We start from the raw sequence: 56371 nt of genomic DNA on the forward strand, positions 1-56371 counted from the left end.
TTTGCTTTAGAAGCCTTGCCTAGCAACATATTTGGAGAATTCTAGGCCGCTAGTCCACTTAAGCAGATAAGCAGTACTTAGGTTCGATCATCGGGTGCGCTGCCGACCGGTCGCGGCTTTCACTTAAAGGGCCGGCGACCTGGGATTACCGCCACGCGTGGCTGGTGCGGACGGTTTGGACGGCTCCGGTTTCGGTTACCAAGGGTGTAGTTGGACGTACAGTGGTTGGTAATCAATGGAGGGAGTCCACAGATGTTCAAACGCTCGTTGACCAGACTCGCGATCGGGGTTGGCGGTCTGGCGTTGGCGTCGACCGCCGCGGCTGGGGTCGCATCCGCTGCCCCCGATTATGGCCCGATGATCAACACGACCTGCAGTTACGACCAGGCGATGCGGGCGGTGCACGCGGAGAATCCGATGGCCGCTCAGTACCTCGACCAGTCGCCGCCGAACCAGCAGTTCTTGCAGCAGTACCTGGCGTCGTCGCCGGATCAGCGGGTGAACCTGCTCCACGCCATCGAGCACAACCAGGGCGCGCAGCAGGCTTTGCCGATCTTCCAGCAGATGATGACCGACTGCACTAGGTACTGACCCCTCCGTCTGAAAAGGGCTGTCCGCGCTCGCGCGAACAGCCCTTTTCAGCGGGCATGCAGGTCGGGGCGATACCGCGCCAACAGCGACCGCACGGTGTCCATGGCGTCGACCGCGCGCTCCTTATCGACGGCCTGGATGGCCATCACGGGAATGTACTCGTCGTCGGGCAGATCGATGCGCGCCCAGCGGTTACCCACCGGGAATGAGACACCGGCAACGTCTGGCCACTCGATTAGTTTGTCGCCCAACAGGTTACGCACCGATATCCCGGCGGCCCCGATTCGCAGCCGGGGACGGGCGAACAGCAGCACCGCGCCGGCGAGGACCAGACCGAGCAGCGCCATCGCCACTTGGTCGCTGGTCTGAAAAACCACCCCGGTAGATCCGACTTTGAGCAGGAAGCCGATCGCGATGTGCACCGCGGCGATGGTGAACGCCGCGGCATAAACGAATATCGGAGTGCGGTGCGGACGCAACTGGACGTCCCATTCCTCGCGGTTAGTCACGACCGCGCGCGCAACTCACGCAGTGTCAGCGCCGCGGTCAGGGCCGCCCCGGCCGCCTGGGCGCCCTTGTCTTCGACCGATTCCGGAAGCCCGGCGCGATCGAGCGCCTGCTGCTCGGTGTTGGTCGTCAGCACCCCGTTGGCAACGGGCGTCGATGCGTCCAGCGCCACCCGGGTCAAGCCCTGGGTCACCGCATCGCAGACATACGTGAAATGGGGTGTCTCGCCCTGAATCACGACCCCCAGGGCGATGACCGCGTCGTGGTTGCGGGCAAGTTCCTGCGCCACCACCGGGATCTCGATCGCGCCAAGGACGCGGACCACTGTCGGGTTGTCGATGCCCGAGTCGGCTACGACCTTGCGGGCGCCGGCCAGCAGCGCTTCACAGATCTTGCTGTGCCAGGTGCTCGCCACGATGCCGAGCCGCAGACCGGACGCGTCGAGCGCCGGGATCTCCGGCTCCCCGCTACCGCTCAATTGCGCCACTCCTCAGCATCGCTACGCTCTGCATCGTCGTCGGCGGTCACAGAGCGCCGCCGAATTCGCCTGGCAGATGGACGGATTCGTGAAAGTCGTCGAGCCCGGCCAGGTCGTGGCCCATCTTGTCACGCTTGGTCATCAGGTACCTGATGTTCTCCGCGTTGGCGCGCACCGGCAGTGGCACCCGCTCGATGATGTGCAAGCCGTAGCCGTCCAGCCCGACCCGCTTGGCCGGGTTGTTGGTCAGCAGCCGCATCGAGCGGACCCCGAGGTCGACCAGGATCTGCGCTCCGATTCCGTAATCCCTTGCATCGGCGGGCAATCCGAGTTTGAGATTGGCGTCGACGGTGTCCTCGCCGGCGTCCTGCAGCTGGTAGGCCTGCAATTTGTGCATCAGGCCGATGCCGCGGCCCTCGTGGCCGCGCATGTACAGCACGATGCCGCGCCCCTCTCGCGCGACCATCGCCATCGCGGCGTCCAGTTGGGGCCCGCAATCGCAGCGACGGGAACCGAACACGTCACCGGTCAGGCACTCGGAGTGCACCCGGACCAACACGTCGTCGCCGTCGGCGTTGGGCCCGGCGATCTCGCCGCGAACCAGCGCGACGTGTTCGACGTCCTCATAGATGCTGGCGTAGCCGATGGCGCGAAACTCGCCATGCCGAGTCGGGATCCGGGCCTCGGCGATCCGCTCAATGTGCTTCTCGTGCTTGCGTCGCCACTCGATCAGGTCGGCGATGGTGATCAGCGCCAGGTCGTGCTCGTCGGCGAAGACCCGTAGCTCGTCGGTCTGCGCCATCGAGCCTTCATCCTTTTGGCTCACGATCTCGCAGATCGCGCCCGCGGGTTGCAACCCCGCCATCCGGGCCAGGTCCACGGCGGCCTCGGTGTGGCCGGGGCGGCGCAGCACGCCGCCGTCCTTGGCGCGCAAGGGAACTACGTGGCCGGGGCGAGTGAAATCGTCTGCGATGCTGGCGGGATCCGCCAGCAGGCGCATCGTGGTGGCCCGGTCGGATGCCGAGATCCCGGTGCCCACACCGTTTTTCGCGTCGACGGTGACGGTGTAGGCGGTCCCGTGCTTGTCCTGATTCACCGCGTACATGGGCAGCAGCCCCAGCCGGTCGCAGATCGCGCCGTCCAGCGGGACGCACAGGTACCCCGAGGTGTAGCGGACCATGAACGCCACCAGCTCCGGCGTCGCCTTCTCGGCGGCGAAGATCAGGTCGCCCTCGTTCTCGCGCTCCTCATCGTCGATGACGACCACGGCCTTACCGGCCGCGATGTCGGCAACCGCCCTCTCGACGGAGTCCAACCTCGTCATCGTCGCTACCTTGCTGTCTCAGGGGTCCGCAGAAAGAGCCCAAGTGTTGCATTCAGTATGAACCACCACGCGCCACGTCATTGCCGCGGCTTTCGCGACGGATCGGCACCCCGCCTGCGCGCCCTTGAGAACAAACGCGGATCGGCGGCGAAACCACTCCTGATCCGGTGCCCGCAATCTACGCTGAGCGGCATGAGAATCGCAGCGAGACTGGCGGTACCGGCCGTGACCTTGATGTTCGCGGCAGGATTTGCAGCGGGTATCGCCGGCCCGCAACGCGCGACGGCCGACGCGTGCGCCGACGTCGGCGGTCGGCATGTGAGCGTCGGTGGGTGCACCGATCCGGGGCGCTGGGGTAACTGGGTCCTTCCGGCGGGCGCGATGACGGTCCCGCCACCCGACGCACCACCGCCGTGCTACACCCCGTCCGGCGAGCCGTACTGGACGCCGCCGGGCGAGCCCTGCTGACCGAACCGGTAAGGGGCGCCCTTCCCCGAACGCGGCCTAGCGCGCGGTGAGCAACCGCTCGACGTATTTGGCGATCACGTCGACCTCGAGGTTCACCTGCGTCCCGACCGGGGCGCGACCCAAGGTGGTCAGCTCCCGGGTGGTGCGGATCAGCGAAACCTCGAACCAGTCACCCGGTCCGTTGCCAAGCCCGGAGACCGTCAACGAAATCCCGTCGACGGTGATCGACCCTTTTTCGACGACGTAGCGGGCCACCGCCGCGGGGATCTCGATCCGCACCACTTCCCAGTGCTCGGACGGCGCCCGGCTCACCACCTGGCCGGTCCCGTCCACGTGCCCCTGCACGATGTGCCCCCCGAGCCGGCTGTTGACCGCCGCGGCGCGTTCCAGATTGACCGGACTGCCGACCTGCAAGGCGCCCAGGTTGGACCGGTTGAGGGTTTCGGCCATCACGTCGGCGGTGAACTGGGCGTCGGGCAGCAATTCGGCGACGGTCAGGCAGACGCCGTTGACGGCGATCGAGTCGCCGTGCCCGGCGTCGGAGGTCACGACGGGTCCGCGGATGGTCAACCGTGCGGCGTCGGCGAGCACGTCACGGCCGGTCACCTCTCCGAGTTCCTCGACAATTCCGGTGAACATTCCATTAGGTTAATCGGCCGCCGAGAAGGCGCGGCCGCGCTGGTGAGGAGGCCAAAGCGTCAGTGCCGGGCGGACACCGCGGCCCTGCGTCTCCAAAGCCGGTCACCGGCACCCTCTACGATGCAAGTTATGCAGACCCGCCGCCGTCTATCGGCTGTCCTCGCATCCCTGACCCTCGCCACCGCCTTGATCGCCGGCTGTTCGTCGGGCTCAAAGCAGAGCGGCGCCCCACTACCCGACGCCACGACCTTGGTCAAACAGTCGGCCGACGCCACCAAGGCCGTCAAGAGCGTGCACCTGGTGCTGTCGATCCAAGGCAAGATCCAGGGGCTGCCCATCAAGACGCTGACCGGTGACCTCACCACGGCGCCGGCCACCGCCGCGTCGGGCAACGCCACCATCACCCTGGGTGGATCCGACATCGACGCCAACTTCGTCGTCGTCGACAGCATCCTGTACGCCACGCTGACGCCCAACAAGTGGAGCGACTTCGGCAAGGCGTCCGACATCTACGACGTGTCGGTGTTGTTGAACCCGGACACCGGGCTGGCCAACGCGCTGACGAACTTCACCAACGCCAAGGCCGAGGGTCGCGACATCATCAACGGTCAGAGCACGATCCGCGTCAGCGGGAACGTCTCGGCGGACGCGGTGAACAAGATCATGCCGCAGTTCAACGCGACGCAGCCGGTGCCGAGCACGGTGTGGATCCAGGAGACCGGTGACCACCAGCTGGTTCAGGCCAACATGCAAAAGAGTTCGGGCAATTCCGTCCAGGTCACCCTGTCCAATTGGGGTGAGAATGTTCAGGTCACAAAGCCCCCGGTGAGTTCATGAGTTCGCAGACCGGGCGCCGCGTCGCGATCAGCGCCGGCAGCCTGGCAGTGCTGCTGGGCGCGCTGGACGCCTATGTCGTCGTCACGATCATGCGCGACATCATGAGCGACGTTCACATCCCGATCAACCAGCTGCAGCGCATCACCTGGATCATCACGATGTACCTGCTGGGCTACATCGCCGCCATGCCGCTGCTGGGGCGGGCCTCCGACCGATTCGGCCGCAAGCTGGTGCTGCAGGTCAGCCTGACCCTGTTCATGGTCGGGTCGGTGGTAACCGCAATGGCCGGGCAGTGGGGCGATTTCCACCTGCTGATCGGCGGCCGCACCATCCAGGGTGTGGCCAGTGGCGCGCTGCTGCCGGTCACGCTCGCCCTGGGCGCCGACTTGTGGGCTCAGCGCAACCGCGCCGGCGTGCTGGGCGGCATCGGCGCAGCACAGGAGCTCGGAAGCGTGCTGGGCCCGCTGTACGGGATCTTCATCGTGTACTTGTTCCACGATTGGCGCTACGTGTTCTGGATCAACGTCCCGCTGACGTTGATCGCGATGGTGATGATTCAGTTCAGCCTGCCGTCGCACGAGCGCGTGGAGGAGCCCGAGAGGGTCGACCTGGTCGGTGGTGTGCTGCTCGCGGTCGCCCTGGGCCTTGCGGTGATTGGTCTATACAACCCGCAACCCGACGGCAAACAGATCCTGCCGAGCTACGGCCTGCCACTGGTCATCGGAGCGGTCGTGGTCGCGGTGCTGTTCATGCTCTGGGAACGGTTCTCGCGCACCCGGCTGATCGAGCCGGCGGGGGTGCACTTCCGCCCGTTCCTGGCCGCGCTGGGCGCATCGCTGGCCGCGGGTGCGGCGTTGATGGTGACCCTCGTCGACGTGGAGCTGTTCGGCCAGGGCGTGCTGCAGATGGACCAGACGCAGGCCGCCGGGTTGCTGCTGTGGTTCCTGATCGCGCTGCCGATCGGGGCGGTGCTGGGCGGGTGGATCGCCACCCGGGTCGGCGACCGCGTGATGACCTTCGTCGGGCTGCTGATCGCGGCCTACGGCTACTGGCTGATCCACTACTGGCGCCAGGACGTGTTGAGCCAGAAGCACGACATTTTCGGGGTGTTCAGCGTCCCGGTGTTGCATGCCGACCTTTTGGTGGCCGGGGTGGGCCTCGGCTTGGTGATCGGGCCGCTGACCTCCGCGGCGCTGCGGGTGGTTCCGTCCGCCCAGCACGGCATCGCCTCGGCGGCCGTGGTGGTGGCCCGGATGACGGGCATGCTCATCGGTGTGGCCGCGCTGAGCGCGTGGGGTCTCTACCGGTTCAACCAGATCGTCGCGGGGTTGACGGCCGCGATACCTCCCAACGCGTCCCTGTTGGAGCGGATCGCCGCCCAGGGGACGATGTACCTCAAGGCGTTCGCCATGATGTACGGCGACATCTTCAGCGCCACTGTGGTCATCTGCATCGTGGGCGCGCTGCTGGGCCTGTTGATCGGTGGCCGCAAGGAGCACGCCGAGGAAACGGAAATCCCCGAGCCGCAGACGATCTCATTAGGTGAGCGCTAGGCGCGATTAGTCGCCGCGCGGCACCAGGCTGAGCACCAGATCCGGCCCGACGCGGTCGACTCCGTCGAAATGCCAGCGCAACGCCCGCGCGATGGTGGGCACCCCGACGTCGTCGACCGCGGAGATCGGGCCCCCCAGCAGCATCGGCGCGACGTAAACCAGGATCCGGTTGACCGCGCCCGCCCGCAGGAAGGCGCCGGCGAGGGTGGGACCGCCTTCCAGCAGGACGTCGGTGCGATCCGAAAGCGCCTTGATCACCTCCATGGGGTCGTGCGTGCGAATCACCATGGTCCGCGAATCGTCGTTGAGAACCTTTGCCTCCGGCGGCATTTCGCGCATGCCGACCACCACGCGCAGCGGTTGCCGGCCGGTTAGCGACCCGTCGGGCAACCGGGCGGTCAGCACCGGATCGTCGGCCAGTACCGTGCCGGTGCCGACCACGATCGCGTCGGCGGCCACCCGGCGGCGATGCAGGTCCAGCCGCGACGCCTCGCTGGAAATCCATTGGCTGGTGCCATCGGCGGCCGCGCTGCGGCCATCGACGCTGCTGGCGTATTTCCAGGTCACGTGTGGCAGCCCGGTCCGCTGCTTGTGCAGCCACTCCCGCAGCGGGCCGCCCGCCACTTCGTCGGCCAGCACCCCGGACGTCACCTGCACGCCGGCCTCCGTCAGCCGGGCGGCGCCACCGGCGGCGGCCGGGTTGGGGTCGGCGACGCCGTAAACCACCGCCCCCACTTTCGCTTCCAGCAGGGCGTTCACGCACGGCGGGGTCTTGCCGTAGTGGTTGCACGGCTCCAGGGTGACGACCGCGGTCCCGCCGACCGCCAGATCACCGGCCCGCCGCAACGCCAACACCTCGGCGTGGTCGCCACCGGCGGGTTCGGTGCCGCCGACGCCGACGACCGCGCCGCCGGCGTCCAGGATGACCGCGCCCACCGGCGGGTTCGGATAGGTGGTGCCCTTGACCTGGTTGGACTGCTCGATCGCCAGGCGCATCGCCGCGTCGAGGCCGTCGACGGGCTGATTCATCGGCGCAGGTGCGGTGACGCGGCGGCGGCCTGCCTCCGCAGCGCCTCTACCGCGGCCTCCGGGTCCTCCGCGCCGTAAACGGCCGACCCGGCGACGAAGCAGTCGACGCCGGCCTCGGCGGCCCGCTCGATGGTGTCATCGTTGATGCCGCCGTCGATTTCAACCAGGATCGTCAGCTCTCCCGCATCGATCAGCTTGCGCGCGGTGCGGACCTTGCTCAGCACCTCGGGGATGAAGCTCTGGCCCCCGAAGCCCGGCTCCACCGACATGATGAGCAGGGTGTCGAACTGCGGCAGGATTTCCAGGTACGGCTCGAGCGGGGTTCCCGGCTTGACGCTGATGCCCGCCCGAGCGCCGGCGGCGCGGATGTCGCGCGCCACCCCGACCGGGTTGTCGGTGGCCTCGGCGTGGAAGGTGACGTTGTAGGCGCCCGCCTCGGCGTAGCCGGGCGCCCAACGGTCGGGGTCCTCGATCATCAGATGGCAGTCCATCGGGATGGTCGTGGTGGCCAGCAGGCTTTCGACCACCGGGAGGCCGATGGTCAGGTTCGGCACGAAGTGGTTGTCCATCACGTCGACGTGCAGCCAGTCGGCGCCCACCACCGCGGCCGCTTCATCGGCCAGCCGCGCGAAATCGGCGGACAGAATGGACGGCGCGATCAGCGGCCTACCGGTGTTGCCAGGCATGTGCGCCAGACTACTGAGCGTCGCGAGCCGGTTCACGGTAGGCGGCGCGGCGCGGCGGCGGCTTGGTCCGTTGAGTCGCCGCCCCCGCTACTCCGCTTCGCGGCGCAACGCGGCGGCGGCTTGGTCCGTTGAGTCGCCGCCCCCGCTACTCCGCTTCGCGGCGCAGCGCGGCGGCGAACATAGCGTCGGTGCCGTGTCGGTGCGGCCAGAGCTGGACGTGGGGCCCATCCCCCAGCCCGGTGACGGGCGCGAACAGCGGCCGGGTGTCCAACGCGCACACCGGGTGCCGGCGCAGCGCATCGGCGACCACCCCAACTGTTTCGGCGAGGTGGGGCGAACAGGTCGCGTAGAGCACCACACCGCCCGGCCGGGTCAGCGCGATCGCGGCGCCCAGCAGCTCGCGCTGCAGCTTGGTGAGCGCCGGCACGTCGGCCGGCTGCCGCCGCCACCGCGCCTCGGGCCGGCGCCGTAACGCGCCCAGCCCGGTGCAGGGCACGTCCACGAGCACCCGGTCGAAGCTCGGCTGGAGGCCGGTCTGCCTCCCGTCGACCCGCAGCACGTCGACCGGGAGCCCGCGGGTGTTCTCGGCCACCATGTCGGCGCGGCGCGGGTTGGGCTCCACCGCCGTGACGCGGGCCCCGGATCCGGCGCCCAGCGCGGCCAGCAACGCGGTCTTGCCGCCCGGTCCGGCGCACAGATCCAGCCACCGCCCGGTGTCGTCCTCGACCGGCGCCAGCGTCAGCGCCCGCGCCACCAGCTGGCTGCCCTCGTCCTGGACCAGCGCGGCGCCATCGCGCACCGGCGCCAGCAACCCGGGATCGCCGCCCGGCAGGTACACCGCGTAGGGCGAATACCGGCCGACCGTGCCACCGACGGCATCGGCCAGCTCCGCCGCGGTCAGCGCCCCGGGGCGGGCCGCCAGGTGCACCTGCGGCCGTTCGTCGTCGCTGGCCAGCACCGCGTCGAGCTCGCCGGCGGCCACCCCCAGCGCGTCGGTGAAGGCCTGCGCAATCCAGCGCGGGTGCGCGTGCACGAAGGCGGCATGCCCGACTGGATCCCGCGACCGGTCGGGCGCCAGCTCCGCGACCCAGGACTTCTCGTCTCGGGCGGCGATGGTGCGCAGCACACCATTGACGAAACCCGCTCGGGCCGAATCGAATTCGATCCCGGCCTGTTCGACTGTGGTGGACACCGCGGCGTACGTGTCGACCCGGGTGCGCAGCAACTGGTAGGTGCCGAGCCGCAGCAGGTCGAGCAGCACCGGGTCGATGGTGTCCGGCGCGCGTCTCGCGGCCGCGGCGATGACCGCGTCGAGCAGGCCCCGGGTGCGGCAGGTGCCGTAGGTCAGCTCGGTGGCGAACGCGGCGTCGCGGCCGCTGATCCCGCGTTCGCGCAGCAGCGCGGGCAGGGCCAGGTTCGCGTAGGCATCGCGCTCGCTGACCGCCCGCAGCACGTCGAACGCGGCGGCCCGCGCCGGGTCGAGCGGGCGGCGCCGTTTGCCGCGTCCGCGGTCCGGCGGTCGGGGCGGGCTCATGTCGCCCGCGCCGCGGAGTCGAGTCGCGCGCCCCGGGCCCAGTCGACGGCATTCATGAGCTTCTTTCCGGGCGGCTGTATTTGGCCCAGCCGCACGGCTTGCGAACCGGTGCCGATCCACACGTTCTTGCGGTCGACGTAGATTGCACCGGGCGCCAACGATTCCGGGGCGCCCGCATCGATGTGCACGGGCCCGAGCTTGATACGCAGGTCGCCGATCAGCGTCCAGGCACCCGGGTTGGGGGTGACCGAGCGGATCCGGCGCTCGACGACGAGCGCCGGCAGGTCCCAGCGCACCCGGGCTTGCTCGACGGTGATTTTCGGCGCGATGCTGACCCCGTCCGTGGGTTGCGGCCGGGGCGTCAACGTTCGATCGGCGATGCCGTCCAGTGTGGTCGACAGCAGCGCCGCACCCGAAACGGCCAGTCGCTCAAGCAGTTCGCCCGCGGTGTCGGCCGGCCGGATCGTCTCGGTGACGAATCCGTAGATGGGGCCGGAGTCCAGACTGGGTTCGATCTGGAACGTCGTCGCCCCGGTGATGGTGTCCCCGGCCGCGATCGCCGCCTGCACCGGCGCCGCCCCGCGCCAGGCGGGCAGCAGCGAGAAGTGCAGGTTGATCCACCCGTGCGGGGGCACGCCGAGCAGGCCGTCGCGCAGCAACGCGCCGTAGGCCACGACCGCGCAGCAGTCCGGTGCCAACTCCGACAGTTCGGCGACGAACTCGTCCGAGTTCGGCCGCGCCGGTCGCAGCAGCGGGATGCCACGATCGAGCGCTTCCCGGGCCACCGGCGAGGGCTGCGGCTTGCCGTGCCGGCCGACGGCGGCGTCGGGCCGGGTCAGCACGGCGATCACCTCGTGACGGGGCGAGTCGATGAGGCGACGCAGCGCGGGCAGCGCGGGTTCGGGGGTGCCGGCGAAGACGAGACGCACCGGCACAGTCTAGAAAGCCACGGCTGCCGCCCCGCCTAAAGTTGCGCACGTGTATTATTTCAAATGCATACTATTGATTGGGGTCATTATCTGGCGATGTGACCGCACTGCCGCGCTAGGGACAACGAGGTCGAGTGGGCAGCCCTTTCCTTATCTTGAAGGAGGTCTGATGACTCTCGAGACCACGATCAGCGACACCGCTCCCCATCGAGCGGTATGGGCGCTCGGTGATTACGCCCTGATGGCCGAGGAAGTGATGGCCCCGCTGGGCCCGATCCTGGTCAAGGCCACCGGCATCGGACCCGGCGTGCGGGTGCTCGACGTCGCGGCCGGCTCGGGCAACATCTCGCTTCCGGCCGCCGCGGCGGGCGCCGCCGTGGTTTCCAGCGACCTCACCCCCGAGCTGTTGCAGCGGTCGCAGGCGCGGGCCGCGGCACAGGGCCTGACGATCGACTATCGGGAAGCCAACGCACACGCGCTGCCCTTCGGCAACGGCGAGTTCGACGTCGTCATCTCCGCGATCGGCGTGCAGTTCGCACCGGACCAACAGCGGGCAGCCGACGAACTGGTCCGGGTCTGCCGGCCGGGCGGGACGATCGGCGTGATCAGCTGGACACCGGACGGGTTCTTCGGCCGGATGCTTGCCACCATCCGGCCCTACCGGCCCAGCCTGTCGCAGGCGGTACCGCCGGCCGCGCTGTGGGGGCGGGAGGGCTATGTCACCGCACTACTCGGCGACCGCGTCGGCCGGATGACCGGGGTGCGGGGAATGCTGGGGGTGAACCGGTTCGACAGCGCCGAAGCGGTACACACCTATTTCAAGAATCACTACGGCCCGACGATCGAGGCCTACGCGAACATCGGCCACAACCGCGTGCTGACCGCCGAGCTCGACGCCCAACTCGTCGAACTCGCACAGCAATACCTCGCCGACGGCACCATGAGCTGGGAGTACCTGCTGGTCACCGCCGAGAAGCGCTAAATATCGATGTCGGCGTCAAGGTGCACGTCCGGCTCACCGCCGGCGGCGGTGAACGCGGTCAGGGCGCGCACCAGACCGTGGCGCTCCGGCGGTGGCATCTTCTCCACGATGGCCGCGATTTCGCTGCGCCGGTACGAGGTGACCTGACGGACGACCTCCCGCCCCCGCTTCGTCAGCGCGGCCAACAGCTCGCGCCGTGACGTCGGGTGCGGTAGGCGGTCGATCAGCCCGGCCGCGACCAGTCGATCGACCATCCGCCCGGTGGCGGATGGTTGCACTCCGAGCAGACCGGCCAGCGTGGCCAGATTGACCGGGCCGCGATTGGACAGGATCACCAGCGTCCGGAATTGGGGAATCGTGATGGTCTCGTCCACCTGCCCGATTGAGCGCGCCGAGACGGCAACCAGCAAGCGGGAAGCCGTCAGCAAAGCGTCGGTGATCACATCCAGCGACTCGTCCGCCGTCGTCGCGTTGTCCGCTGCCATGTCGGCCCTTCTCCGGATTGTCTCCGGCCTATCGGCGGCTAAAGAACAGGAAGTGTAACAACCTTCCAATGTCGTAGTCAGGCATTATTTCCGACGCATACTATCCCCTCGGGCAGGATTTGGCGAGGTCACCCGATGTGCAGCGGATCGATCTGTACCCGGACCGGCTCGTGGGCCTGGCGGGCCGACAGCACGCTCACGCCGCGACGCAGCGCCGCGGCCAGCGCCAGACCCTGTTCCCGGCGCGCGCGCACCAGCATCCTCGTCACCGGCACGCCGGCCGGCGTTCCCGCCGGGCGGCGCACGCCCGCCGGCAAATCCACCGGTCCCAGCACGTCGGCCCCGTCCGGGAGCCCGGCCTCGTCGAGCAACGCCGCCACCGCCTCGGCGGCGCCATCCAGGGCCGCCATGTGCACGCTGGGCGGCAGGCCCAATTCGGTTCGAGCCGCCAAGTCGGCCTCGGCGTGTCCCACGGGATCCCAACGGATCAGCGATTGCACTGTGGGAATTGATGATTCGGCCACCGCCAGCACCACCCCGCCTTCGCCGCGGGAACGCACCAGCGCCGCGGCGGTCATCCAGCGCCACAGCGCGTCCTCGGCGGCGCGCAGGTCCTGCCGGCCCAGCAGCGCCCAGGTATCCAACAGCAACGCCGCCCCGTAGCCACCCGACGCGGTGGGTTCCGCCCCCGGGGTGGCCACCACGAGGGCCGGGCCGGCGGCGACCTCCGGCACGACGCCGTCGCCCGACGAGGTGACCACCGCAGTACCGGGAAACGCGCGGCCGAGCTCCTCGGCGGTGCGGCGTGCCCCGACGACCACGGCGCGCACCGCGTCCGACCCACAACGCGCGCACCGCCGCGTCGGGTCGGTCCGCCCGCACCACCGGCAGACCAGCGCCTGGCCGCCCTCCTGCAACGACTCGGCTAGTGAGAGGGGTCCCGTGCAGTGCCGGCACCGGGCGATGGTGCGGCAGCGCGCGCAGGCCAGCGACGGGACGTACCCGCGCCGCGGCACCTGCACCAGCACCGGCGCCCCGGCCTGCAGCGACGAGCGGGCGGCGCGCAGCGCGATGGACGGGATGCGCGCGGTGTGCGCGGCCGGATCGCGTTCGTCGGCGTAGCCCGTGTCGTCGAGGGCGACCACCCGCGGCGTGCGGGCGCGCACCACCGCCCGGGCCGCGACGATGTCGTGCGCCCATCCGCTGTGCACCAACGCCTGCGCTTCGGCGGTGCGCGCGTAGCCCCCGATCAGCGCCGCACACCGCGCCTGATGCGCTCGGAGCATCGCCACCTCGCGGGCATGCGGGTACGGCGCCCGCGGCTCGGCCAGGGAATCGTCGGCGTCGGCCCACACCATGACGAGGCCCAGGTCGCTCAGCGGCGCGAAAACCGCACTGCGCGTACCGATCACCAGCCGTGCCTGACCCCGCAGCGCCGCGAGCCACCGCCGGTAGCGGGCGGCGGGTCCCAGCCCGGCCGAAAGCGCGACCACTCCGTTCTCGTCGATCCGCGCGGTCGTGGCCTGCCACAGCGTGTCCAGGTCGCGCTGGTCGGGCACGATTGCCAGCACCGCCCGATCGGCGCGGATGGTTTGCGCGGCGGCCTCGGCGAATCGGTCCGCCCACGACTCCCCCGGCAGTGCCTGCCAGACGGCCCGCGCGGCCCGAGACTCGGCCAGGGCGTCCAGGAACTGGGCGCCCCGGCCGTACACCTCCCACGCCGACGGATCGACGGGCGCGGGCACCGGCAGCCGGTGGGCCGTCGTCGCTTCCCGCTCCACCCGGGCGTGCCGGGCCGGCACGGCCAGGCGCAGCACGTCCGGCCGGGTCCCGGCGTAGCGGGCCGCCACCGCGTCGACCAACCGGCGAATCTCGGGGGTCAGTACCGGTTCGGGCGACACGACACGGTCCAGCCAACCGAGCTTGCCCTGGTGGTCGGTGTCGTTGCGGCGCTCCAGCACGAACGCGTCGACCAACCGGCCGTGAAAACGCACCCGCACCCGCACCCCCGGGTGGGCGTCGTCCGACTGCTCGGCCGACACCAGATAGTCGAACTCGCGGTCCAGGTGCGGCACCGAGAGCATCGGCAGCACCCGGGCGATGGGTTCGACCTGAACGGGTGTCCGCGCGGCGCTGGTCACGGCATCCTCATGCGACGAAATACGTTGCCGCTCAACGCCTTTACCGTCCGGATGCGAACGGCGACCACCGACGGTCAGCTTTCGGCCGGTTCTGGGGTACCGGCGTCGACCGGTGCCTCACGTCCGAAGAAGAATCCGGCCGTCATCAGGATCAGCGCCGCGGCGTACGACCACCAGATCGGCACCGCCAGGGCCTCGTTGCCCAGAATGAAGCGGCCGATGGCGATCAGCGAATCGGACGCCGCGAAACATACCGCCCCCACCGCCGTCCAGATCGTCGGCAGCTGCGCCACCATCGCGGCGCACACCATCGCGGTCAGCACGAGGATGTAAGCAGTCACCGGAAGTGCCAGCTTGTCCAGGTGCGGCCAGAACCAGGCCAACAGCGCGACGGTGGCCAGGCACATGGCGACCACGGCGGCAATGCGCAGCTTTGACGGGCGCCTCGCCGCCAGGGGCAGGAGCGCGCCCAGGAAACACAAGTGCGCCAACAGAAATGCGGCCAGGCCCACGACGAAGGACTGCGTCCACCACGGGATCGCCAGCGCCCAGTCGCCGATGGCGGACAGCAGCAGCGCCGGCATCAGCGACCGCCGCTCGCGGACGATGGCGTGGCCCACCGCGGCGGCGGTCAGCAACAACGCCATCGAAGCCTTGAACAGCGGCTGCAGCACCCAGTGCCCGGTCAGCTCGGTCCCGGGCGGCGAACCCAACGCCAGCACCGTCAGGTAGACGCCGTAGCCGAGGGCCGCCCAGCCGGCCACCACCCAGCCGGCGGCCACCAAACGAGGTGCGTACGGTACCTCCATGCCAAGCTTGGATAACACAGCCGACGAAAAGCCCGCTATCGACCCCATCCTGCAGAAGGTACTGGATGCGGTTCCCTTCCGGCTATCCACCGATGACGGCGTCGATGCGGCGCGGCAGCGATTCCGCGACCTGCCCCGCCGGCCACTGCATCCCGAGCTGCGCGTCGAGGACCGGGCCATCCCCGGTCCGGCGGGGTCGATCGACGTGCGGATCTATTGGCCCCCAATCGATTCCGATACGAGCACCGGGAGCGCCGCGCCACCCGTCGTGCTGTACTTCCACGGCGGTGGCTTCGTCGTGGGCGACCTCGACAGCTACGACGGCACGGCTCGCCAGCACGCGGTCGGCGCCGACGCCATCGTGGTGTCCGTCGACTACCGGTTGGCGCCGGAGCACCCCTACCCCGCCGCCATCGAAGACGCTTGGGCAGCAACGCTTTGGGTCGCCGAGCACGCCGCCGAGCTGGGCGGTGACCCGAACCGGATGGCCGTGGCCGGGGATTCGGCCGGCGGAACCATTTCCGCCGCGATGGCACAGCGGGCGCGCGACGACGGCGCACCGCTCATCGCGTTCCAGCTGTTGTGGTACCCCTCCACGATGTGGGACGCCTCGCTGCCGTCCTTCACCGAAAACGCCGGCGCACCGATCCTCGACGCCAGGGCCGTCGCGCAGTTCTCGCGTTGGTACGCGGGCGAAGTCGACTTGTCCGCCCCGCCGCCGGGTATGGCGCCGGGCAGGGCCAAAGACGTGTCCAACCTGCCGCCCGCCTACATCGCCGTCGCGGGTTACGACCCGCTGCGCGACGACGGCATCCGGTACGGCGAACTGCTGGCCGACGCCGGCGTGACCGTCGAGGTGCACAACGCCGAGACGCTGGTGCACGGCTACCTCGGTTACAGCGGTGCGGTGCCCGCGGCCACCGCCGCGATGGAGCGCGGGCTGACGGCCCTGCGAACCGGGCTGCGCGGGAGAATCCGGAGCGTACGGTGAATCCATGACGGAGCCCACCTTCGCCCGGCCGGAGATCGATCCGACGTTCAAGGCGTTACTCGACGCCTTCCCGATGACCTTCAGCGCCGCCGACGGCGTGGAGGTCGCGCGCTCGCGGCTGCGGCTGCTGCAGGTGCCGCCCGAAATGCTGCCGGACCTGCGGATCGAGGACCGCACGATCGGTCACGGCGAACACGCCGACATTCCGGTGCGCATCTACTGGCCGCCCCTGGAGCCAGAGGAAGCGCTGCCCGTCGTCGTCTTCTACCACGGCGGCGGGTTCTGCCTCGGCGGCCTGGACACCCACGACCCCCTCGCCCGCGCGCACGCCGTCGGCGCCGAGGCCATCGTGGTGTCCGTCGACTACCGGCTGGCCCCCGAGCATCCGTTCCCGGCCGGGGTCAACGACTCCTGGGCGGCGTTGCAGTGGGTCGCCGAGCACGCCGCCGAGCTGGGCGGTGACCCGACCCGGATCGCCGTCGCCGGTGACTCGGCCGGCGGCAACCTGGCCGCCGTGATGGCGCACCTGGCCGATGCGGACGCCGGGCCCGACCTCAGCTTCCAGCTGTTGTGGTACCCGGTCGTCACCGCCGATCTGTCGCTGCCGTCGTTCACCGAGAACGCCAACGCGCCCATCCTGGACCGGGACGTGATCGACGCCTTCCTGTCCTGGTACCTGCCCGACATCGACATCAGCGACCCCACGGCGCTGCCCGTCACCCTCGCCCCGGCGAACGCGACGGACCTTTCCGGGTTGCCGCCCGCCTACATCGCCACCGCGGAACATGATCCGCTGCGCGACGACGGGGCGCGCTACGCCGAGCTGCTGGACGCCGCCGGTGTGCCCGCGGAATTGAGCAACGAGCCCAACCTGGTGCACGGCTACGCCAGCTTCGCCCTGGTGATACCCGCGGCCAGTGATGCCACCGACCGGGGGCTGGCCGCGCTGAAGAAGGCACTGCACGCCTAGGCGGGCACCGATGAGCAGCAGTACTCCCGACTACCACACGCTGATCGTGGGCGCCGGCTTCTCCGGGATCGGCGCCGCCATCAAGCTCGACAACGCCGGACTGTCCAACTATCTCGTCGTCGAGGCCGGCGACGGGGTCGGCGGGACATGGCACTGGAACACCTATCCCGGTATCGCCGTGGACATCCCGTCGTTCTCCTACCAGTTCTCCTTCGAGCAGAGCCCGGACTGGTCGCGAACGTACGCGCGGGGCCGCGAGCTCAAGGCGTACGCCGAACATTGCGTCGACAAATACGGCATCCGATCGCGAATCCGGTTGAACACCAAGGTGCAATCCGCCGAATTCGACGACGAGCAATGCCTGTGGCGGGTGCAGACCGACCCCGGCGGAACGGTCACCGCCCGGTTCCTGATCAGCGCCTGCGGCGTCCTCACCGTCCCCAACCTGCCCGACATCGACGGCGTGGACACCTTCGGCGGCGTCACGATGCATACGGCGCGCTGGGATCACGAGCAGGACCTGAGCGGCAAACGCGTCGCAATCATCGGCACCGGCGCCTCGGCCGTCCAAGTCATTCCCGAAATCGCGCCGATCGTCAAGCAGCTCACGGTTTTTCAGCGCACGCCGATCTGGTGCTTTCCCAAGCTCGACGTCGCGTTGCCCGCCCCGGCCCGCTGGGCGATGCGCATTCCCGGCGGCAAGATCATGCAGCGGCTACTCAGCCAGGCCTTCGTCGAAGTCACCTTCCCCATCTCCGCGCACTACTTCACGGTCGTGCCGCTGGCCAAACGGATGGAGTCGGCGGGGCTGGCCTATCTGCGCAAGCAGGTGCACGACCCGGCGGTGCGCGAACAACTCACCCCGCGTTACGCGGTCGGCTGCAAACGCCCCGGTTTTCACAACGAGTATCTGGCCACGTTCAACCGCGACAACGTGCGGCTGGTCACCGAACCGATCGACAAGGTCACGCCCACGGCGGTGGCCACTACCGACGGCGAAAGCCATGAAGTCGACGTGCTCATACTGGCTACCGGCTTCAAAGTGATGGACCCCGACGATATCCCGACGTTTGCGGTCACCGGTAGCGGTGGCAAGTCGCTGAGCCGGTTCTGGGACGAGCACCGGCTGCAGGCCTACGAGGGGGTCAGCGTTCCCGATTTCCCCAACCTGTTCACGGTGTTCGGCCCGTACGGCTATGTCGGCTCTTCGTATTTCGCGCTCATCGAGACGCAGACCCACCACATCGTGCGGTGCCTGAAACGGGCCCAGCGTGACGGCGCGACGCGCGTCGAGGTCACCGAGGAAGCCAACGACCGGTACTTCGCCGAGATGATGCGCCGACGGCATCGACAGATCTTCTGGCAGGACAGTTGCCGGCTGGCCAACAGTTACTACTTCGACAAGAACGGCGATGTGCCGCTGCGCCCCACCACCACGGTGGAGGCGTACTGGCGCAGCCGGCGGTTCGACCTCGACGACTACCGGTTCACCGGTTAGACGCCGACGGTCCTAAACGGCGCGCTTGAGGTCGTCGACCTTGTTCAGCTGCTCCCACGGCAGCTCGATGTCGGTGCGCCCGAAGTGGCCATAGGCGGCGGTCTGCGCGTAGATCGGGCGCAGCAGGTCCAGGTCGCGGATGATGGCGCCGGGCCGCAGGTCGAACACCTCCGGAACGATCTTCTCGATCTTGACCGGGTCGACCGTGGCGGTGCCGAAGGTCTCGACGAACAGGCCAACCGGGGCGGCTTTGCCGATGGCGTAGGCCACCTGCACCTCGACCCGCTCCGCCAGCCCGGCGGCAATGATGTTTTTTGCCACCCAGCGCATCGCGTACGCGGCCGACCGGTCCACCTTGGACGGATCCTTGCCGGAGAAGGCGCCGCCGCCGTGGCGGGCCCATCCGCCGTACGTGTCGACGATGATCTTGCGGCCGGTCAGCCCCGCGTCGCCCATGGGCCCGCCGAGGACGAACTTCCCGGTCGGGTTGATCAGCAACCGCGTCGACGAGGTGTCCAGCGTGTCGTGCGCGAGGTCGTCGAGCACGGTGTTGAGCACCTTCTCCCGGATATCCGGGGTCAGGGTGTGCTCCAGGTCGATGTCGGCCGCGTGCTGGGTGGAGATCACCACGGTGTCGAGCCGGACCGGGACGTCGTCCTCGTAGGCGATGGTGACCTGCGTCTTGCCGTCCGGGCGCAGATACGGCAGCACGCCGTTCTTGCGCACCTCGGTCAGCCGCCGCGACAGGCGGTGGGCCAGCGCGATGGGCAGCGGCATCAGTTCGGGGGTGTCGTTGATGGCATAGCCGAACATCAGGCCCTGGTCGCCGGCGCCTTGGGAGTCCAGCGGGTCCGCGGTGCCCTCGACGCGCGCCTCGAAGGCGGTGTCCACGCCCTGGGCGATGTCGGGCGACTGGGCGCCGATGCCGATGTTCACCCCGCACGACGCCCCGTCGAAACCCTTGTCCGACGAGTCGTAGCCGATGTCGAGGATGCGCGCGCGGACCGTGTTGGTGATGTCGGCGAACGCTTCCTTCGCCGTCGTCGTCACCTCACCGACGACGTGCACCTGGCCCGTGGTGACCAGCGTCTCGACCGCGACACGTGAACGGGGGTCCTGCGCCAGCAGGGCGTCGAGGACCGAGTCGCTGATCGCGTCACAGATTTTGTCGGGATGTCCCTCAGTCACCGACTCACTGGTAAACAGGCGACCCTTTTCGCTCACAATCTCAACCCTTCCAAATAGTTAGCTAACCGAATTATATCGGCCGCGTCGGGCCGGCCAGCACCTGGCCTGGCGCCACAGCAAAACCGAACCGTATTACCCGCCGCCGTGCAGGAACGCGGCGATCGCATCCACGATACGACTCGCCATCAGCGTCTTGGAGCCGTGCTGCAGCGCGGACTCGGTGCCGTCGGACGCGAGCAGCCAGCCGTCGTTGCTGTCCACCTCGAACGCCCTGCCGTCGCCTACCGCGTTGACCACCAACAGGTCGCAGCCCTTGCGGCGCAGCTTGGCGCGGGCGTGAAACAGCACATCGCCGTCGGCATCGCCCGTTTCCGCGGCGAACCCGACGATGGCACGCATGTTGGGCAGCTCGCCATTGGCGCGCGCTCGAACCGCGCCGGCCAGCACGTCGTCGTTGCGCACCAGCTCGATCGTCGGCGGCCTTTCGTCGCCCTTTTTGATCTTGGCGGCCGAAACCTGCGCGGGACGGAAGTCGGCGACCGCGGCCGCCATCACCAGCACGTCCGCCGCGGGGGCGTGCTTGGCCACCGCGTCACCGAGCTGCTCTGCGGAGCTGACGTGGACCACCTCGACGCCGGCCGGATCGATCAGTCCCGCGGTGTGCCCGGCGATCAGCGTGACCTCGGCACCGCGCTGGGCGGCGACGCGGGCCACCGCGTAACCCTGCTTGCCCGAGCTGCGGTTGCCGATGAAGCGCACCGGGTCGATCGGTTCGCGGGTGCCGCCGGCGGTCACCAGGAGCTTGCAGTCGGCAAGGTCGTAGGGAAGCGCGTCGTGGCGTTCCAGCAGCAGCTGGGCCAGCGTGGTGATCTCCTCCGCTTCCGGCAGCCGGCCCGACCCGCTGTCGGCGCCGGTGAGCCGGCCGAATGCCGGTTCCAGCACCACCGCGCCGCGGCGCCGCAGCGTGGCCACGTTGTCGACGGTGGCCGGGTGCAACCACATCTCGGTGTGCATCGCCGGCGCGAACAGCACCGGACATCTCGCCGTGAGCAGGGTCGCGGTCAGCAGGTCGTCGGCGCGGCCGTGCACCGCGCGGGCCAGCAGATCCGCGGTGGCCGGCGCCACCACAACCAGGTCGGCCTTCTGGCCGAGCTGGACGTGCGGCACCTCTGGGACGTTCTCGAAAACCCCGGTGTGCACCGGCTGGCCGGAGAGCGCCTCGAACGTGGCGGCGCCGACGAACCGCAGTGCGGATTCGGTGGGAATGACCCGGACTAGATGACCGGCCTCGGAGAGCTGACGAACGACCGTGCACGCCTTATAGGCGGCGATGCCACCGGAGACCCCGACGATGACCTTTTTAGCGACCCGATCACGGTCGTACACGCGCCCGGCCCTGCCCTGTTACTCGCCCTCGGTGTGCTCGAGCAGGTCGGCGTGGATTTCGCGCAGCGCGATCGACAGCGGCTTCTCCTGAAGCCCCGGCTCGACCAGCGGCCCAACGTATTCGAGGATGCCCTCGCCGAGCTGGTTGTAATAGTCGTTGATCTGGCGGGCCCGCTTGGCCGCGTAAATCACCAGGGCGTACTTGCTCGACACGCGGTCCAGCAGCTCGTCGATGGGCGGGTTGGTGATGCCCAGCGGGGTGTCGTAGACGCGTTGCCCTCCCGCCGACGGGTCAAACCGATCGGGGACGGCGGCCAACGCGTCGGACTGCGGAATAGTCACTTAGGTCAATCTCCTCAAGTTTCGAAGGCGGGTCAGAACCCCGAAACGCTCAGCTACCGCTGGCAATTCGATGCTCAATCTCGATTGGATCTGGTCTGGCTCCTGGTCTGGCCAGGCGGTTCATGCCGAGGCGGCGCAGTGTCCACCAGCAAGGATACCAATTCGGCGCACGCAGACTCCAATTGACTGTTGACCACGACCTCGTCGAAGTCGTCCTGGGCCGCCATCTCAGTGCGGGCGGTCTCGAGGCGACGCTGCATGGCCTCCGGCGTTTCCGTGCCGCGGCCGACGAGTCTGGCCTCCAGATCCTGCCAACTCGGTGGCGCGAGGAACACGGTGATCGCCGCGGGCATCGCCCTCTTGACCGCCCTGGCGCCGGCCAGGTCGACCTCGATGAGCACCGGGATCCCGGCGGCGGTGGCGGTCCGGACCGGCTCGGCCAGAGTGCCCGATCGGTGCAGCCCGCCGTGGATTTCGGCCCACTCCAGCAGCGCGCCGTCGTCGATGAGCTGCTGAAAGCGAGCGGGGCTGACGAAGTGGTAATCGACGCCGTCGACCTCGCCCGGCCGCGGCGCCCGCGTCGTGGCCGAGACGCTGAAATGCAGGCCCGGAACCCGCTCGCGCAGGCACCGGACCACTGTCGACTTGCCGACCGCGGAGGGACCGGACAGCACGACCACACGTCCCTTACCTGGCGGTGCAGGACGCGTCCCGTGCTCGACGTCCGGTCCCCCGCTTGCGCTCACTGGCGCTCCCGGGCCGGTGCGCCCACAGGGCGGGTTGGCCGAGGCCGGGTTAGGAGCCGAACTTTTCCAGCAGGGCCTTGCGCTGGCGATCGCCGAGGCCGCGCAGACGGCGGGTGGGGGCGATCTCCAGCTCGGTCATGATTTCCTGCGCTTTGACCTTGCCCACCTTGGGCAACGCCTCAAGCAACGCGGAAACCTTCATCTTGCCCAGGACTTCGTTGGTCTCGGCGTCCTTGAGCACCTGCGTGAGGTTGGTGCCGCCGCGCTTCAGCCGGTCCTTGAGCTCTGCTCGCGCTCGACGTGCGGCAGCCGCCTTCTCCAACGCGGCCGCGCGCTGCTCGTCGGTCAACTGGGGAAGGGCCACGATTCCTCCGTATCTGATCAATCAATCTCAATCGATCTCTTTTTGTCTCTGCCGGGTACTTCAGCCAGCGGAGACGACCGTACTCAGGCCTTCTGACGAAATCTAACCCGGCCCCCTGGTTAAGGGGGCAAACTCCCAGCATGAGCCGGGCGGTTGGCCCCAAAATGCGGGTCGTTGGGCACCGCCGATGACGCCCGCCACGGGTGCCGTCACGGCGGTGACATCGCCCTTCCGTACGCCGGGATCAGCCTCTTGACCAGCGGTTTTAGCGCATTCGGCCATGGCCGGGGCCGCCCCGGGTGCGGCGGCGAAGACCGGCCGGGGAGGGCCGAAACACCTCGTGCCGGGGACTACGCAATTTTCGTCGCGTGTCGCGCGTGTCGCGTCGGTGCGGTCGCTCGCGGCGTGATCACGTGCCGATTGCTGGTACGACGCCCAGCTAATACCCGCCGGGTTACCATCTAGCGGTGTCGAACCTGCGGATCCGTCAGGCCGCTGAGCTGCTCGGAGTCAGCGACGACACCGTCCGGCGATGGATCAACCAGGGATCGTTGACCGTCAGTCACGACGCGGCCGGCCGCAAAGTCATCGCCAGCGAGGACCTGGCCCGGTTCTCCCGGACCAACGCGCCCGCCCCGCCGCCGGACCCGCTCAGCATCGGTAGCTCGGCGCGCAACCGGTTTGTCGGGCTGGTCACCAAGGTCACCAGCGACACGGTGATGACCCAGGTGGAGATGCAGTGCGGCCCCTTCACGGTCGTGTCGCTGATGAGCACCGAGGCGGCCGAGGAGTTGCAGCTGCGGCCCGGCAGCGTCGCTGTGGCCGTCGTCAAGGCCACCACCGTGATCGTGGAGACCGCGCGGCCCAGCACCGCGATCGTGTCGGACTGACGGCGCACCTGGGGCCCCGAGCGTGGGCCCAGTGGATGCGTGCCTACGGAGCCCGCAGATAGGCGACGGCATCCAGCATCCGCTCGCCGGCCGCCCGCAGTTCGGAAACTCCCGGCCCGGCGCGCAGCACCTCGCGGGCCACCGCGGGCAGCAGCTGGCCCGGGTCCGCCCCGCCCAGCCCCGCGAGCGCCTCGGGCCGTCCGCCCTGCACGCCCAGCCCCGGCACCAGTACCGGCCCGCCCAGCGCGCTCAGGTCAGGGGCCTCGAGGACCGTCGCGCCCACCACCACGCCGACGTATCCGGGCCCGGACGGCGTGGCGGACTTGTTCACCACCGCCGCCTGGTCGACGACCAGCTGGGCCACCGTCCGGCCGTCGAACACGGCGCGCTGCACGGTCGCACCCTCGGGGTTGGAGGTCGCCGCCAGCACGAACACGCCCCGGTCGTGCGCGGCGGCGGCTTCCAGCAGCGGCCGTAGCGAGCCGAACCCCAGGTACGGCGAGGCCGTCACGGCGTCTGCGGCCAGCGGCGAGTCGCCCGCCCAGGCGGCGGCATAGGCCGCCATCGTCGTGCCGATGTCACCGCGCTTGGCGTCGGCCAGAACCAGCACGCCGACCGAGCGCAGGGCCGCGATGGTGCGTTCCAGCACCGCGAACCCGGCGGCGCCGTAGGGCTCGAAGAACGCCACCTGCGGCTTGACGACGGCGAAACCGGAGAACGCCTCGACGCAGACGTCGCAGAACGCGGCCAGCCCGTCGGCCGTGGTCGGCAAATCCCAGGCGCGTAGCAGCTCGGGATGCGGGTCGATGCCCACACACAGCGGGCCGCGTTGCGCTTTGGCCTCGGCCAGCCGCAGGCCGAACCGCGTCACCGGGCGCCTTCGTCAGGCGCGGCGCCCTGGCCGATGAGGCTGTGCAGCTCTTGCAGGGAGCGGACACCGATGTCGCCGCGGATGCCCGCCTCGATGCCCTGAACGGCCGCGGACGCGCCCTGCACGGTCGTGACGCAGGGGATGTTGACCGACACTGCGGCCGAACGGATCTCGTAGCCGTCGATGCGTGGGCCGGAGTTGCCGTAGGGCGTGTTGATCACCATGTCGACTTCGCCGGCCTTGATCGCGTCGACGGCGGAATCGGCCGGCCGGCCCAGCTGCGGCGGCTCGAAGTGCTTGCGGACCTCGTCACACGGAATCCCGTTGCGGCGCAACATTTCCGCGGTGCCCTCGGTGGCCAGGACGCGGAAGCCCAGGTCGGCCAGGCGCTTGACGGGGAACACCAGCGACCGCTTGTCGCGGTTGGCGACCGAGACGAAGATGGTGCCCTCGGCGGGCAACGACCCGTAGGCGGCGGTCTGGCTCTTGGCGAAGGCGCTGCCGAAGTCGCGGTCGATGCCCATCACCTCACCGGTCGATTTCATCTCCGGGCCGAGCAGAGAATCGATGGCGGCCCCGTCGGCCCGGCGGAAGCGGTGGAAGGGCAACACGGCCTCCTTGACCGCGATCGGGGCGTTCTGGGCCGCGTGGGCGCCGTCTCCGGAAGCCGCCAGCATGCCTTCGTCACGGAGCTGGGGAATGGTGGCGCCCAGCATGATCCGGGCACATGCCTTGGCGAGCGGGATCGCGGTGGCTTTGGATACGAAAGGAACAGTACGGCTCGCTCTTGGGTTGGCCTCCAGGACGTAGAGCACGTCGTCCTTGAGGGCGTACTGCACGTTGAGCAGGCCGATCACCCCGATGCCGTGCGCGATGGCCTCCGTCGCGCGGCGTACCTTCTCGATGTCGCTGCGGCCCAACGTGACCGGCGGCAGCGCACATGCCGAATCGCCGGAATGGATGCCGGCCTCCTCGATGTGCTCCATGATGCCGCCGATGTAGACTTCGCTGCCGTCGCACAGCGCATCGACGTCGATCTCCACCGCGTCCTCGAGGAAGCGGTCGACCAGCACCGGGTGCTCGGGCGAGAGCGCGGTGGCACGGGTGATGTAGCGCTCCAGCGTCTCCTCGTCGTACACGATCTCCATCCCGCGACCGCCCAGCACATACGACGGCCGCACCAGCACCGGATAACCGATCTCCTCGGCGATCCGGCGGGCCTGCGCGAAAGTCGTTGCCATGCCGTATTTCGGCGCCGGCAGTCCGGCAGCGGTCAGCACGTCGCCGAAGGCGCCGCGGTCCTCGGCCAGATCGATCGCCTCCGGCGGAGTGCCCACGATCGGGACCCCTGCGTCGGCAAGGCGCTGCGCCAAGCCGAGCGGGGTCTGGCCGCCCAGCTGCACGATGACGCCCACCACACCGGGACCGCCTGTCCCCGACTGCGTTTCGGCGTGGAACACCTCCAGGACGTCCTCGAACGTCAGCGGCTCGAAGTACAGCCGGTCGGCGGTGTCGTAGTCGGTGGACACCGTCTCCGGGTTGCAGTTGACCATCACGGTCTCAAAACCGGCCTGCGACAACGTAGTTGCCGCGTGCACGCAGCTGTAGTCGAATTCGATGCCCTGCCCGATGCGGTTCGGTCCGGACCCGAGGATCAGCACCTTGGGCCGCTCGGCCTGCGGGGCCACCTCCGTCTCGGCGGCCGGGTCGAGTTCGTAGCTGCTGTAGTGGTAGGGCGTCTTGGCCTCGAACTCCGCCGCGCAGGTGTCCACCGTCTTGTACACCGGATGGATGCCCAGCCGCGAGCGCAGCGAGCGCACCCCGTTCTCCCCCGCCAATTCCGGTCGCAGCGCGGCGATCTGGCGGTCCGACAGCCCGCTGTGCTTGGCCCGCCGCAGCAGGTCGGCGTCGAGCACCGGGGCGTCCAGCAGTTCGGTGCGCAGCTTGCCCAGCTCGCCGATCTGGGCGACGAACCACGGGTCGACACCGCTGGCCTCGGCGACCTGCTCGACCGACGCGCCCAGCCGCAACGCCAGTTCGATGTCGTAGAGCCGGCCCTCGGTCGCGGTCCGCAGTCGGTCCAGCACCTCGTTGGCGTCCCCGTCCGGGTCCGGCTTCGTCCAGAAGCCGGCGCGGTCGGTCTCCAGGGACCGCATCACCTTGCCGAGGGCCTCGATGAAGTTGCGGCCCAGCGACATTGCCTCCCCGACGGACTTCATCGTGGTGGTCAGGGTGGGGTCGGCGCCGGGGAACTTCTCGAACGCGAACCGCGGCGCCTTGACGACGACGTAGTCGAGGGTGGGTTCGAAGCAGGCCGGCGTTTCCTTGGTGATGTCGTTGACGATCTCGTCGAGGGTGTAACCGATGGCCAGCTTGGCGGCGATCTTGGCGATCGGGAAGCCGGTGGCCTTGGACGCCAACGCGCTTGACCGCGACACCCGCGGATTCATCTCGATGACGACCAGCCGGCCGTCGCGCGGGTTGACGGCGAACTGGATGTTGCAGCCGCCGGTGTCCACCCCGACCTCGCGCAGGATCGCGATGCCCAGGTCGCGCATCCGCTGGTATTCCCGGTCGGTCAGCGTCATGGCCGGCGCGACCGTGACCGAGTCGCCGGTGTGCACACCCATCGGGTCGACGTTCTCGATCGAGCACACCACCACCACGTTGTCGTGGCCGTCGCGCATCAGCTCGAGCTCGAATTCCTTCCAGCCGTAAATCGATTCCTCGATGAGGACGTTGGCGCTGGGCGAGGCGGCCAGCCCGGCACCGGCCATCCGGTCGACCTCCTCGGCGGAGTACGCCATGCCCGAGCCCAGCCCGCCCATCGTGAAGCTGGGCCGCACCACCACCGGCAGGCCGACCTCCTCGACCGTCTCACGGACCTCGTCCATGGTGAAACACACTCGGCTGCGGGCGGATTCACCGCCCACCTTGGCGACGATGTCCTTGAACCGCTGGCGGTCCTCGCCCCGCTGGATGGCGTCGAAGTCGGCGCCGATGAGCTCGACGCCGTAGCGCTCCAGCGCCCCGTTCTCGTACAGCGCGACAGCGGTGTTGAGCGCGGTCTGCCCGCCCAGCGTGGCCAGCAGCGCGTCGATCTTGTTGCCGCGCTCGGCCTGCTGGGCGATCACCCGCTCGACGAAGGCGGGGGTGATGGGCTCGACGTAGGTGTGGTCGGCGTACTCCGGGTCGGTCATGATGGTGGCCGGGTTGGAGTTGATCAGGCTGACCTGCAGCCCCTCCGCTCGCAGCACCCGGCAGGCCTGGGTGCCGGAGTAGTCGAATTCGGCCGCCTGGCCGATGACGATCGGCCCCGAGCCGATCACCAGCACGTGACGCAAGTCGGTGCGACGCGGCACTAGCGCCCCCTTCCGCTCTGTTGGGCGGCCATCAGCTCGATGAATTGGTCGAACAGGTATTCCGCGTCGTGGGGACCGGCGGCGGCCTCGGGGTGGTACTGCACCGAGAACGCCCGCCCGTCAGCGAGTTTGACGCCCTCGACCACCCCGTCGTTGGCGCACGTGTGGCTGACGATGGCCCGGCCGAACGGCGTGTCGAAGGATTGGCCGGCCTCGCCTTCCAGCGCAAAGCCGTGGTTTTGTGCGGTCACCGCCACCCGCCCGGTGGCGTGGTCCATGACCGGGATGTTGATGCCGCGGTGGCCGAAGACCATCTTGTAGGTGGACAGGCCCAGCGCCCGGCCCAGGATCTGGTTGCCGAAACAGATTCCGAACAACGGGATCCCGGCGCCCAGCACCTCGCGGGTGAGCGCGACGACCTGGTCGGCGGTGGCGGGGTCGCCGGGGCCGTTGGACAAGAACACACCGTTTGGCTTGATGTCGGCGATCTGCTCGAAGGTCGTCGATGACGGCAGCACGTGGCTGCGGACACCGCGGCGCGCGAAATTGCGCGGGGTGTTGGTCTTGATGCCCAGGTCCAGTGCGACCACCGTGAACCGTTGCTGCCCTTCCGGTTCCACGGTGTAGCGCTCCGGGGTGCTGACCTCGCCGGCGAGATCGGCGCCCAGCATGGACTGCTGCCCCCGCACCCGCTCGAGTAACTCTGCCGGATCGGCAAGTGCCTCCCCGGAAAACACCCCCGCCTTCATCGATCCGCGGGTGCGCAGGTGGCGCACCACCGCCCGGGTGTCGATGCCGGCGATCCCGACGATGTGCTGGCGCACCAGCTCGTCATCCAGGGTGCCGGTGGCGCGCCAGTTGGACGCGCGCGGCGAGGGGTCGCGCACCGCATAGCCGGCGACCCAGATCTTGCCGCCGCGGCTCTCGCCGTCCTCGGTGTTCCAGCCGGTGTTGCCGATCTGCGGTGCGGTGGCCACCACGATCTGCCGGTGATAGCTGGGATCGGTCAGCGTCTCCTGGTAGCCGGACATGCCGGTGGAAAACACGGCCTCGCCGAGGGTTTGGCCGACCTTGCCGAACGGCGTGCCGGTGAAGACGCGGCCGTCTTCCAGCACCAGTAAAGCCTTGTTCACGCGGCTCCTTCCTGCTGGGACTCCAGCCACTCGGAGTATTCGTCGCGGTGGTTTGCCCGAAAGCCGGTGTCGATCTCGACTCCTGATGGCAGCCGCCACCGAATTGCCAATATCCCCACCCGGGCCGCGACCCTACCCGCCATTCTGCGCTCCATACGGATAGCCGTGATCGAATCCTTTGGAATCCAAATTGGTTGGGCCCGAAGGCGTTCCAGCATGATTCCCCCGGCATAGCGGGTCAGCACCGCTTTGCTACGGAAACCCAAATCGCCGGCCGCGATCCGCTCGTTCCAACCCGGCGCCATCACGGAACCGCAATAGTGGCCGCGGGTGGCGATGATCGCCGCACCCACCTCGCCCGGGACCTCGGGCAGCACCCCGATCAGCTCCGCCTGCTGCTGCGAGCGACGCTGCCAGGCACGCATCATCAGCTGGATCACCACCGTGATGACCACCAGCAGCACGGCCGCGAAGATCAGTGACCCCACCAGCGTGCCTGAATTCATACCGGGCACTTCCCGTCTCGGGCGGTGACCTTGCCGCGCAGCAGGGTCGCCGTCACGGTGGCGGGCAGGGCCATCGACTCGAATGGCGTATTGGCCGACCGGCTGGCCAGATCGGACCCGGCGACGGTCCAGGTGGCGTCGGGATCCACCACCGTCAGGTTGGCCGGCTCCCCCACCTCCAGCGGGCGGCCGTGATCGGGCAGCCCGACGATGCGCGCGGGGTTCTCACTCATCACCCGGGCGACGTCGCGCCAGGTCAACAGGCCGGGCGTCACCATCGTCTGGACCACGACCGACAGCGCGGTCTGCAGGCCCAGCATGCCGGGACGCGCCGCGGCGAACTCCACGCACTTCTCGTGCTCGGCGTGCGGGGCATGGTCGGTGGCCACACAATCGATGACGCCGTCGGCCAGGGCCTGGCGCAACGCCACCGCGTCGGTGGCTTCGCGCAGCGGCGGGTTGACGCGGTTGCGCCCGTCGTAGCTGACCAGCCTGCTGTCGTCGAGCAACAGGTGATGCGGGGTGACCTCGGCGGTGATCGAGACCCCTTGCTCCTTGGCCCATTTCAGGATCTCGACGGTACCCGCGGTGGACGCGTGACAGATGTGGATGCGGGCGCCGGCGTCGCGCGCCAGCAGCGCGTCACGGGCGACGATCGATTCCTCGGCGGCCCGTGGCCATCCCGAGAGGCCCAGCCGGGCGGCGGTGGGTCCCTCGTGGGCGACGGCGCCGACGGTCAGCCGGGGCTCCTCGGCGTGCTGGGCGACAAGTACGCCCAGGCCGGTGGCGTACTCGAGGGCGCGGCGCATCACCAGCGGGTCGTGCACGCAGATGCCGTCGTCGGAGAACATCCGGACCTGCGCGGCCCCGGCCGCCATCATGCCCATCTCGGTGAGCTCCGTGCCGGCCAGCCCGACGGTGACGGCGCCGACGGGGTGCACATCGACCAGGCCGACCTCCTGGCCGCGGTGCCAGACGTGGTCGGTGACCACCGGGCTGTCGGCGACCGGATTGGTGTTCGCCATCGCGAACACTGCGGTGTACCCGCCCAAAGCCGCTGCGGCCGAGCCGGTCTCGATGTCCTCGGCGTATTCGCGGCCAGGCTCGCGCAGGTGGGTGTGCAGATCGACGAATCCGGGCAGCAGCACCTGCCCGGTCGCGTCGATGACGTCGGCGTCGTTCGGGATATCGAGCCGCGCACCGATCTCGGCGATTTGGCCGTCATCGACCAGCATGTCGACTGAGTCGCCCTCGCCGTACAACCGGACCCCGCGGATCAGCACGCTCACGCCGCCCCCTCGTTTCCGGCCGACTCGGCGCCCACAAGCACATGGAACAGCACCGCCATCCGCACGTGCACACCGTTGGAAACCTGTTGCAGCACGGCCGATTGCGGCGAGTCGGCGACCGACGACGCGATCTCCATGCCACGCAGCATCGGCCCCGGATGCAGCACCACGGCGTGGCCGGGCAGCATCGCCTGGCGGCGATCGGAAAGCCCGTAGCGGGAGGAGTATTCGCGCACCGACGGGAAGAAGCCGCCGTTCATCCGCTCTGCCTGCACGCGCAGCATCAGCACCGCGTCGGCGGCGGGCAGCTCGGCGTCGAAGTCGTTGGAAACGGTGACCGGCCAGCCGTCGACCCCGACCGGTAACAGCGTCGGCGGTGCGACCAGCACCACCTCGGCGCCCAGGGTGTTCAGCAGCGTGACGTTGGAGCGGGCGACCCGGCTGTGCAGAATGTCGCCGACGATCACGATGCGCCGGCCCTCGATGTCGCCGAGGCGCTGGCGGATGGTCAGTGCGTCCAGCAGCGCCTGCGTCGGGTGCTCGTGGGTGCCGTCGCCGGCGTTGATCACAGATGGGCCGGAGTCGTTGTCGGCGCACGTCCAGTCGGCGAGCAGGTGGGCCGCGCCGGACGCCGGATGGCGGATGATGAGCGCGTCGGCGCCGGCCGCCCGCAGCGTCAGCGCGGTGTCGCGCAGCGACTCGCCCTTGCCCACCGACGATCCGGCCGCGCTGACGTTGATCACGTCGGCGCTCATCCACTTGCCCGCCACCTCGAACGACACCCGGGTGCGGGTGGAGTTCTCGTAGAACATCGTGATGACGGTGCGGCCGCGCAGGGTCGGCAGCTTCTTGACCTCGCGGCCTACCAGTGCCTGCGCGAACCGGTCGGCATCGTCGAGGATGGCGGTGGCCTCGTCGCGGCTCAAATCACCGGCGGCCAGCAGATGGCGGGTCATTTGGAAATCACCACGCCGTCGCGCCCGTCCTGCTCGCTCAGGAGCACGTGCACGCTCTCGCTGCGGGAGGTGGGAACGTTCTTGCCGACGTAGTCGGCGCGCAGGGGCAGCTCGCGGTGGCCGCGGTCGACCAGCACCGCCAGCTGCACCACCCGCGGGCGGCCGACGTCGCGCAGCGCGTCCAGGGCAGAGCGTACCGAGCGCCCGGAGTACAGCACGTCGTCGATGAGGATCACCAGCGCGTCGTCGATCCCGCCGGCTGGGATGGAGGTGGCCTCCAGCGGCCGCGGCGGCTTCTGCATCAGATCGTCGCGGTAGAGGGTGATGTCGAGCCCGCCGTGGCCGACTTCCACCCCGCTGTACTCGGCGATGTTGGTGGCCAGCCGCTTGGCCAGGATCACGCCGCGGGTCGGGATGCCCAACAGCACCACTCGGGGCGCGTCGGGACCGTCCAGAGCGGTCTTTTCGATGATCTGATGTGCGATACGGGAAATGGTGCGACCCACGTCGGCCGCCGACATCAATTCCCGGGATCCGCTGCCTAAGCCCGTGTCAGTGTCGCCTGCAGCACCCATGCGTGATTTGACCTCCTTCTCCGCCTCGCCGGACGGATCGTTAAAGGATGTCGACTGCCCGGCAGCGTAGCACTTCTTCGAAGGAGCGGAGGCACGAGGCGCGAGCGGCGCCGCCCTCGATCACCCGCTCCGCCACAGCCGCCCCACGCGTCTCGCCGCTAGGCGGGCTCGATTTGTGCCCGCCTCACAGCGACAACTCGTCGCTACCCTGGCGAATGGACTTCGACGCGCTCTACCGCGGCGAGAGCCCTGGCGAAGGCATCCCGCCGATGACCACGCCCCCGTGGGATACAAAGGCCCCCAAGGACAAGATGGTATTGGCCGCACTGTCGGAGCCGTCGAGCCTCAGTGCGCAGTCGCCTCTAGGTGCAAGGATATTGCCCGTTGAGCAGACAATTCGACGGTGGCGAGTAGGAACCGGTCAGCACGCCTCTTAGACCACCTGTGGCTGAACCACCGGGTGCAATGGTGCGATTCCAATTCGCGGGGGTCAGAACATAGTGCGTGCCAGATTGGGTAAGGGTGCTATTCCACGTGTGCGAGACCCCTTCTCCCGCCGGCAAGTCGAATTCAAGCCTCCAATCGGTTAGCGGCACCATGCTCGCGTTGGTGATGGTGAAGCGGGCGATGAAACCGGTCTGCCACGTATGTTCCACCGACAACGTCGCCGTGGCCGCAGCCGCATGAGCTACGGGGGTGATGCCGAGTCCGACGATGGCAGCCACAAATGCCGACAAGGCTACGTGAAGCGCTGTGCGCCAGCGCTTCTCGTAACGGTTCGGTCCGGCCATAGGAGCCAACACTATAGCCCAACAGGCGATATCGGCCCTCACATCGCGGGTAAGCTGCAGTAACTTTGCTCAACCGAAACCATCATGAAATTTTCGGCCTCGATACACCGATACCCACCCTTGGCATGTTTCACCGCCTCGACGACCACGGCAAGCGCAGCTACGACGCGGCGGTACACCGGGCGACCAGGACGGGCGCCACGCTGCTGCTCAGCTGCTTCTCCGATGCGAACGCCCCCGACGAGCGGTGGCCCCGGCCGGCGGGGTGGGACATCGAGTCGCTGGAGCCTGCGACGATGCAACGCGAGATGGACGGCGCGCAGGGCGAGATGGCGTTCTGGCACGTCCGGGCGCAGCGGCGCTGACCGAACCCCGCCGCCCGCCGCGACGAGGGGGTTTCAGCCCGGGTATTCGGACCCTATGGAGAAGACAGTACGGTTCGGATGGTGAGGAGCGAGGAGTTCTCGGTTTCCCGCCGCGATGCCGGTGAGGCGGTGGTGTTGCAGGTCAGTGGTGTGGTCGACATCATCACCGCGCCTTCGCTCGCTACGCATATCGACGTTGCGCTGGCCGGCACGCCTGCGGTGCTCGTCATCGACCTCACCGACGTCGATTTCTTGTCTTCTGCCGGCATTACCGTGCTGGTCGAGGTGCATCGCCTGACCGAGAACAGCCCGACCTCACTGCGGGTGGCGGCCGACGGCTCGGCCACCAGCCGGACGCTGCGCATCGTCGGCCTCGACGAGTTCATCGATCTCTACCCCACCGTGACCGACGCGCTGGACGCGCGACTGCCCTAGTCTGACGATCGTTCGCGCCGGGCCCGACGCTAACGTGAATCGGGTGAATCTCGATGTCAATGCGGCCTCCATCCGCGAAGTGTGCGACGCAGGCTTGCTCGCCGGTGCGCTGACGGTGGTCTGGCAGCGCGGAGAAGTGCTGCAGGTCAACGAAATCGGCCATCGCGACGTGGACGCGGGCCTGCCGATGCAGCGCGACACGCTGTTCCGGATCGCGTCGATGACCAAGCCTGTCACCGTGGCGGCGGTGGTGAGCCTGGTCGACGAGGGCAAGCTGACGCTGAAAGACCCGGTCGTGCGCTGGGCGCCGGAGCTGGCCGACCTGCGGGTGCTCGACGACCCCCGTGGCCCGCTGGACCGAACGCATCCGGCGGGGCGCGCCATCCTGATCGAGGATCTGCTCGCCCATACCAGCGGCCTGGCCTACGGATTCTCGGTGTCCGGGCCGATCGCTAAGGCCTACGTGCGGCTGCCGTTCAATCAGGGTCCCGACGCCTGGCTGGCCGAGCTGGCCAAGCTGCCGCTGGTGCATCAACCGGGCGACCGACTCACCTACAGCCATTCCATCGACCTGCTGGGCGTCATCGCGTCACGCATCGAGGACAAGCCATTCCACCAGGTTCTCGACGAACGGGTCTTGGGTCCGGTGGGCATGCCCGACACGGGGTTTTTCGTGTCCCCAGAGGCGCGCCGTCGCGCCGCGACCATGTACCGGGTCGACGACCAGGGCCAACTGCATCACGATGTGATGGGGCCGCCGCACATCAAGCCGCCCTCCTTCTCCAACGCGGGCGGCGGCCTGTGGTCGACCGCCGACGACTACCTGCGGTTCGTGCGGATGCTGCTCGGCGACGGAACGATCGACGGCGTGCGCGTGCTGTCGCCCGAGTCCGCCCGGCTGATGCGCACCGACCGGCTCACCGACGAACAGAAGCGGCACAACTTCCTCGGGGCGCCGTACTGGGTCGGTCGCGGCTTCGGCCTGAACCTGTCGGTGGTGACCGACCCCGCCAAGAGCGCGCCGCTGTTCGGGCCGGGCGGGCTCGGAACGTTCAGCTGGCCGGGCGCCTACGGGACGTGGTGGCAGGCCGACCCGAGCGCCGATCTGGTCCTGATCTATCTGGTCCAGAACTTGCCCGATATGTCCGCGGACGTGGCAGCGGCGATAGCCGGCAACACATCGCTGGCGAAACTCCAATCGGCGCAACCGAAGTTCGTCCGCCGCACCTATCAAGCGCTCGGCCTCTGACGTGACCGACTACCCACCCGACCGCATCACCGGGCCCCGGCTCGTGCTGCGCCGGCCCGTGCTCGACGACGCCGGCGCGCTGTTCCAGCGGGTAGCCCGCGATCCCGAGGTCACCAAGTACCTGATGTGGGCGCCGCATCCGGACGTGGGGGCGACGCGGCGGGTGATCACCGAAAAGCTCAACGCCACCCCCGACGAGCGGACCTGGGTGATCGAGTTGCGGCACAGCGGTGAGGTCATCGGGCTGGCCAGCTGCCGGCGCCCGGTGCCGCACTCGGTCGAGATCGGTTACTGCCTGGGTCGCCGGTGGTGGGGCAAGGGCTTCATGGCCGAGGTGCTCGACATGCTGCTGACCGCGCTCGACAACGACCGGGCGGTGTATCGGGTATGGGCCACCTGCAATGTCGACAACGAGCGGTCGGCGCGGCTGCTGGAGCGCGCCGGATTCGTGTTGGAGGGACGACTGGCCCGCCACGCCGTCTACCCCAACTTGGGGCTCGAACCGCAGGACAGCCTGCTCTACGCCAGAATTCTGCGGTAAGCACCCCTTCGCCAGCGTGCGTCCAGGGCGGCAGCCACCGGCGTGTCGCCGCCGTGGGCGCACACTCGAAGCCGTCAGCGCACACTCGATCGCCGGCTACCCGGCTTGGTCCAGCGCCCGGCGCGCGTAAGCCCGCACGTCGGCATCGCTGTCCTTGAGCGCGATCACGGAACGTCGACCATGTCCCGATCCCGCCTGGATTCTTGTGGCACAGCACTTTCCGGCGTCTCCCGTCCGGCCCGCAATGACCCCGTGGGCACCAGCCGGACGGCCGCCAACGGGAACAACGCGCAAAGCGCCCAGGCCGGTGGGTATTCGGCGGCCATGATCAGCGCACCGAAGAGTGGGGGCCCGGCGGCGGCCATCAGCCGTTGAGTGGTGTTCTGCACGCCCAATGCGCGCCCGCTCCAGAACGGCCCGGCGAACTCGGTGATGGCGGCGGCCTCGAGCCCGTTGTCGAGCATCGCGATCACCGCGATGGCGACCATGAGCAACACGTCGTAGCCCGAACCGGAGCCGTCGGTGAGGGCGAGCAGGAACAGGGTCAGCGCCGCGGCGATGGCGATGGCGCGGACCGGTCGCATCCGCGAGCCGACGCGATCCGACCAACGTCCGACCGCGATTCGGCCCACCGCGCCCAGCAGCTGGCAGATGGTGACAAGACCGCCGGCGGCCGCGACCGACCAGCTATGGCGATTCACCAACCACACGAGCATGAACGTCACGGTCACCGTCTGCGGCATCATCAGCAGCGCACCTACCGCGTGAATTCGCCACAGTACGAACGACCCGCGATACGGACTGGCCAGTTCTGCGCCGGTGGCTATCTTGCGCGACTTCCGCGGCGGATCGACGATCCCCAGCGCGCTGGCCGCCGCCGCCACCGTGCACATGAGGGCGAGGAACATCAGCCCCGATCGAGGGCCGCGTTCGGCCAGCTCCGGTATCACCAGCGCGCCCAGGGCGATGCCCACTGGTTGCGCGGTCTGGCGGATGCCCATCGCCAGGCCCCGTTGATGCGACGGGAACCAGGCGGACACCAGCCGCCCGCCGGCGGTGTTACAGCTCGCCGCGGCCATCCCACCGAGAAACAGGAAAACCCCGATGGCCAGCATCGAATGGGCCGACGCGGCGGCATATGCCGCTACCGCCGTGAGCGCCGAACCGGCCGTCAGCACGACCCGCTCACCGACGCGGTCCAACACCCACCCCCACAGCACCAGCGTCACCACCATGCCCCAACTCGGCATAGACGACAACAGGCCGGCCTCGGTCAACGGGATGCCGCGGCGCGCCTGCAGCGACGGGATAAGGAACGCAACACCATTGATGAAAAGGAACGAAGTTGCCGTCACCCCCAGGGAGACGATCATGACCGACCAACGCGCGCCTGCGCCGACTTCGCCGGCGCCGCTGGCCTCGGAGAGCATGCAACCCATGGTGGCACGACGTCCGCCGGGAACTTGGTGCCGCAACGCGATAGGCGCGCTGTAACTTATTGAACGCTAAGGCAATTGATAATCAACGCTCAGCGTTCACATACCGGCCTGACCTGACCAGAATGACGAAATGCTCTGTGCTCGTGCTGATTTGGCACGGCAACTAAACCGCCACCGCGGGACAGCGATTCACAGCCTGAACATACCGTTTTCATATGTGAGGACTCAGCGTTTCTCAGCGCCACTACCCTAGGAAGGCATCAACAACGACACCGGAAGGTGACTGTGGATGAGTGACGTTTCGCGGCAGGCCTTGACCAAGGTGCCGGCAGTCACCCTGGGCTTCTGGATCATCAAGATCTTGGCGACCACATTGGGCGAGACGGGCGGCGACACCGTCACGATGACGCTCAACTGGGGCTACGCGGCGGGGGTTGCGCTTTTCGGCGTCGCGCTGGTGGTGCTGGTTGCCGCGCAGATCTTCGCCAAGCGCTTCCATGCGGCCCTGTACTGGGCGACGATCGTGGCCTCGACGACGTTCGGCACGACGTTGGCCGACTTCGCCGACCGATCGCTCGGCATCGGCTACACGGGCGGCTCGCTTCTGCTCTTGGGTTGCCTGCTGGCCACGTTGGGCCTTTGGCGTTGGTCGCAGGGCACCGTATCGGTCACCACGGTCTCGACACCGAAAGTGGAGGCCTTCTATTGGGCGACAATCACTTTCTCGCAGACCCTCGGCACCGCGCTCGGCGATTGGCTCGCCGACACCCGCGACTTCGGTTACGAACGCGGAGCGTTGGTGTTCGCGGCCGGCCTGGCCTTGGTCATCGCGCTCTACTACTGGACCGGCGTATCGAGGGTCGCGTTGTTCTGGGTCGCGTTCATCCTGACCCGGCCATTGGGCGCGACGGTCGGCGACTTCATCGACAAGCCGGTCGCCGACGGCGGCCTGGCCCTCAGCCGCCCGCTGGCCTCGGCGGTGATCGCGGCGATCATCGTGGCACTGCTTGTCGTCCTGCCGCAGCGCCCGGGGCGCCACCCCGGCGCGGCCCACGACGAAGCGTGACGCCATGAGTGTCCTGCTCGTCGAGGAGGACACGCGGCTGTCGGCGACCCTCGCGGGGACTCGACGCCCCGCCCGCATCGCCGAAACTGCCACACGCCAACGCGCTTCTCAGCGGCTTCCCAGCGACTCCCCCTAGGCTGGCCCCGTCATGTCTGGTACTGCACGCCTTGCGCGCCGCAACAACCGCGCGACCATACGATTGCTGGCCTACGTCGCTATCGCTTTCGGCTCCGGGCTGGTGGGAGCGGCGCCGGCAGGCGCCGAGCCGAGCCCGTTCAGCACTCTCAGCTGCAGCTGTCAGGAGACGGCCCCAGCCGGCAGCACGGCCCGCAGCGACGAGATCATGCGAGGGATCCGGCGAGGCGAGATCGGCTGGCCTCAGCGCGCACCACAGGACTCAATCCCGCCGGGTCCCTAGCCTCGGGCGTCCTCGCCGACAACTTGCGTGGCCCCGTCGCCATTGACCGCGCCGTTCAGTCCGGAGGCATCCGACGGCAACTCGAACGAGGGGTAGGCGGTACCGACCGCAGCCAACGCCGCGTTCCGTTGCGCCTCCATGCGCGCCAGCGCCGCCTCGGTGAACACCGACAGCCCCAGGTCGGGGTTGTAGCCGTGGATCTCTTTGACGTCGAGCTGGGCCAGGAAATAGACGATCTCCTTGGAGACCACCTGACCGGGGACCAGCACCGGGAAGCCCGGCGGGTAGGGCACCACGAACGTGGTCGACACCAGGTTCTTGCCCTCGGCCAGCCGTCGCCCGGCCATGCCGATCAGCACATGCTCGCGGTCGGACTCCTCGTATCCGGCGTAGAAGGCCGCCCGCATGTCCCCGAACGTGCACTCGTCGACGGGACGGAACGCGACGTCGAACTCGCTGAAGTCGGGCAGGTGCGGCAGGTCCTCGGTGATCTCCTCGACGTGGCGCTGCTGCAGCGCCCGGTCGGCCACGCTCGCCGCGGTCTGCTTGCGGTCGAAATCCATTGCAATGCGGCGCAATACGTCGAGCAGATAATGCACGCTCGACCAGGTGACGCCGATCGTGAAGATCAGCAGCACGCTGTTGATCGACGTTTTGTTGATCTGGATGCCGAAACGTTCCATCAGGATCTTCTCGCGGAAGTCGTATCCGTTCATTCCCGTCTTGCCGATGAACAGCGTGACCCGCGTCGCGTCCAGCACGAACTGGTCGGACCGCCACGCCTCGTTCCACTCCGCCAGGGCGCCCTGCTGGACCTGGCGATACGAGCTCACCGAGGAGGGCCGGAAGTCCTCGGGCACCAGGTCCGCCTCGTCGAGGATGCGGAACCACTTGCTGATCAACCGGTCTTTGCGGACGCGGCCGCGGAATACCAGCGCCATGTCGTAGGTCTGCCGGACCAGTTGGAAGCCCTCGATGTCGACCTGCCGGCGCGCCAGGTCCAGCGACGCCAGGAGTTGCTGGTTCGGCGACGTCGAGGTGTGGGTGAGGAACGCCTCGCCGAACTCGTCCCGGGCCAGGGCGTTGAAATCCTGATCGCGGACGTGGATCATCGACGCCTGCCGGAACGCCGACAGCGACTTGTGCGTCGAGTGCGTCGCGTAGACGCGGACCCGCGCCCGGGCGGGATCGGGCAGCAGCGGGCGGTCGACCCATTCCGACCGCGCGACCCCGTCCATTGAGGCGGCCCAATCCCGGTATTCGGCAGCGTATTCCGGCGACGCCAGCATCCGTTCTAGACGCTCGGCCGCCACCATCGCGGTGCGCTGCCGGGCCCAGGGCACGGCCGTGGCGAACGCGTACCACGCCTCGTCCCACAGAAAGCAGATGTCCGGTTTGATCGCCAGCACCTCCTGCATCACCCGCAGGGGGTTGTAGACCACGCCGTCGAACGTGCAGTTGGTCAGCAGCAGCATGCGCACGCGGTGCAACTGTCCGGCCGCCTCCAGGTCCAGCAACGTCTGCTTGATCGTGCGCAGCGGCACCGCGCCGTAGATCGCGAACTCGGCCAGCGGGTAGGCATCCAGGTACAACGGGTAGGCGCCGGCCAGCACCAGGCCGTAGTGGTGCGACTTGTGGCAGTTGCGGTCGATCAGCACGATGTCGCCGGGCCGGGTCAACGACTGCACGACGATCTTGTTGGCGGTGGATGTCCCGTTGGTGACGAAGTAGGTGTGCTCGGAGTTCCAGGTGTGCGCGGCCTTGTCCATCGCCTTCTTGATGTTGCCATGCGGGTCCAGCAGCGAGTCCAAACCGCCTGATGTGCTCGAGGTTTCGGCCATGAAGATGTTGCGGCCGTAGAACTCGCCCATATCCTGCAGCGACTTGGAGTTGAAGATGCTGGCGCCGCGCGCGACGGGCAGGGCGTGGAATTGGCCGACCGGCGCCGCCGCGTAGGCGCGCAGCGCATCGAAAAACGGTGTGGCGTAGCGGTTCCGGAGACCGGCGAGCACGGTGCTGTAGAGGTCGGTGACGTCGTTGAGCCGGTAGAACGTGCGGTCGTAGGCGTCGGGCTCGGTGTCATCGCCCGCCGCGATCGACTCGTCGGTGAGCAGATACAGGTCGATGTGGGGCCGCAGCTCGCGGATCCACTCGCCGCACTCCACCCAGTCGTTGGCGCGGTCGGGAATGACCCCGTCCGCATCCTCGTTGGGCCCCAGCAACGTGTTCATCAGCGGCAGCCGGTCCCGGGACCGCAGCGGCAGGTCGTCGCGGATGATCGCGGCCTGAATCTCGCCATTCAGCGCGACCGCGGTGATGGCGTCCTCGACGCTGGGGACCACGAGCACCTCGAACTGCACATCGTCGGACGGGTTGCGCAGGGCCCGTAAACACTCGGCGAGGCAGTCGGGGGCGGTCGCGGGCGCGTCGTCGGCGAGCAACACGGTGTAGAACTGCTGCTGTTTGGCCTGGGCCACCAGCTCCTGGTCGGCCAGCGGCGCGGCGGTGTCGAAAAGCCCTGCCCGGTCGCCGTATTCGCTCAACAGCCGCACGGCCATGGAAACCTCTTCGGTGAGCCGCACCGTGGACAGGCTCTCGAGGTGCGCGCGGAAGGTCGCCAGGTTCGCCGCGCCCGGATACAGCCAGTACCGCTCGTAGGCGGCGATGCGGTCCATCAGGCGTTTCACCCGGGCCACGTCGTGCGTCTTGTCGAGCCCGGCCAGGTCGACCTCGGCGAGGTGACGGCAGGCGTCGTCGAGCAGGTTCCAGGTGTCGATGCGGGCGTAGGACGGATTGGCCACCGCTGCCAGCGCGGAGACGCGGAGTCGTCGCGGCTGGGTGGTGTATCGAGTCATGACCTCACCTGTTCTTCTGAGCGACTTGTATTCTCACCCCGCCCCGCTGCCCACGTGATCGTTTCGCGTGAGCTCGGTCAGCTGTTCAGCTCGTCGTCACCCTCGTCGGCGTCCACGACGCGCCGATTGGCGCGCGTGCTGTCCACCCAGCGCAGCACGGGAAGTTCCCAACGGCGGGCCGGCAACTCGGTGACGTCGGACAGCGATCGCACCACGGACTGCGTCAGGCCCATGATCGCGGCCATCACCGGCAGCAGCGGCTGCAGCGGTCTGGCGGCGGTGCGAACCGTGCTGATGCGGCGGGCCACGATCAGCCGTTCGACGCAGTGATACAGCCAGGCGCCCACCGCCAGCGCGTAGATCGAGAGGGCCGACGCGACGATCGTCCACCCGAACGCGGCGCATACGACGGCACCCAGCACCACCGTCGCGGCCAGCAACCCCGCGACGACGGCGCGCAGCTCCAGCCGGGTCACGCCTGGCGTTCCTCGTTTTCCGGCGCGCCGGCGGCACTCGAACGGACCGCCGCAGCGGCCGCCCGGATCTGCGGCGTCACCAGCATGACCTGGCCCAGCACGCCGTTGACGAAGGCCGGCGAGTCGTCGGTGGACAGCTCCTTGGCCAGTTGCACGGCCTCGTCCACGGCCACCGGCTCCGGGACGTCGTCGGCGTAGAGCAGCTCCCACACGGCGACGCGGAGAATGGCGCGGTCCACGGCGGGCAGCCGGTCCAGCGTCCAGCCCTGCAGGTGCGAGCTGATCAGGTCGTCGATGTGGGCGGCGTGCTCGCCGACCCCCCGGGCGGCCGCGGCCGTGTAGGGCTGCAGCGCCGCCACGTCGGGGTTGGCGGCGGCCAGCGCGGTGCGCACGTCGACGACCTCGGCCGGGCCCAGCCCGCGGGCCTCGGCTTCGAAGAGCAGGTCAACGGCGCGCTTGCGGGCCTGATGGCGTCCCCTGACGGGTTTGCTCACGCGTTGACGCGCCCCAGGTAGCTGCCGTCGCGCGTGTCCACCTTCAGCTTGTCGCCGGTGTTGATGAACAGCGGCACCTGGATCTCGGCCCCGGTTTCCACGGTGGCGGGCTTGGTGCCGGCGCTGGACCGGTCGCCCTGCAGGCCCGGCTCGGTGTGGGTGACCTCCATCTCGACCGACACCGGCAGCTCGAGGTACAGCGGCGCCCCGTTGTGGAAGGCCACCTGCACCGGCAGACCCTCGAGCAGGAAGCGGGCCGCGTCGCCGACCAGCGCCTCCGGCAGCGGGTGCTGCTCATAGTCCTGGCTGTCCATGAACACGAAGTCCGAGCCGTCGCGGTACAGGTAGGTGGCGTCGCGCCGGTCGACGGTGGCCGTTTCCACCTTCACGCCGGCGTTGTACGTCTTGTCGACGACCTTGCCGGAGAGCACGTTCTTCAGCTTGGTGCGCACGAAGGCGGGGCCCTTGCCGGGTTTGACGTGCTGGAACTCGACGATCTGCCAGAGCTGGCCGTCGATCACCAGCACCAGTCCGTTCTTGAAATCGGCGGTGCTTGCCACGGTTCGGTGTATCTCCTAGTGGATGGACAGTCGTTCGCGAACTGTCTGCAATTTGTCCGTCAGTCTAAGGCGCGACGCGGCCGAGGCCCGCCCGTCGGGTGGCCCGTGACCGGCGGGAAGCCCTCGCTTACGGGCCGGCCTCGGCCGGCTCGCCCGGCGAAGGCGGCAGCGGCTTGATCATCGTCAAGAGGGGGACGTTCAGCTTTCTCCCACCGGTAAACGGCACAGAGACGGCGACATAGACGATCCGCATCTCCAGCCGCATCTCCCGCAAGGGCTGGGCGTTCAACTCCCACCGAAAATCCCGCAGGCGCGCCAAACCACGTTCGATTGGCTCCACCCCGTTCACGCCACCCGACTTTACTCCCGGGTGCGCGTCCGCCAAACGGCGCGGTTCGCCTAGCTCAGAACGGCCAACTCCTTGGGGAACCGGGTCAGCAATTCCGGTGCCTGCCCGCGGGTGGCAGCCGTCTCGCCGGGCACGACCAGGGTGTCTTCGATGCGCACACCGCCGCGGCCCGGCAGGTAGACGCCCGGCTCGACGGTCACCACCGAACCCGCCAGCAACGTGCCGGTGGACGTGGCCCCGATTCCCGGCGCCTCGTGGATCTGCAACCCCACACCGTGCCCCAGACCGTGGCCGAACTGCTCGCCGTAACCCGCATCGACGATCAGCTGGCGCGCGGCGCCGTCGACATCGCGCAGGCTTGCGCCCGGCCGCAGCGCCTCGCGGCCGGCCCGCTGGGCGTCGGCGACCAGCTGGTAGATCTCCAGCTGCCAGTCGGCGGCCTTGCCGAGCACGAAGGTGCGGGTCATGTCGGAGTGATAGCCGGCCACCAGCGCGCCGAAGTCGATCTTGACGAAGTCGCCCGCCGCCAGCGCCGCGTCGGTGGGGCGGTGATGCGGGATCGCCGAATTCGGCCCGGCGGCCACGATGGTCTCGAACGAGATCGCATCGGCGCCGTGGTCGAGCATCAGGGCCTCCAGCTCCCGGCTCACCTCGCGTTCGGTTCGCCCGGGCCGCAGGCCGCCGCGCTCCACCAGGTCGGCGAGCGCAGCGTCGGCCGCCTCGCAGGCCAGCCGCAGCAGCGCCACCTCGCCGTCATCCTTGACCTCACGCAGCGCTTCGACGGTTCCGGCGGCGCGCACCAGCTCGGTCGCCGCCTTGCGCTCGCCTATTTCGCTGGTCAAGACGTCGAAGCCGTCGACGGTCACCACATTGCTCTCGAAGCCCAGCTTCCCCACACCGCCCTCGGCGGCCCGGCCGACCAGATGGCGCCCGAGGGCGCGTTCGATGGCGATCTCGAGCCCCGGCGCCTGCTCCGCGGCCTGGGTGCGATACCGGCCGTCGGTGGCCAGCACCGGGCAGCGATCGTCGGCGAATACCAGCAACGCGCCATTGGATCCGGTGAACCCGGACAGGTAGCGCACGTTGTTCAGGTCGCTGACCAGCATCGCGTCCAGTCCACTGGCACCGATTTGTGCTTTCAGATTGTCCCGACGCTGAGAATGTGTCACAGCCCTTGACGGTACTCGCTACGCTGATCACCCATGACTAACTGGATGCTGCGCGGATTGGTGTACGCCGCGGCGATGGTCGTCGTCCGCTTGTTCCAAGGGGCGTTGATCAACGCGTGGCAGACGCAGGCCGGGCTCTTTAGCGTGGTGCTGCTGCTTCTGTTCATCATCGGCGTGGCCGTATGGGGGGTATTCGACGGCCGGGCCGACGCCACAGCCAATCGGGATCCGGACCGGCGCCGCGATCTGGCGATGACCTGGCTGCTGGCCGGCCTGGTGGCGGGCGTCCTCAGCGGCGCCGTCGCCTGGATCATTGCGCTGTTCTACAAGGGTCTCTACACCGGCGGCCTGATCAACGAAGTGACCACGTTCGCGGCGTTCACCGCGCTCTGCGTGTTCCTGCCCGGGATCGTCGGCGTCACCATCGGCCGTTGGCGGGTGGACCGGCAGTTCGAGAAGACGCCGGAGAAACGCCACGGTCTTGGCCAAAAGCCGGAGCGCGGCGGCGACACCGACGTGTTCTCCGCTGTACGCGGTGACGACGCGCCGACCGGGGAGATTCCCGCGGCTGGAGCGCAGCAGGGGGAGCGGACCGCGGCGGTCGCCACCGCCGAGCGTGAGGCACCCACCGAGACGGTGGGCACCACCGAAGGTGAGGCACCCACCGAAACGATCGCCAAGACCGAGGACGACCCCAAGACCGAGGTAATCCGCAAGGTCGGCGACGAGCACACCAAGCCGGGCGCCGAACGAGGCAAGGACTAACGCTTAGCCCTTGGCGGCGTCTGCCAGGTAGCGCAGGGCGAGCAGGTAGCCCTGTACTCCCAGCCCGACGATGACTCCGGTCGCGACCGGGCTGAGGTACGAGTGGCGCCGAAACTCTTCGCGGGCATGCACATTGGAGATGTGCACCTCGATCAGGGGCGCGCGCAACTCGGCGCACGCGTCGCGCAGCGCCACCGATGTGTGGGTCAGGCCGCCGGCGTTGAGGATCACCGGTTCGCCCGCGTCGGCGGCCGAGTGGATCCAGTCCAGCAATTGGGCTTCGTTGTCGCTTTGGCGCACAACGGCTTTCAGACCGAGCGCGGCGGCCTCCCGTTCGATGAGCGCGGCCAGTTGGTCGTGCGTGGTGTCCCCGTAGACGTCAGGCTCGCGGCGGCCGAGCCGGCCCAGGTTCGGGCCATTGATAACTTGCACGTTGACGGTGGTGGTCATCAGGCACCCTCTTCCGGGGCCAGCCCCGCGTATGCCGCCGCCAGCAGCGACGGGTCGGGGCCGGCCAGCCGGCCCGGCTTGGCCAGCCCGTCGAGCACCACGAACCTCAGCACCCCGGCCCGGGATTTCTTGTCCTGAGCCATGTATTCCAGCAGCTGCGGCAACGCGTCGGCGTCGTAGCCGACCGGCAGGCCGAGCGCCGACAGGACGGTGCGGTGGCGCTGCGCGGTCGCGTCGTCGAGCCGGCCGGCCAGCCGGGCCAGCTCCGCGGCGAACACCAGACCCACCGAAACCGCGGCGCCGTGGCGCCACTCGTAACGCTCCCTGCGCTCGATCGCATGCGCCAATGTGTGGCCGTAGTTCAGGATTTCGCGCAGCTCCGACTCCTTCTCGTCGGCGGCGACGACCTGTGCCTTGACGGCGATCGAGCGCCGGATCAGCTCCGGCAGCACATCACCCGTGGGGTCCACGGCGGCTTGCGGGTCGGCCTCGATGAGATCGAGAATCGTCGGGTCGGCGATGAAGCCTGTCTTGACCACCTCGGCCATCCCGGCGACGAGTTCGTTGTGCGGCAACGTTTCCAGGGTCGCCAGGTCGACCAGCACCGCCAGCGGTTGATGGAACGCGCCCACCAGGTTCTTGCCCGCGTCGGTGTTGATGCCCGTCTTGCCGCCGACGGCCGCGTCGACCATGCCGAGCAACGTGGTGGGGATGTGGACGATGTCGACGCCGCGCAGCCAGGTGGCCGCCGCGAACCCGGCGACGTCGGTGGCGGCGCCGCCGCCGAGGCTGACCAACGCGTCCTTGCGGTCGATTCCGATGCGGCCCAACACTTCCCAGAGGAATCCGACGACCGGGAGGTCCTTTCCGGCTTCGGCGTCCGGGATTTCGATGCGGTGCGCGTCAACGCCCTTGTCCGCCAGGCGGCTTCGGATCGCTTCGGCGGTCTGGGCCAGCGCCGGTTGGTGCACGACGGCCACCCGGTGCCGGTCGCAGAGGAGGTCGACCAGCTGGTCGCCCAAGTCGGTGCCGATGATCACCGGGTACGGCGGGTCGACGGCCACTTCCACGGTGACCGGCGCGGTGCGGGTCATGTGGCGGCCTCCGCGTGAGCGTTCTCGGGCGTCTGCAGCCTGGACACGATGTAACGCACCACCGCCCCGGGATTGCGGCGGCTGGTGTCGACGCGGATGGTCGACACGCGCCGGTACAGCGGGACCCGCTTCGCCATCAGCGCTTTGAATTTCTCAGCACGGTCTGCTCCGGCGAGCAGGGGGCGCACGGCGCTGCCGCCGGTGCGCCGCACGCCCTCGCTGGCGCTGATCTCCAAGTAGATGACGGTGTGGCCCGCGAGCGCCTCGCAGACCCCCGGGCTGGTGACGGCCCCGCCGCCGAGCGACACCACGCCGTCGTGGTCAGCCAACGCGGCACGCACCGCGTCCTCCTCGATTCGGCGGAACTCCTGCTCCCCGTCGGTGGCGAAGATGTCGGCAATGCTGCGGCCGGTCTGCTGCTCGATCGCCGCGTCGGTGTCGAGGAATCCGACGCCGAGCGCCTTGGCCAGGCGCCGCCCGATGGTGGACTTGCCCGAGCCCGGCAGCCCGACGAGTACCGCCTTGGGTGCCATCACGCGGTACCCCGGGCGGCCGGTGATTCCCGTTCGGCGACCGCGCGCTGATAGGCCTCGATGTTGCGGCGGGTTTCGGTGAGCGAATCGCCGCCGAACTTCTCCAGCGCCGCCCGGGCCAGCACCAACGCCACCATGGTCTCGACCACGACGCCGGCGGCCGGCACTGCGCACACGTCCGAGCGCTGGTGGATGGCGACAGCCTCGTCGCCGGTCGCCATGTCGACGGTGGCCAAAGCGCGCGGCACGGTGGAGATGGGTTTCATCGCGGCGCGCACCCGCAGCGGCTGGCCGTTGGTCATGCCGCCCTCGAGCCCGCCCGCGCGGTTGGTCGAGCGGACTACGCCGTCGGGTCCGGGATACATCTCGTCGTGGGCGCGGCTGCCCCGGCGGCGGGCCGTCTCGAAACCGTCCCCGATCTCCACGCCCTTGATGGCCTGGATGCCCATGACCGCGGCGGCGAGCTGGCTGTCGAGCCGGTTGTCGCCGCTGGTGAACGAGCCCAGCCCGATCGGCAGGCCCAGGGCCACCACCTCGACCACGCCGCCGAGGGTGTCACCGTCCTTCTTGGCCGCCTCGATCTCGGCGATCATCGCTTCTTCGGCGCCCTTGTCGAATGCGCGCACCGGGCTGTCGTCGATCGCGGGCAGGTCCTCCGGGCGCGGCGGCGGGCCGTCGTACGGCGCCGACGGACCGATCGCGATGACGTGCGAGAGCACCTCGACGCCCAGCGCCTGACGCAGGAAGGACCGCGCGACCGTGCCCACCGCGACCCGGGCGGCGGTCTCCCGGGCGCTGGCCCGCTCCAGCACCGGCCGGGCGTCGTCAAAGCCGTACTTGAGCATGCCCGCGTAATCGGCGTGGCCGGGCCGCGGCCGGGTGAGCGGTTCGTTGCGGGCGATATTGGCCAGCTCCGCCGGGTCGACCGGGTCGGCGGCCATCACGGTTTCCCACTTGGGCCACTCGGTGTTGCCGATCTCGATGGCAATCGGGCCGCCCAGCGTGATGCCGTGGCGCACCCCGGACAGCACGGTCACCGCGTCGCGCTCGAATTTCATCCGCGCGCCGCGGCCGTAACCGAGCCGGCGGCGGGCCAATTGGTCGGCGATATCGGTCGAGTTGACCTCCACGCCGGCGACCATGCCCTCGAGCATGGCCACCAACGCACGGCCATGCGACTCTCCGGCGGTGATCCAACGCAACACCCGATCATCTTCCCATGTGCGCCCGAACGGGCTTAAATCCGCGCGCCGGCGTCGATCTCGACGGCTTCACCCGAGAGCCAGGCCGATCGCGGCGGCGGTGGCCACGCACATCGAGGGTCCGTGCGGCACCGACGCGGCGCCCGCGCCACCGAGAAGCCGGTCCAGCAGGCCCCACGACACGGTCAGCAGCGGCGCCGCCAGCGCCGCCAAGAACCACACCCCGACGCCGAAACAGCCCGCGAGCGCCCCCAGGCCGATCGCCAGCTTGACGTCCCCGGCGCCCATCCCCGCCGGGGCCACCAGGTGCACCAGCAAATAAATCGCGGTCAACGCCGTGGCCCCGGCGAGCGCGGGCCAGCCCCGTCCGGCCGCCGCGGCCGCCAGCAGGATCACCCCTGCCCCGGGCAGCGTCAGCAGATTCGGCAACCGGCGCTCACGGACGTCGTAGCCGCTCAACACGGCCAGCCAGACCAGCACCACGATCGCCGCCGTCATCCGCATGCGGCGGGACGCTAGCCCAGGGCGGCGGCCATGGCCTCTCGCGGCGCCGGTAGCCCTGTGAATAACTCGACTTGGGTAAAGGCCTGGTGCAGCAGCATCTGCAGGCCGCTGACCACCCGGCCGCCGGCGGCGGCCACCGCCGCGGCCAGCGGTGTGGGCCACGGATCGTAGACGGCGTCGAGCAGCACCGGGATGGCCGCGAAGGTGTCCGCATACCGTGCCGCGACGTCCGCGGGGATGGTGCTGACCAGCACCTCCGCGGCGGCCACCGCCCCGGCCAGCTCGTCGCTGTCCAGACCCACGAACCGCGTCGGCACCCCGATTCCCGTGCCAAGGTCCACCAGCCGGGCCGCCTTGTCCGGGTTGCGCGCGACCACGGTGATGGCGGTGACGCCCAGCTGGGCCAGCCCCAGGACGGCCGCCGGCGCGGTGCCGCCCGACCCGCACACCAGCGCGGGCCCGGCCGCTGACCCCAGCGCCCCGCTCACGCCGTCGATGTCGGTGTTGTCGGCGCGCCAGCCCGTCGGCGTGCGGACCAGGGTGTTGGCCGATCCCACCCGCTCGGCGCGTTCGGTGCGCTCGTCGGCGAACCGCAACGCGGCGAACTTGCCCGGCATCGTCACCGACACCCCGACCCACTCGGGCCCGAACCCGCCGACCACGGCGGGCAGCTGCTCGGCGTCGCACTCGATGCGCTCGTAGGTCCAGTCGCGCAGGCCCAGCGCCCGGTAGGCAGCCAGGTGCAGTTGCGGGGACTTCGAGTGGGCGATCGGCTTGCCGAGCACCGCCGCTTTTCGGCCGCCGCCCGGGCCGGGCGCCCTAACGGGCGGAGTCGAGGACACCGTTGCGCTTAGCCAGCTCGATATTGGCCAGATGCTGCTGATAATCCTTGGTGAACAGCGTCGTCCCCTGGGCGTCGATGGTGACGAAGTACAACCAGTCACCGGGCTCGGGGTGCTCGGCGGCGTGCAGCGCGTCGACGCCGGGCGAACAGATCGCCGTTGCGGGCAGCCCCTGCGACACGTAGGTGTTCCATGGCGTCTTCTGGGCCCGGTCGGCGTCGGTGGTGGCCACCTCCCGGCGGTCCAGCGGGTAGTTGACCGTCGAGTCGAATTCCAGCGTGTGGTGGGCATGCAGGCGGTTGTAGATGACCTGGGCGACCTTCGCGAAGTCCTGCGATTTGGACTCCCGCTCCACCAGCGACGCCACCACCAGGATGTCGTAGGGCGACAGGCCCATCGCCTGGGCGGTGTCCACCAAGCCGGACTTCATGTACTCCACGGCCCCGGCGCTGATCAGGCTGGACAGGATCGTCTCGGCCGGGGCGGAGGGGTCCACGTTGAAGGTTCCGGGCGCGATCAGCCCCTCGATCCGGCGATGGTCCTTGCCGAGCTCGGTGACCGGCTCGACGGCCCAGGGCGGCACCGCCAGCGCCGCGGGCGTGCTGTTGGTCGCCGCCGCCCGCAGCTCCTCCACCGCGATGCAGTGCTGATCGCCGTCCAGGGTTACGCAGGTGGCCCGGGAGATCAGCGTCAGGATGCCCGGGGTCACCTTATTGGTCTTCATGTCGGTGGTGTCGTCGAGCTGACGGCCTTCCGGGATGACGAGCCGGCCCACCCGGTTGCTCGGGTCGGCCAGCCGCGCGACGGCGTCGGCCGCCGGGATCTCGGTGCGCATTCGGTAGAAGCCGGGCTGGATCGAGGAGATCTTGCTGTTGCCGTGCGCGGCGTTGACGAATGCGCGGATGGTCTTGACCACCTCCTCGTGCTGCAGCGTCTCCCCGACCATGGTGGTCGAGTCACCGTCCTTGATCTGAATCACGATGTCGCGCTTGCCGTTTCCGGTGTAGTCGTCGCCGGCCCCGAACACCGTGTGCCACAGCTTGGCGCCGACGAAGACACCCACCAGCACGACGACGGCGACGACGGCGAGCGCGACCTTGCCGGCGAACCGACGCCGGCGACGCCCCCGCTGGGCCTGGTTCCGGGCGACGCGGCTCCGTTTGCGCGACGGGCCGACCGCTTCGGGTTCGGCCCGTTCGCGCCGTGCGCTCTCAACCATCGGCGGGCTCCCCCGCCGCCCGGGTGGCGCGGCGTTGGTCGAGCCAACTCTGCAGGATGGCCACCGCGGCCGCCTGGTCGATCACCGCTCGCTGCTCTCTGGCGCGGACGCCGGCCGCGCGCAGCGATCGCTGCGCGCTGACGGTGGTCAGGCGCTCGTCGGCCAGCCGCACGGGGGTGGGGGCGATCCGCCGGGCCAGCGTGTCGGCCAGCTCCATGGCGTCGACCGCCGAGGGACCGGTGCGGTCGGCCAGTGTCCGCGGCAATCCGACGACCACCTCGACGGCCCCGAGCTCCGCGGCCAGCTCCGCCAGCCGCCGCACGTGCTTGCCGGAGCGGTCGCGTCGCACGGTTTCCACGGGGGTGGCCAGGATGCCATCGGGGTCGCTGCAGGCGACACCGATGCGCACGCTGCCGACGTCGACGCCGAGGCTCCTGCCGGGTCGGGACCCCCGACCCGGATTGTCCTGGTTAGGGTCGCCGGGCCGGTCGGGCAAACGATGCTCTGCGGGGACCACTCAACCGACCCGCGCTATCTCGGAGCGGACCGCGTCGAGCGCCGCGTCGATGCGGGTCGGATCCTTTCCGGAACCCTGCGCCAGGTCCGGCTTGCCCCCACCGCGGCCGTCGACGGTCGCGGCCAGCTGCTTGATCAGGTCGTTGGCGCGGATCCCCAGGTCTTGGGCGGCCGGGTTCGCGGCGATCGCATAAGGCACAGTGCCGCCTTCCCCCTCCGAGATCAGGGCCACCACGGCGGGATCGCTGCCCAGCTTGCCGCGAATGTCGCCCACCAGGGAACGCAGGTCGCCGGCGGTCATCCCAGCCGACATCCGTTGCGCCACCACACGGACGTTACCGATACGCTCCGCGCCGGCCGCGGCGTTGGTGGCGGCGGCGCGCGCGCCGGCCAGCCGCGCGCGTTCGAGTTCCTTCTCGGCGGCCTTGAGCCGCTCCACCAGGCCGGCCACCCGGGTGGGCACCTCGTCGGACGGCACTTTCAGCGAGGACGCCAACCCCGCCATCAGGGCGCGTTCCTTGGCCAGGTGGCGGAACGAATCCAGCCCGACGTAGGCCTCCACCCGGCGTACCCCGGAGCCGACCGACGATTCACCCAGAATGGTCACCGGCCCGATCTGAGCCGAGTTGTGCACGTGGGTTCCGCCGCAGAGCTCCAGCGAGAACGGCCCGCCGATTTCCACCACCCGCACCTGTTCGGGGTAGCTCTCGCCAAACAGCGCGACCGCCCCCATCGCCTTGGCCCTCTCGAGCTGTTCGGTGAACGTGTGCACCTCGAAGTCGGCCTGGACGGCCTCGTTGGTGACCTCTTCGATCTGGGTGCGCTGCTCGTCGGACAGCGGACCCTGCCAGTTGAAGTCGAAACGCAGGTAGCCGGGGCGGTTCAACGATCCCGCCTGAACGGCGTTGGGGCCGAGGACTTGTCGCAGCGCGGCGTGCACCATGTGGGTGCCCGAGTGGCCCTGGGTGGCGCCCCGTCGCCATTCGGGGTCGACCGTGGCCACGACCGTGTCGCCCTCCACGAATTCCCCGGACTCGACGTTGACCCGGTGCACCCATAGGGTTTTGGCGATCTTCTGCACGTCGGTGACCGCCGCGCGGGCGCTCTCGCCCGCCCCCGTTCCGCTGATGGTGCCCTCGTCGGCGATCTGCCCGCCGGATTCGGCGTAGAGCGGGGTGCGGTCCAGCACCAGCTCGACCTGGTGCGCCCCGTCGGTGCCGTGGGTGACCACCGGCACCCGCTTACCATCGACGAATATGCCCAGAATCCTTGCCTCGGAAGACAATTCGTCGAACCCGGTGAATTCGGTGGGGCCGGCGTCGACCAGCTCGCGGTAGGCGCTCAGGTCGGCATGCGCGTGCTTGCGGGCGGCGGCGTCCGCCTTGGCGCGACGACGCTGTTCGGCCATCAGTTCGCGGAAGCCGATTTCGTCGACCTGCAGGCCGGCCTCGGAAGCCATCTCCAGGGTCAGCTCGATCGGGAACCCGTAGGTGTCGTGCAGCGTGAAGGCGTCCGAGCCGGAGATCGCTTTGGCCCCGGTGGCTTTGGTGGTGCCGGCCACCTCATCGAACAGCTTGGAGCCGGCCACCAGCGTGCGGTTGAATGCGGTCTCCTCGGCGACGGCGATGCGCCTGATCCGGCCGAAATCTGCTACCAGTTCCGGATACGACGGCCCCATCGCGTCGCGCACGGTGGCCATCAACTCGCCGACGATGGGACCCTCGATGTCGAGCAGCTTGGCCGAACGGATCACCCGGCGCAGCAGCCGGCGCAGCACGTACCCGCGCCCGTCGTTGCCGGGAGTGACGCCGTCAGCGATCAGGATCGCCGCGGTCCGGCTGTGGTCGGCGATGACCCGGTAGCGCACATCGTCCTCGTGGTTGCCGACGTCGTACCCGCGCGGCGCGCGGGCGGCCACGGCGTCGATGACCGGCCTCAGCAGGTCGGTCTCGTAGACGTTGTGCACGCCCTGCAGGACGAACGCGACCCGCTCGACGCCCATGCCGGTGTCAATGTTCTTGCGGGGCAACGGCCCCAGGATTTCGAAGTCGGTCTTGCCGGTGCCCTCGCCGCGTTCGTTCTGCATGAACACGAGGTTCCAGATCTCGATGTAGCGGTCTTCGTTGGCCACCGGGCCGCCGCCGACCCCGAACTCTTCCCCGCGGTCGTAGTAGATCTCCGACGACGGGCCGCACGGACCGGGGATGCCCATGGACCAGTAGTTGTCCTCCATGCCGCGGCGCTGGATCCGCTCGGCCGGGAGGCCGGCGATCTCCTGCCACAGCTGCACGGCCTCGTCGTCGTCGAAATAGACCGTCGTCCAGATTCTTTCGGGGTCCAGGCCGTAGCCGCCCTCGGACACACCGTTGGTCAGCAGCGTCCACGCCAGCTCGATGGCGCGGCGCTTGAAGTAGTCGCCGAACGAGAAGTTGCCGGCCATCTGGAAGAAGGTGTTGTGCCGGGTGGTGATGCCCACCTCGTCGATGTCGGGTGTGCGGATGCACTTCTGGACGCTGGTGGCCGTCGAGTACGGCGGTGTGCGCGCGCCCAGGAAGTACGGCACGAACTGGACCATGCCCGCGTTGACGAACAGCAGGTTGGGGTCGTCGAGGATCACCGATGCGCTCGGCACCTCGGTGTGGCCCGCCTTCACGAAATGATCAAGAAACCTCTTCCTGATCTCGTGTGTCTGCACTGTTGAGTCCGCTTCTTCCTATTGCTGATTTGCGTGAACGTCTATTCCAGCCTATTCGCTGGAGTAGCGGGTTACCGGGCCGCTAACCCTCCAGAAAGCTCAGTCGCACCGAGCGTTGCGGGTTGTCCCGGTTCAGGTCGACCAGCACGATGCTTTGCCAGGTGCCCAGCATCGGCTCGCCGCCGGAGACCGGCACCGTCACCGACGGCGCGACCAGCGCCGGCATCACGTGGTCGGCGCCGTGGCCCGGGGAGCCGTGCGCGTGCCGGTAACGGTCGTCGCGCGGCAGCAGCCGTTCCAGCGTGTCGAGCAGGTCGTCGTCGGAGCCGGCCCCGGTCTCGATGATGGCGACACCCGCCGTCGCGTGCGGGACGAAAACATTGCACAAGCCGTCGCCCCGCGACCAGCAGAAGCCCCGCACCGCCTCGGTCAGATCGACGATGCGGCGGCGGGAAGTGTCCACGTCCAGCACATCGGTATGCATCCGGACCAGCCTACGGCGCGCCTGCTGGGGCTGCTCAAGACCGCCAATTGTTTGTGAGCGCGGCCACATTAGGGCATTGCGGGGCGTTACCGGCAGGAGGAAGGTAGCTAGTGGACCGGTGGCGCCACCGGGGCGCTGCCCCAAACAAAGAGGGGGTGGATCGTGTACGCACGCTCTACCACTATCCAGGCGCAACCCTCGTCCATCGACGCTGGAATTGCGCTTGTTCGCGATGAGGTTATGCCAGCACTCCAAGCTATGGAGGGGTGCATCGGAGTATCCCTTTTGGTCGACCGGCAAGCTGGCCGGTGCATCGCTACCAGCGCCTGGGAGACCGAGGACGCCATGAGCGCCAGCGGGGAACGGGTGACGCCAATCCGTGATCGGGCCGCGGAGATGTTCGGGGGGACGGCAGACGTCTCCCAGTGGGAGATCGCGGCAATGCATCGCGACCACCGCTCGGCCGACGGTGCGTGTGTGCGGGCGACCTGGATCAAGGTGCCGCCGGACCGAGTTGACCAGGGCATCGAGTACTACAAGTCGTCCGTGCTGCCCCAGCTCGAGGGCCTCGACGGGTTCTGCAGCGCCAGCCTGCTGGTCGATCGCGCATCCGGGCGTGCCGTGTCTTCCACGACTTTCGACAGCCTTGACGCGATGGAGCGCAACAGGGACCAGATAGCAGCGCTCAAGGCCGCGTCGATGCCAGAGGCGGGCGCCGAGGAACTCGACGACTGCGAGTTCGAGCTGGCGCTCGCGCACCTGCGGGTGCCCGAGCTGGTCTGATCGAGATTCGCGGCGGGTAACACCGGCCGAACCAGGCATTCGGCCCGGTGTTACCTTCTTGCGTCCCGTTCCCAGCAGCCCAATCAAAAGTTGGTCGGGCCGGACGCCATGGTGGTCAAATTCCTTGAGAACAGACCAATCCTGGCGACGGAAGGCATTCGCTGTGCCCATTGCGACGCTTACCCGGCAGGAGGAAGGTATTTGGTGGGACCGGTAGCGCCACCGGGGCGCTGCCCCGACAGAGGAGGGTCGGCCGTGTACGCACGCTCTACCACCATCCAGGCGCAACCCTTGTCCGTCGACATCGGAATCGCACACGTTCGCGATGTCGTCATGCCGGCCCTCACCGCGATCGACGGGTGTGTCGGACTGTCACTGTTGGTCGACCGGCAGTCCGGAACCTGCATCGCCACCAGCTCGTGGGACAGCATCGACGCGATGCGCGCCAGCGCCGAACAGGTCGCACCGATTCGCGACCAGGCCGCGCTGATGTTCGACGGCAGCGCGCGCGTCGAGGAGTGGGACATCGCTTTGCTGCACCGCGACCATCCGTCCCGTCAGGGCGCCTGCGTGCGGGCCACCTGGCTCAAGGTGGTGCCGGATCAGCTCACCCGATCCCTGGACTTCTACCGGTCCTCGGTGCTGCCCGAGATGGAGGAACTCGACGGGTTCTGCAGCGCCAGCCTGCTGGTCGACCATCCCGCGTGCCGGCGCGCAGTGTCCTGCTCGACGTTCGACTCGATTGACGCGATGGCCCGCAACCGCGACCGGGCGACCGAGTTGCGCAGCAGGCGCGTCCGGGAGCTGGGCGCCGAGGTCATCGACGTGGCCGAATTCGAGTTGGCGATCGCCCACCTGCGGGTGCCCGAGCTGGTCTAGGCGCGTCGTTAGCCGAACGTCACGCGAGCGTGGCCGCGGCCGTTGAGCGTCACGCCAGCGTGTCCCTCGGCGCTGCGTTACGGCAGCGCGTCCCCCGGGAATCCGCGGCTGGGGTGCACCTAGAAGGTGAAAACGCCGC

The 56371-nt window shown here is 68.9% G+C and carries 58 protein-coding genes and 3 pseudogenes (1 of these 61 cut by a window edge); 19 read left to right on the forward strand and 42 right to left on the reverse strand.

Going from position 1 to position 56371, the window contains the following annotated elements; all coding sequences use genetic code 11:
- Window positions 1–252 precede the first annotated feature (252 nt).
- Window positions 253–591, forward strand: coding sequence for a hemophore-related protein (locus AWC17_RS16125; protein ID WP_046184030.1), 339 nt, complete (start codon window positions 253–255; stop codon window positions 589–591).
- Window positions 592–638: 47 nt separating this feature from the next.
- Here AWC17_RS16125 and AWC17_RS16130 read toward each other — a convergent pair whose 3' ends face one another.
- The 3 genes from AWC17_RS16130 to AWC17_RS16140 are packed head-to-tail and all read right to left on the reverse strand — an operon-like array spanning window position 639 to window position 2900.
- Window positions 639–1100, reverse strand: coding sequence for a PH domain-containing protein (locus AWC17_RS16130; RefSeq protein WP_046184031.1), 462 nt, complete (start codon window positions 1098–1100; stop codon window positions 639–641).
- The gene (gene ribH, locus AWC17_RS16135; protein WP_046184052.1) at window positions 1097–1576 is read right to left on the reverse strand and encodes a 6,7-dimethyl-8-ribityllumazine synthase; all 480 of its coding nucleotides are present in this window, start codon (window positions 1574–1576) and stop codon (window positions 1097–1099) included. Before ribH ends, AWC17_RS16130 begins: the two co-directional genes overlap by 4 nt.
- Before the next feature lie 46 nt (window positions 1577–1622).
- Window positions 1623–2900, reverse strand: coding sequence for a bifunctional 3,4-dihydroxy-2-butanone-4-phosphate synthase/GTP cyclohydrolase II (locus tag AWC17_RS16140; RefSeq protein WP_046184032.1), 1278 nt, complete (start codon window positions 2898–2900; stop codon window positions 1623–1625).
- A gap of 192 nt (window positions 2901–3092) precedes the next feature.
- On the opposite strand from AWC17_RS16140, the gene AWC17_RS16145 reads away from it, so the two are divergent.
- Entirely contained in the window at window positions 3093–3368 is a 276-nt protein-coding gene (locus AWC17_RS16145) for a hypothetical protein (protein ID WP_231588580.1), read from the forward strand.
- Between the two features lie 36 nt (window positions 3369–3404).
- Here the strand turns inward: AWC17_RS16145 and AWC17_RS16150 are convergent, their stop codons facing one another.
- On the reverse strand, window positions 3405–4007 hold the full coding sequence (locus AWC17_RS16150; RefSeq protein ID WP_085164853.1) for a riboflavin synthase: 603 nt from the start codon (window positions 4005–4007) through the stop codon (window positions 3405–3407).
- 129 nt (window positions 4008–4136) lie between these two features.
- Between AWC17_RS16150 and AWC17_RS16155 the strand changes: the two genes are divergently transcribed.
- Both AWC17_RS16155 and AWC17_RS16160 read left to right on the forward strand, forming a co-directional pair.
- Window positions 4137–4844 carry an LppX_LprAFG lipoprotein gene (locus tag AWC17_RS16155; RefSeq protein WP_046184047.1) on the forward strand — a complete coding sequence of 236 codons (708 nt, stop codon included), beginning with the start codon at window positions 4137–4139 and terminating at the stop codon, window positions 4842–4844.
- Window positions 4841–6397 carry an MFS transporter gene (locus AWC17_RS16160; RefSeq protein WP_046184048.1) on the forward strand — a complete coding sequence of 519 codons (1557 nt, stop codon included), beginning with the start codon at window positions 4841–4843 and terminating at the stop codon, window positions 6395–6397. Before AWC17_RS16155 ends, AWC17_RS16160 begins: the two co-directional genes overlap by 4 nt.
- A 6-nt stretch (window positions 6398–6403) precedes the next feature.
- Here the strand turns inward: AWC17_RS16160 and ribD are convergent, their stop codons facing one another.
- From ribD to fmt, 4 genes are all read right to left on the reverse strand, one after another.
- On the reverse strand, window positions 6404–7426 hold the full coding sequence (gene ribD, locus AWC17_RS16165; protein WP_046184049.1) for a bifunctional diaminohydroxyphosphoribosylaminopyrimidine deaminase/5-amino-6-(5-phosphoribosylamino)uracil reductase RibD: 1023 nt from the start codon (window positions 7424–7426) through the stop codon (window positions 6404–6406).
- Entirely contained in the window at window positions 7423–8112 is a 690-nt protein-coding gene (gene rpe / locus AWC17_RS16170) for a ribulose-phosphate 3-epimerase (RefSeq protein ID WP_046184050.1), read from the reverse strand. The genes ribD and rpe overlap by 4 nt, the downstream gene beginning before the upstream one ends.
- A gap of 145 nt (window positions 8113–8257) precedes the next feature.
- On the reverse strand, window positions 8258–9646 hold the full coding sequence (locus tag AWC17_RS16175) for an RsmB/NOP family class I SAM-dependent RNA methyltransferase (RefSeq protein ID WP_047323646.1): 1389 nt from the start codon (window positions 9644–9646) through the stop codon (window positions 8258–8260).
- On the reverse strand, window positions 9643–10575 hold the full coding sequence (fmt, locus tag AWC17_RS16180) for a methionyl-tRNA formyltransferase (RefSeq protein WP_046186986.1): 933 nt from the start codon (window positions 10573–10575) through the stop codon (window positions 9643–9645). Before fmt ends, AWC17_RS16175 begins: the two co-directional genes overlap by 4 nt.
- A gap of 169 nt (window positions 10576–10744) precedes the next feature.
- Here fmt and AWC17_RS16185 point away from each other — a divergent pair, with 169 nt between their 5' ends.
- Window positions 10745–11557, forward strand: a complete 813-nt coding sequence (locus AWC17_RS16185; RefSeq protein WP_046186984.1) for a class I SAM-dependent methyltransferase — start codon at window positions 10745–10747, stop codon at window positions 11555–11557.
- Here AWC17_RS16185 and AWC17_RS16190 read toward each other — a convergent pair.
- From AWC17_RS16190 to AWC17_RS16200, 3 genes are all read right to left on the reverse strand, one after another.
- Window positions 11554–12042 (reverse strand): MarR family winged helix-turn-helix transcriptional regulator, encoded by a 489-nt coding sequence (locus tag AWC17_RS16190; protein ID WP_046186985.1) that lies wholly within the window; start codon window positions 12040–12042, stop codon window positions 11554–11556. The two genes, AWC17_RS16185 and AWC17_RS16190, sit on opposite strands and share 4 nt — an antisense overlap.
- A gap of 128 nt (window positions 12043–12170) precedes the next feature.
- Entirely contained in the window at window positions 12171–14126 is a 1956-nt protein-coding gene (locus AWC17_RS16195; RefSeq protein WP_047323667.1) for a primosomal protein N', read from the reverse strand.
- Window positions 14127–14257: 131 nt separating this feature from the next.
- On the reverse strand, window positions 14258–14992 hold the full coding sequence (locus AWC17_RS16200) for a lysoplasmalogenase (protein WP_046187111.1): 735 nt from the start codon (window positions 14990–14992) through the stop codon (window positions 14258–14260).
- On the opposite strand from AWC17_RS16200, the gene AWC17_RS16205 reads away from it, so the two are divergent.
- Genes AWC17_RS16205 through AWC17_RS16215 form a run of 3 tightly spaced genes read left to right on the forward strand, consistent with a single transcriptional unit; the run spans window position 14991 to window position 18451 of the window.
- Window positions 14991–15983 (forward strand): alpha/beta hydrolase, encoded by a 993-nt coding sequence (locus tag AWC17_RS16205; protein ID WP_047323649.1) that lies wholly within the window; start codon window positions 14991–14993, stop codon window positions 15981–15983. The genes AWC17_RS16200 and AWC17_RS16205 overlap by 2 nt on opposite strands.
- A 4-nt stretch (window positions 15984–15987) precedes the next feature.
- Window positions 15988–16953, forward strand: coding sequence for an alpha/beta hydrolase (locus AWC17_RS16210; protein ID WP_047323650.1), 966 nt, complete (start codon window positions 15988–15990; stop codon window positions 16951–16953).
- A gap of 10 nt (window positions 16954–16963) precedes the next feature.
- Window positions 16964–18451 (forward strand): flavin-containing monooxygenase, encoded by a 1488-nt coding sequence (locus tag AWC17_RS16215; protein ID WP_046185998.1) that lies wholly within the window; start codon window positions 16964–16966, stop codon window positions 18449–18451.
- Window positions 18452–18463: 12 nt separating this feature from the next.
- On the opposite strand, the gene metK is transcribed toward AWC17_RS16215, so the two are convergent.
- From metK to mihF, 5 genes are all read right to left on the reverse strand, one after another.
- Window positions 18464–19675, reverse strand: coding sequence for a methionine adenosyltransferase (metK, locus tag AWC17_RS16220; RefSeq protein ID WP_046185997.1), 1212 nt, complete (start codon window positions 19673–19675; stop codon window positions 18464–18466).
- A gap of 96 nt (window positions 19676–19771) precedes the next feature.
- Window positions 19772–21025: a bifunctional phosphopantothenoylcysteine decarboxylase/phosphopantothenate--cysteine ligase CoaBC gene (gene coaBC / locus AWC17_RS16225; RefSeq protein WP_046185996.1), complete on the reverse strand. Its 1254-nt coding sequence runs from the start codon at window positions 21023–21025 to the stop codon at window positions 19772–19774.
- Window positions 21026–21043: 18 nt separating this feature from the next.
- Window positions 21044–21367: a DNA-directed RNA polymerase subunit omega gene (gene rpoZ, locus AWC17_RS16230; protein WP_046185995.1), complete on the reverse strand. Its 324-nt coding sequence runs from the start codon at window positions 21365–21367 to the stop codon at window positions 21044–21046.
- A 74-nt stretch (window positions 21368–21441) separates the two neighbouring features.
- Entirely contained in the window at window positions 21442–22113 is a 672-nt protein-coding gene (gene gmk, locus AWC17_RS16235) for a guanylate kinase (RefSeq protein WP_141224648.1), read from the reverse strand.
- 49 nt (window positions 22114–22162) lie between these two features.
- On the reverse strand, window positions 22163–22477 hold the full coding sequence (gene mihF, locus AWC17_RS16240) for an integration host factor, actinobacterial type (protein ID WP_046185993.1): 315 nt from the start codon (window positions 22475–22477) through the stop codon (window positions 22163–22165).
- A 467-nt stretch (window positions 22478–22944) separates the two neighbouring features.
- Between mihF and AWC17_RS16245 the strand changes: the two genes are divergently transcribed.
- On the forward strand, window positions 22945–23367 hold the full coding sequence (locus AWC17_RS16245) for a TOBE domain-containing protein (RefSeq protein WP_046185992.1): 423 nt from the start codon (window positions 22945–22947) through the stop codon (window positions 23365–23367).
- Between the two features lie 43 nt (window positions 23368–23410).
- Here the strand turns inward: AWC17_RS16245 and pyrF are convergent, their stop codons facing one another.
- The 7 genes from pyrF to pyrR are packed head-to-tail and all read right to left on the reverse strand — an operon-like array spanning window position 23411 to window position 32059.
- Complete coding sequence (gene pyrF, locus AWC17_RS16250) at window positions 23411–24238, reverse strand: orotidine-5'-phosphate decarboxylase (RefSeq protein ID WP_047323651.1); 828 nt, start codon at window positions 24236–24238, stop codon at window positions 23411–23413.
- The gene (gene carB / locus AWC17_RS16255; protein WP_046185658.1) at window positions 24235–27600 is read right to left on the reverse strand and encodes a carbamoyl-phosphate synthase large subunit; all 3366 of its coding nucleotides are present in this window, start codon (window positions 27598–27600) and stop codon (window positions 24235–24237) included. Before carB ends, pyrF begins: the two co-directional genes overlap by 4 nt.
- Window positions 27600–28733, reverse strand: a complete 1134-nt coding sequence (gene carA / locus AWC17_RS16260; RefSeq protein WP_046185659.1) for a glutamine-hydrolyzing carbamoyl-phosphate synthase small subunit — start codon at window positions 28731–28733, stop codon at window positions 27600–27602. The genes carB and carA overlap by 1 nt, the downstream gene beginning before the upstream one ends.
- A complete protein-coding gene (locus tag AWC17_RS16265; protein ID WP_046185660.1) occupies window positions 28730–29239 on the reverse strand; it encodes a PH-like domain-containing protein in 510 nt (169 codons plus the stop codon). The genes carA and AWC17_RS16265 overlap by 4 nt, the downstream gene beginning before the upstream one ends.
- Complete coding sequence (locus AWC17_RS16270; RefSeq protein WP_046185661.1) at window positions 29236–30528, reverse strand: dihydroorotase; 1293 nt, start codon at window positions 30526–30528, stop codon at window positions 29236–29238. Before AWC17_RS16270 ends, AWC17_RS16265 begins: the two co-directional genes overlap by 4 nt.
- Window positions 30525–31484, reverse strand: a complete 960-nt coding sequence (locus AWC17_RS16275) for an aspartate carbamoyltransferase catalytic subunit (protein ID WP_046185662.1) — start codon at window positions 31482–31484, stop codon at window positions 30525–30527. The genes AWC17_RS16270 and AWC17_RS16275 overlap by 4 nt, the downstream gene beginning before the upstream one ends.
- Entirely contained in the window at window positions 31481–32059 is a 579-nt protein-coding gene (gene pyrR / locus AWC17_RS16280; RefSeq protein WP_046185663.1) for a bifunctional pyr operon transcriptional regulator/uracil phosphoribosyltransferase PyrR, read from the reverse strand. Before pyrR ends, AWC17_RS16275 begins: the two co-directional genes overlap by 4 nt.
- Before the next feature lie 215 nt (window positions 32060–32274).
- Here pyrR and AWC17_RS32105 point away from each other — a divergent pair.
- Window positions 32275–32376 (forward strand): annotated as a pseudogene (locus AWC17_RS32105) (class I SAM-dependent methyltransferase); the annotation flags it as partial.
- Window positions 32377–32421: 45 nt separating this feature from the next.
- Here AWC17_RS32105 and AWC17_RS16285 read toward each other — a convergent pair.
- Entirely contained in the window at window positions 32422–32850 is a 429-nt protein-coding gene (locus AWC17_RS16285; protein WP_082123104.1) for a cellulose-binding domain-containing protein, read from the reverse strand.
- 122 nt (window positions 32851–32972) lie between these two features.
- On the opposite strand from AWC17_RS16285, the pseudogene AWC17_RS16290 reads away from it, so the two are divergent.
- From AWC17_RS16290 to AWC17_RS16305, 4 genes and pseudogenes are all read left to right on the forward strand, one after another.
- Window positions 32973–33215: pseudogene (locus AWC17_RS16290) on the forward strand (class I SAM-dependent methyltransferase); the annotation flags it as partial.
- Window positions 33216–33296: 81 nt separating this feature from the next.
- Window positions 33297–33650, forward strand: coding sequence for an STAS domain-containing protein (locus tag AWC17_RS16295; RefSeq protein WP_231588625.1), 354 nt, complete (start codon window positions 33297–33299; stop codon window positions 33648–33650).
- A gap of 43 nt (window positions 33651–33693) precedes the next feature.
- A complete protein-coding gene (locus tag AWC17_RS16300) occupies window positions 33694–34899 on the forward strand; it encodes a serine hydrolase domain-containing protein (RefSeq protein WP_046185317.1) in 1206 nt (401 codons plus the stop codon).
- A gap of 1 nt (window position 34900) precedes the next feature.
- Complete coding sequence (locus tag AWC17_RS16305) at window positions 34901–35440, forward strand: GNAT family N-acetyltransferase (RefSeq protein WP_046185314.1); 540 nt, start codon at window positions 34901–34903, stop codon at window positions 35438–35440.
- 97 nt (window positions 35441–35537) lie between these two features.
- On the opposite strand, the pseudogene AWC17_RS16310 reads toward AWC17_RS16305, so the two are convergent.
- Window positions 35538–36870 (reverse strand): annotated as a pseudogene (locus AWC17_RS16310) (MFS transporter); the annotation flags it as partial.
- Window positions 36871–37168: 298 nt separating this feature from the next.
- On the opposite strand from AWC17_RS16310, the gene AWC17_RS16315 reads away from it, so the two are divergent.
- Window positions 37169–37945: a COG4705 family protein gene (locus AWC17_RS16315; RefSeq protein ID WP_046185312.1), complete on the forward strand. Its 777-nt coding sequence runs from the start codon at window positions 37169–37171 to the stop codon at window positions 37943–37945.
- A gap of 4 nt (window positions 37946–37949) precedes the next feature.
- Window positions 37950–38081, forward strand: coding sequence for a hypothetical protein (locus AWC17_RS33870; RefSeq protein ID WP_279627382.1), 132 nt, complete (start codon window positions 37950–37952; stop codon window positions 38079–38081).
- Window positions 38082–38359: 278 nt separating this feature from the next.
- Here the strand turns inward: AWC17_RS33870 and AWC17_RS16325 are convergent, their stop codons facing one another.
- The 6 genes from AWC17_RS16325 to AWC17_RS16350 all read right to left on the reverse strand — a co-directional run bounded on the left by AWC17_RS16325 (window position 38360) and on the right by AWC17_RS16350 (window position 44266).
- Window positions 38360–41218, reverse strand: a complete 2859-nt coding sequence (locus tag AWC17_RS16325; protein WP_046185311.1) for an aminotransferase class I/II-fold pyridoxal phosphate-dependent enzyme — start codon at window positions 41216–41218, stop codon at window positions 38360–38362.
- Window positions 41219–41295: 77 nt separating this feature from the next.
- Entirely contained in the window at window positions 41296–41694 is a 399-nt protein-coding gene (locus AWC17_RS16330; RefSeq protein ID WP_046185310.1) for a hypothetical protein, read from the reverse strand.
- The gene (gene nusB, locus AWC17_RS16335; RefSeq protein WP_047323656.1) at window positions 41691–42188 is read right to left on the reverse strand and encodes a transcription antitermination factor NusB; all 498 of its coding nucleotides are present in this window, start codon (window positions 42186–42188) and stop codon (window positions 41691–41693) included. Before nusB ends, AWC17_RS16330 begins: the two co-directional genes overlap by 4 nt.
- Complete coding sequence (efp, locus tag AWC17_RS16340) at window positions 42185–42748, reverse strand: elongation factor P (protein ID WP_046187441.1); 564 nt, start codon at window positions 42746–42748, stop codon at window positions 42185–42187. The genes nusB and efp overlap by 4 nt, the downstream gene beginning before the upstream one ends.
- Before the next feature lie 127 nt (window positions 42749–42875).
- Window positions 42876–43097: a hypothetical protein gene (locus tag AWC17_RS16345; RefSeq protein WP_231614244.1), complete on the reverse strand. Its 222-nt coding sequence runs from the start codon at window positions 43095–43097 to the stop codon at window positions 42876–42878.
- A gap of 50 nt (window positions 43098–43147) precedes the next feature.
- Window positions 43148–44266 (reverse strand): M24 family metallopeptidase, encoded by a 1119-nt coding sequence (locus tag AWC17_RS16350; protein ID WP_046187103.1) that lies wholly within the window; start codon window positions 44264–44266, stop codon window positions 43148–43150.
- A 33-nt stretch (window positions 44267–44299) separates the two neighbouring features.
- Between AWC17_RS16350 and AWC17_RS16355 the strand changes: the two genes are divergently transcribed.
- A complete protein-coding gene (locus tag AWC17_RS16355) occupies window positions 44300–45031 on the forward strand; it encodes a B-4DMT family transporter (RefSeq protein WP_046187102.1) in 732 nt (243 codons plus the stop codon).
- A 3-nt stretch (window positions 45032–45034) separates the two neighbouring features.
- Here the strand turns inward: AWC17_RS16355 and aroQ are convergent, their stop codons facing one another.
- The 10 genes from aroQ to AWC17_RS16405 all read right to left on the reverse strand — a co-directional run bounded on the left by aroQ (window position 45035) and on the right by AWC17_RS16405 (window position 54558).
- Window positions 45035–45481, reverse strand: coding sequence for a type II 3-dehydroquinate dehydratase (gene aroQ, locus AWC17_RS16360; RefSeq protein WP_046187101.1), 447 nt, complete (start codon window positions 45479–45481; stop codon window positions 45035–45037).
- Window positions 45481–46575: a 3-dehydroquinate synthase gene (gene aroB, locus AWC17_RS16365; RefSeq protein WP_085164855.1), complete on the reverse strand. Its 1095-nt coding sequence runs from the start codon at window positions 46573–46575 to the stop codon at window positions 45481–45483. The genes aroQ and aroB overlap by 1 nt, the downstream gene beginning before the upstream one ends.
- The gene (locus AWC17_RS16370; protein ID WP_046187201.1) at window positions 46572–47108 is read right to left on the reverse strand and encodes a shikimate kinase; all 537 of its coding nucleotides are present in this window, start codon (window positions 47106–47108) and stop codon (window positions 46572–46574) included. Before AWC17_RS16370 ends, aroB begins: the two co-directional genes overlap by 4 nt.
- Window positions 47108–48313 carry a chorismate synthase gene (gene aroC, locus AWC17_RS16375; protein ID WP_085164857.1) on the reverse strand — a complete coding sequence of 402 codons (1206 nt, stop codon included), beginning with the start codon at window positions 48311–48313 and terminating at the stop codon, window positions 47108–47110. Before aroC ends, AWC17_RS16370 begins: the two co-directional genes overlap by 1 nt.
- Window positions 48314–48379: 66 nt before the next feature.
- On the reverse strand, window positions 48380–48814 hold the full coding sequence (locus AWC17_RS16380) for a prepilin peptidase (RefSeq protein ID WP_046187057.1): 435 nt from the start codon (window positions 48812–48814) through the stop codon (window positions 48380–48382).
- An 11-nt stretch (window positions 48815–48825) separates the two neighbouring features.
- Window positions 48826–49656, reverse strand: a complete 831-nt coding sequence (locus tag AWC17_RS16385) for a shikimate dehydrogenase (RefSeq protein WP_046187058.1) — start codon at window positions 49654–49656, stop codon at window positions 48826–48828.
- Window positions 49634–50875: an endolytic transglycosylase MltG gene (gene mltG, locus AWC17_RS16390; RefSeq protein ID WP_047323663.1), complete on the reverse strand. Its 1242-nt coding sequence runs from the start codon at window positions 50873–50875 to the stop codon at window positions 49634–49636. The genes AWC17_RS16385 and mltG overlap by 23 nt, the downstream gene beginning before the upstream one ends.
- Window positions 50868–51392: a Holliday junction resolvase RuvX gene (gene ruvX / locus AWC17_RS16395; RefSeq protein WP_047323664.1), complete on the reverse strand. Its 525-nt coding sequence runs from the start codon at window positions 51390–51392 to the stop codon at window positions 50868–50870. Before ruvX ends, mltG begins: the two co-directional genes overlap by 8 nt.
- Entirely contained in the window at window positions 51393–54086 is a 2694-nt protein-coding gene (gene alaS / locus AWC17_RS16400; protein WP_046186050.1) for an alanine--tRNA ligase, read from the reverse strand. It abuts the gene before it with no gap.
- Window positions 54087–54168: 82 nt separating this feature from the next.
- On the reverse strand, window positions 54169–54558 hold the full coding sequence (locus tag AWC17_RS16405) for a secondary thiamine-phosphate synthase enzyme YjbQ (protein WP_197083487.1): 390 nt from the start codon (window positions 54556–54558) through the stop codon (window positions 54169–54171).
- Between the two features lie 174 nt (window positions 54559–54732).
- On the opposite strand from AWC17_RS16405, the gene AWC17_RS16410 reads away from it, so the two are divergent.
- Complete coding sequence (locus AWC17_RS16410; protein ID WP_046186048.1) at window positions 54733–55353, forward strand: antibiotic biosynthesis monooxygenase; 621 nt, start codon at window positions 54733–54735, stop codon at window positions 55351–55353.
- 255 nt (window positions 55354–55608) lie between these two features.
- Window positions 55609–56232, forward strand: coding sequence for a hypothetical protein (locus AWC17_RS16415; protein WP_046186047.1), 624 nt, complete (start codon window positions 55609–55611; stop codon window positions 56230–56232).
- Window positions 56233–56351: 119 nt separating this feature from the next.
- On the opposite strand, the gene AWC17_RS16420 is transcribed toward AWC17_RS16415, so the two are convergent.
- Window positions 56352–56371 carry the final stretch of a hypothetical protein gene (locus AWC17_RS16420; protein ID WP_046186046.1) on the reverse strand. 274 nt of this gene lie beyond the right edge of the window, so the window shows 20 of its 294 coding nt (coding positions 275–294); the start codon falls outside the window, past its right edge — the gene reads right to left on this strand; it ends in the stop codon at window positions 56352–56354.

This window comes from Mycobacterium nebraskense, assembly GCF_002102255.1.
Lineage (GTDB): Bacteria > Actinomycetota > Actinomycetes > Mycobacteriales > Mycobacteriaceae > Mycobacterium > Mycobacterium nebraskense.

Excerpts from the sequence above, each read along its gene's own strand:
- mltG (WP_047323663.1), bottom strand. The coding sequence starts at position 50,875 with ATGGTTGAGAGCGCACGGCGCGAACGGGCCGAACCCGAAGCGGTCGGC.
- AWC17_RS16370 (WP_046187201.1), bottom strand. The coding sequence starts at position 47,108 with ATGGCACCCAAGGCGGTACTCGTCGGGCTGCCGGGCTCGGGCAAGTCC.
- AWC17_RS16175 (WP_047323646.1), bottom strand. The coding sequence starts at position 9,646 with ATGAGCCCGCCCCGACCGCCGGACCGCGGACGCGGCAAACGGCGCCGC.
- AWC17_RS16355 (WP_046187102.1), top strand. The coding sequence starts at position 44,300 with ATGACTAACTGGATGCTGCGCGGATTGGTGTACGCCGCGGCGATGGTC.
- AWC17_RS16315 (WP_046185312.1), top strand. The coding sequence starts at position 37,169 with ATGAGTGACGTTTCGCGGCAGGCCTTGACCAAGGTGCCGGCAGTCACC.
- aroB (WP_085164855.1), bottom strand. The coding sequence starts at position 46,575 with ATGACCCGCACCGCGCCGGTCACCGTGGAAGTGGCCGTCGACCCGCCG.
- aroQ (WP_046187101.1), bottom strand. The coding sequence starts at position 45,481 with ATGACCACCACCGTCAACGTGCAAGTTATCAATGGCCCGAACCTGGGC.
- AWC17_RS16145 (WP_231588580.1), top strand. The coding sequence starts at position 3,093 with ATGAGAATCGCAGCGAGACTGGCGGTACCGGCCGTGACCTTGATGTTC.
- AWC17_RS16185 (WP_046186984.1), top strand. The coding sequence starts at position 10,745 with ATGACTCTCGAGACCACGATCAGCGACACCGCTCCCCATCGAGCGGTA.
- AWC17_RS16200 (WP_046187111.1), bottom strand. The coding sequence starts at position 14,992 with ATGGAGGTACCGTACGCACCTCGTTTGGTGGCCGCCGGCTGGGTGGTG.
- AWC17_RS16265 (WP_046185660.1), bottom strand. The coding sequence starts at position 29,239 with ATGAATTCAGGCACGCTGGTGGGGTCACTGATCTTCGCGGCCGTGCTG.
- AWC17_RS16140 (WP_046184032.1), bottom strand. The coding sequence starts at position 2,900 with ATGACGAGGTTGGACTCCGTCGAGAGGGCGGTTGCCGACATCGCGGCC.
- AWC17_RS16190 (WP_046186985.1), bottom strand. The coding sequence starts at position 12,042 with ATGGCAGCGGACAACGCGACGACGGCGGACGAGTCGCTGGATGTGATC.
- rpe (WP_046184050.1), bottom strand. The coding sequence starts at position 8,112 with ATGCCTGGCAACACCGGTAGGCCGCTGATCGCGCCGTCCATTCTGTCC.
- AWC17_RS16155 (WP_046184047.1), top strand. The coding sequence starts at position 4,137 with ATGCAGACCCGCCGCCGTCTATCGGCTGTCCTCGCATCCCTGACCCTC.
- ribD (WP_046184049.1), bottom strand. The coding sequence starts at position 7,426 with ATGAATCAGCCCGTCGACGGCCTCGACGCGGCGATGCGCCTGGCGATC.
- AWC17_RS16195 (WP_047323667.1), bottom strand. The coding sequence starts at position 14,126 with ATGCTCTCGGTGCCGCACCTGGACCGCGAGTTCGACTATCTGGTGTCG.
- AWC17_RS16210 (WP_047323650.1), top strand. The coding sequence starts at position 15,988 with ATGACGGAGCCCACCTTCGCCCGGCCGGAGATCGATCCGACGTTCAAG.
- AWC17_RS16160 (WP_046184048.1), top strand. The coding sequence starts at position 4,841 with ATGAGTTCGCAGACCGGGCGCCGCGTCGCGATCAGCGCCGGCAGCCTG.
- AWC17_RS16205 (WP_047323649.1), top strand. The coding sequence starts at position 14,991 with ATGCCAAGCTTGGATAACACAGCCGACGAAAAGCCCGCTATCGACCCC.
- pyrR (WP_046185663.1), bottom strand. The coding sequence starts at position 32,059 with ATGGGTGCTGCAGGCGACACTGACACGGGCTTAGGCAGCGGATCCCGG.
- AWC17_RS33870 (WP_279627382.1), top strand. The coding sequence starts at position 37,950 with ATGAGTGTCCTGCTCGTCGAGGAGGACACGCGGCTGTCGGCGACCCTC.
- AWC17_RS16325 (WP_046185311.1), bottom strand. The coding sequence starts at position 41,218 with ATGACTCGATACACCACCCAGCCGCGACGACTCCGCGTCTCCGCGCTG.
- AWC17_RS16380 (WP_046187057.1), bottom strand. The coding sequence starts at position 48,814 with ATGCGGATGACGGCGGCGATCGTGGTGCTGGTCTGGCTGGCCGTGTTG.
- AWC17_RS16275 (WP_046185662.1), bottom strand. The coding sequence starts at position 31,484 with ATGACCCGCCATCTGCTGGCCGCCGGTGATTTGAGCCGCGACGAGGCC.
- AWC17_RS16125 (WP_046184030.1), top strand. The coding sequence starts at position 253 with ATGTTCAAACGCTCGTTGACCAGACTCGCGATCGGGGTTGGCGGTCTG.
- AWC17_RS16285 (WP_082123104.1), bottom strand. The coding sequence starts at position 32,850 with ATGGCCGGACCGAACCGTTACGAGAAGCGCTGGCGCACAGCGCTTCAC.
- AWC17_RS16150 (WP_085164853.1), bottom strand. The coding sequence starts at position 4,007 with ATGTTCACCGGAATTGTCGAGGAACTCGGAGAGGTGACCGGCCGTGAC.
- AWC17_RS16215 (WP_046185998.1), top strand. The coding sequence starts at position 16,964 with ATGAGCAGCAGTACTCCCGACTACCACACGCTGATCGTGGGCGCCGGC.